The 48570-nt window shown below is 65.1% G+C and carries 47 protein-coding genes and 1 pseudogene; 16 read left to right on the top strand and 32 right to left on the bottom strand.

Annotated elements, in window-relative coordinates:
• Positions 1 to 193 (top strand): annotated as a pseudogene (locus POM99_RS19335) (S-(hydroxymethyl)glutathione dehydrogenase); the annotation flags it as partial.
• A 26-nt stretch (positions 194 to 219) separates the two neighbouring features.
• Positions 220 to 597 (top strand): VOC family protein, encoded by a 378-nt coding sequence (locus tag POM99_RS19330; RefSeq protein WP_277280324.1) that lies wholly within the window; start codon positions 220 to 222, stop codon positions 595 to 597.
• A 31-nt stretch (positions 598 to 628) separates the two neighbouring features.
• Here POM99_RS19330 and POM99_RS19325 read toward each other — a convergent pair whose 3' ends face one another.
• The 7 genes from POM99_RS19325 to POM99_RS19295 form a co-directional block, all read right to left on the bottom strand.
• Complete coding sequence (locus tag POM99_RS19325; RefSeq protein WP_438823029.1) at positions 629 to 2452, bottom strand: DUF885 domain-containing protein; 1824 nt, start codon at positions 2450 to 2452, stop codon at positions 629 to 631.
• Positions 2449 to 3231, bottom strand: a complete 783-nt coding sequence (locus tag POM99_RS19320; RefSeq protein WP_277280323.1) for an SDR family oxidoreductase — start codon at positions 3229 to 3231, stop codon at positions 2449 to 2451. The genes POM99_RS19325 and POM99_RS19320 overlap by 4 nt, the downstream gene beginning before the upstream one ends.
• Positions 3232 to 3245: 14 nt before the next feature.
• Positions 3246 to 3794 (bottom strand): NUDIX hydrolase, encoded by a 549-nt coding sequence (locus tag POM99_RS19315; protein WP_277280322.1) that lies wholly within the window; start codon positions 3792 to 3794, stop codon positions 3246 to 3248.
• Positions 3791 to 4459: a TPM domain-containing protein gene (locus POM99_RS19310; RefSeq protein WP_277280321.1), complete on the bottom strand. Its 669-nt coding sequence runs from the start codon at positions 4457 to 4459 to the stop codon at positions 3791 to 3793. The genes POM99_RS19315 and POM99_RS19310 overlap by 4 nt, the downstream gene beginning before the upstream one ends.
• A 1-nt stretch (position 4460) precedes the next feature.
• A complete protein-coding gene (locus tag POM99_RS19305; RefSeq protein WP_277280320.1) occupies positions 4461 to 5267 on the bottom strand; it encodes a TPM domain-containing protein in 807 nt (268 codons plus the stop codon).
• Positions 5264 to 5671, bottom strand: a complete 408-nt coding sequence (locus POM99_RS19300; RefSeq protein WP_277280319.1) for a TPM domain-containing protein — start codon at positions 5669 to 5671, stop codon at positions 5264 to 5266. Before POM99_RS19300 ends, POM99_RS19305 begins: the two co-directional genes overlap by 4 nt.
• A gap of 141 nt (positions 5672 to 5812) precedes the next feature.
• Positions 5813 to 6490 carry a LemA family protein gene (locus POM99_RS19295; protein WP_277280327.1) on the bottom strand — a complete coding sequence of 226 codons (678 nt, stop codon included), beginning with the start codon at positions 6488 to 6490 and terminating at the stop codon, positions 5813 to 5815.
• A gap of 231 nt (positions 6491 to 6721) precedes the next feature.
• Between POM99_RS19295 and mscL the strand changes: the two genes are divergently transcribed.
• Positions 6722 to 7159, top strand: coding sequence for a large conductance mechanosensitive channel protein MscL (gene mscL / locus POM99_RS19290; protein ID WP_277280326.1), 438 nt, complete (start codon positions 6722 to 6724; stop codon positions 7157 to 7159).
• A gap of 127 nt (positions 7160 to 7286) precedes the next feature.
• Here the strand turns inward: mscL and POM99_RS19285 are convergent, their stop codons facing one another.
• Positions 7287 to 7997: a ThuA domain-containing protein gene (locus tag POM99_RS19285; RefSeq protein WP_438823030.1), complete on the bottom strand. Its 711-nt coding sequence runs from the start codon at positions 7995 to 7997 to the stop codon at positions 7287 to 7289.
• Positions 7998 to 8068: 71 nt separating this feature from the next.
• The gene (locus POM99_RS19280; RefSeq protein ID WP_277280317.1) at positions 8069 to 9484 is read right to left on the bottom strand and encodes an aromatic ring-hydroxylating oxygenase subunit alpha; all 1416 of its coding nucleotides are present in this window, start codon (positions 9482 to 9484) and stop codon (positions 8069 to 8071) included.
• 160 nt (positions 9485 to 9644) lie between these two features.
• Between POM99_RS19280 and POM99_RS19275 the strand changes: the two genes are divergently transcribed.
• Genes POM99_RS19275 through POM99_RS19265 form a run of 3 tightly spaced genes read left to right on the top strand, consistent with a single transcriptional unit; the run spans position 9645 to position 12021 of the window.
• Positions 9645 to 10424 carry an SDR family NAD(P)-dependent oxidoreductase gene (locus POM99_RS19275; protein WP_277280316.1) on the top strand — a complete coding sequence of 260 codons (780 nt, stop codon included), beginning with the start codon at positions 9645 to 9647 and terminating at the stop codon, positions 10422 to 10424.
• Positions 10424 to 11245 (top strand): SDR family NAD(P)-dependent oxidoreductase, encoded by an 822-nt coding sequence (locus POM99_RS19270; protein WP_277280315.1) that lies wholly within the window; start codon positions 10424 to 10426, stop codon positions 11243 to 11245. The genes POM99_RS19275 and POM99_RS19270 overlap by 1 nt, the downstream gene beginning before the upstream one ends.
• Entirely contained in the window at positions 11242 to 12021 is a 780-nt protein-coding gene (locus tag POM99_RS19265) for an SDR family oxidoreductase (protein ID WP_277280314.1), read from the top strand. The genes POM99_RS19270 and POM99_RS19265 overlap by 4 nt, the downstream gene beginning before the upstream one ends.
• 138 nt (positions 12022 to 12159) lie before the next feature.
• Here the strand turns inward: POM99_RS19265 and POM99_RS19260 are convergent, their stop codons facing one another.
• From POM99_RS19260 to POM99_RS19205, 12 genes are all read right to left on the bottom strand, one after another.
• Positions 12160 to 12558 (bottom strand): hypothetical protein, encoded by a 399-nt coding sequence (locus POM99_RS19260; protein WP_277280313.1) that lies wholly within the window; start codon positions 12556 to 12558, stop codon positions 12160 to 12162.
• On the bottom strand, positions 12555 to 14288 hold the full coding sequence (locus POM99_RS19255) for an FAD-dependent oxidoreductase (protein ID WP_277280312.1): 1734 nt from the start codon (positions 14286 to 14288) through the stop codon (positions 12555 to 12557). The genes POM99_RS19260 and POM99_RS19255 overlap by 4 nt, the downstream gene beginning before the upstream one ends.
• A 106-nt stretch (positions 14289 to 14394) precedes the next feature.
• Entirely contained in the window at positions 14395 to 15738 is a 1344-nt protein-coding gene (locus tag POM99_RS19250; RefSeq protein WP_277280311.1) for an aromatic ring-hydroxylating oxygenase subunit alpha, read from the bottom strand.
• 168 nt (positions 15739 to 15906) lie between these two features.
• Positions 15907 to 16356: a nuclear transport factor 2 family protein gene (locus tag POM99_RS19245; protein ID WP_277280310.1), complete on the bottom strand. Its 450-nt coding sequence runs from the start codon at positions 16354 to 16356 to the stop codon at positions 15907 to 15909.
• Positions 16357 to 16381: 25 nt separating this feature from the next.
• Positions 16382 to 16888: a VOC family protein gene (locus tag POM99_RS19240; RefSeq protein WP_277280309.1), complete on the bottom strand. Its 507-nt coding sequence runs from the start codon at positions 16886 to 16888 to the stop codon at positions 16382 to 16384.
• A 68-nt stretch (positions 16889 to 16956) separates the two neighbouring features.
• Complete coding sequence (locus POM99_RS19235; RefSeq protein ID WP_277280308.1) at positions 16957 to 18276, bottom strand: aromatic ring-hydroxylating oxygenase subunit alpha; 1320 nt, start codon at positions 18274 to 18276, stop codon at positions 16957 to 16959.
• A 25-nt stretch (positions 18277 to 18301) separates the two neighbouring features.
• Positions 18302 to 18820: a nuclear transport factor 2 family protein gene (locus tag POM99_RS19230; RefSeq protein ID WP_277280307.1), complete on the bottom strand. Its 519-nt coding sequence runs from the start codon at positions 18818 to 18820 to the stop codon at positions 18302 to 18304.
• A gap of 5 nt (positions 18821 to 18825) precedes the next feature.
• Complete coding sequence (locus tag POM99_RS19225) at positions 18826 to 20262, bottom strand: aromatic ring-hydroxylating oxygenase subunit alpha (RefSeq protein ID WP_277280306.1); 1437 nt, start codon at positions 20260 to 20262, stop codon at positions 18826 to 18828.
• Between the two features lie 176 nt (positions 20263 to 20438).
• On the bottom strand, positions 20439 to 21185 hold the full coding sequence (locus tag POM99_RS19220) for an SDR family oxidoreductase (protein WP_277280305.1): 747 nt from the start codon (positions 21183 to 21185) through the stop codon (positions 20439 to 20441).
• A 23-nt stretch (positions 21186 to 21208) separates the two neighbouring features.
• Positions 21209 to 22408, bottom strand: coding sequence for a cytochrome P450 (locus POM99_RS19215; RefSeq protein ID WP_277280304.1), 1200 nt, complete (start codon positions 22406 to 22408; stop codon positions 21209 to 21211).
• 1 nt (position 22409) lies between these two features.
• Complete coding sequence (locus tag POM99_RS19210; protein WP_277280303.1) at positions 22410 to 23474, bottom strand: nuclear transport factor 2 family protein; 1065 nt, start codon at positions 23472 to 23474, stop codon at positions 22410 to 22412.
• A 61-nt stretch (positions 23475 to 23535) separates the two neighbouring features.
• Positions 23536 to 25830: a TonB-dependent receptor gene (locus POM99_RS19205; protein WP_277280302.1), complete on the bottom strand. Its 2295-nt coding sequence runs from the start codon at positions 25828 to 25830 to the stop codon at positions 23536 to 23538.
• Positions 25831 to 26026: 196 nt separating this feature from the next.
• On the opposite strand from POM99_RS19205, the gene POM99_RS19200 reads away from it, so the two are divergent.
• The 4 genes from POM99_RS19200 (at position 26027) to POM99_RS19185 (ending at position 29310) form a co-directional block, all read left to right on the top strand.
• Entirely contained in the window at positions 26027 to 26710 is a 684-nt protein-coding gene (locus POM99_RS19200) for a TetR/AcrR family transcriptional regulator (protein WP_277280301.1), read from the top strand.
• A 119-nt stretch (positions 26711 to 26829) separates the two neighbouring features.
• On the top strand, positions 26830 to 28170 hold the full coding sequence (locus tag POM99_RS19195) for an aromatic ring-hydroxylating oxygenase subunit alpha (protein ID WP_277280300.1): 1341 nt from the start codon (positions 26830 to 26832) through the stop codon (positions 28168 to 28170).
• 2 nt (positions 28171 to 28172) lie between these two features.
• Complete coding sequence (locus tag POM99_RS19190) at positions 28173 to 28859, top strand: SDR family NAD(P)-dependent oxidoreductase (RefSeq protein ID WP_277280299.1); 687 nt, start codon at positions 28173 to 28175, stop codon at positions 28857 to 28859.
• A gap of 10 nt (positions 28860 to 28869) precedes the next feature.
• A complete protein-coding gene (locus tag POM99_RS19185; RefSeq protein WP_277280298.1) occupies positions 28870 to 29310 on the top strand; it encodes a nuclear transport factor 2 family protein in 441 nt (146 codons plus the stop codon).
• A 5-nt stretch (positions 29311 to 29315) separates the two neighbouring features.
• On the opposite strand, the gene POM99_RS19180 is transcribed toward POM99_RS19185, so the two are convergent.
• The 5 genes from POM99_RS19180 to POM99_RS19160 are packed head-to-tail and all read right to left on the bottom strand — an operon-like array spanning position 29316 to position 34032.
• Positions 29316 to 29777 carry a GreA/GreB family elongation factor gene (locus POM99_RS19180; RefSeq protein ID WP_277280297.1) on the bottom strand — a complete coding sequence of 154 codons (462 nt, stop codon included), beginning with the start codon at positions 29775 to 29777 and terminating at the stop codon, positions 29316 to 29318.
• Complete coding sequence (locus tag POM99_RS19175; RefSeq protein ID WP_277280296.1) at positions 29774 to 31645, bottom strand: ABC-F family ATP-binding cassette domain-containing protein; 1872 nt, start codon at positions 31643 to 31645, stop codon at positions 29774 to 29776. The genes POM99_RS19180 and POM99_RS19175 overlap by 4 nt, the downstream gene beginning before the upstream one ends.
• Before the next feature lie 50 nt (positions 31646 to 31695).
• Positions 31696 to 32037 carry an EthD domain-containing protein gene (locus tag POM99_RS19170; RefSeq protein WP_277280325.1) on the bottom strand — a complete coding sequence of 114 codons (342 nt, stop codon included), beginning with the start codon at positions 32035 to 32037 and terminating at the stop codon, positions 31696 to 31698.
• 8 nt (positions 32038 to 32045) lie between these two features.
• Positions 32046 to 32846 (bottom strand): sugar phosphate isomerase/epimerase family protein, encoded by an 801-nt coding sequence (locus tag POM99_RS19165; protein WP_277280295.1) that lies wholly within the window; start codon positions 32844 to 32846, stop codon positions 32046 to 32048.
• Positions 32847 to 32853: 7 nt separating this feature from the next.
• On the bottom strand, positions 32854 to 34032 hold the full coding sequence (locus tag POM99_RS19160) for an aromatic ring-hydroxylating oxygenase subunit alpha (protein ID WP_277280294.1): 1179 nt from the start codon (positions 34030 to 34032) through the stop codon (positions 32854 to 32856).
• A gap of 143 nt (positions 34033 to 34175) precedes the next feature.
• Here POM99_RS19160 and POM99_RS19155 point away from each other — a divergent pair, with 143 nt between their 5' ends.
• Complete coding sequence (locus POM99_RS19155; protein WP_277280293.1) at positions 34176 to 35810, top strand: AMP-binding protein; 1635 nt, start codon at positions 34176 to 34178, stop codon at positions 35808 to 35810.
• On the opposite strand, the gene POM99_RS19150 is transcribed toward POM99_RS19155, so the two are convergent.
• From POM99_RS19150 to POM99_RS19140, 3 genes are all read right to left on the bottom strand, one after another.
• Positions 35785 to 36681 (bottom strand): homocysteine S-methyltransferase family protein, encoded by an 897-nt coding sequence (locus tag POM99_RS19150; protein ID WP_277280292.1) that lies wholly within the window; start codon positions 36679 to 36681, stop codon positions 35785 to 35787. The genes POM99_RS19155 and POM99_RS19150 overlap by 26 nt on opposite strands.
• Before the next feature lie 3 nt (positions 36682 to 36684).
• A complete protein-coding gene (gene ggt, locus POM99_RS19145) occupies positions 36685 to 38457 on the bottom strand; it encodes a gamma-glutamyltransferase (protein WP_277280291.1) in 1773 nt (590 codons plus the stop codon).
• 61 nt (positions 38458 to 38518) lie between these two features.
• On the bottom strand, positions 38519 to 39328 hold the full coding sequence (locus tag POM99_RS19140; RefSeq protein WP_277280290.1) for an SDR family oxidoreductase: 810 nt from the start codon (positions 39326 to 39328) through the stop codon (positions 38519 to 38521).
• Positions 39329 to 39472: 144 nt separating this feature from the next.
• Here POM99_RS19140 and POM99_RS19135 point away from each other — a divergent pair, with 144 nt between their 5' ends.
• The 4 genes from POM99_RS19135 to POM99_RS19120 all read left to right on the top strand — a co-directional run bounded on the left by POM99_RS19135 (position 39473) and on the right by POM99_RS19120 (position 43550).
• Positions 39473 to 40231, top strand: a complete 759-nt coding sequence (locus tag POM99_RS19135; protein WP_277280289.1) for an SDR family NAD(P)-dependent oxidoreductase — start codon at positions 39473 to 39475, stop codon at positions 40229 to 40231.
• Between the two features lie 13 nt (positions 40232 to 40244).
• Positions 40245 to 40772, top strand: coding sequence for a VOC family protein (locus tag POM99_RS19130; RefSeq protein WP_277280288.1), 528 nt, complete (start codon positions 40245 to 40247; stop codon positions 40770 to 40772).
• A 173-nt stretch (positions 40773 to 40945) separates the two neighbouring features.
• On the top strand, positions 40946 to 42355 hold the full coding sequence (locus POM99_RS19125; protein WP_277280287.1) for an aromatic ring-hydroxylating oxygenase subunit alpha: 1410 nt from the start codon (positions 40946 to 40948) through the stop codon (positions 42353 to 42355).
• A gap of 10 nt (positions 42356 to 42365) precedes the next feature.
• Positions 42366 to 43550, top strand: coding sequence for an aromatic ring-hydroxylating oxygenase subunit alpha (locus tag POM99_RS19120; RefSeq protein ID WP_277280286.1), 1185 nt, complete (start codon positions 42366 to 42368; stop codon positions 43548 to 43550).
• A gap of 4 nt (positions 43551 to 43554) precedes the next feature.
• On the opposite strand, the gene POM99_RS22440 is transcribed toward POM99_RS19120, so the two are convergent.
• The 3 genes from POM99_RS22440 to POM99_RS19105 are packed head-to-tail and all read right to left on the bottom strand — an operon-like array spanning position 43555 to position 45897.
• The gene (locus tag POM99_RS22440; protein ID WP_277280285.1) at positions 43555 to 44166 is read right to left on the bottom strand and encodes an EthD domain-containing protein; all 612 of its coding nucleotides are present in this window, start codon (positions 44164 to 44166) and stop codon (positions 43555 to 43557) included.
• A 2-nt stretch (positions 44167 to 44168) separates the two neighbouring features.
• Positions 44169 to 44885, bottom strand: a complete 717-nt coding sequence (locus POM99_RS19110; protein WP_277280284.1) for an SDR family NAD(P)-dependent oxidoreductase — start codon at positions 44883 to 44885, stop codon at positions 44169 to 44171.
• Entirely contained in the window at positions 44875 to 45897 is a 1023-nt protein-coding gene (locus POM99_RS19105; protein WP_277280283.1) for an NADP-dependent oxidoreductase, read from the bottom strand. The genes POM99_RS19110 and POM99_RS19105 overlap by 11 nt, the downstream gene beginning before the upstream one ends.
• A gap of 154 nt (positions 45898 to 46051) precedes the next feature.
• On the opposite strand from POM99_RS19105, the gene POM99_RS19100 reads away from it, so the two are divergent.
• Positions 46052 to 48397, top strand: coding sequence for a TonB-dependent receptor (locus POM99_RS19100; protein WP_277280282.1), 2346 nt, complete (start codon positions 46052 to 46054; stop codon positions 48395 to 48397).
• The last annotated feature ends 173 nt before the right edge of the window (positions 48398 to 48570 follow it).

Here is a 48570-nt window from a genome sequence, read left to right as displayed (position 1 = left end):
CCGCAACTGGCGCGGCACCGCCTTCGGCGGCGCCAAGGGCCGCACCGACGTGCCCAAGATCGTCGACATGTACATGACCGGCAAGATCGAGATCGATCCCATGATCACCCACGTCATGGGCCTTGAAGAGATCAACACCGCCTTCGACCTGATGCACGCCGGAAAGTCCATCCGCAGCGTCATCGTGTTCTGAACAACAGCCAGACCGGAGAGAGAACCATGTTCAGCCACAGCTTCCTCGGCACCAACGATATCGAAAAGTCGCGCGCGTTCTACACGCCGGTTATGGGCACGCTCGGCCATTCGGCAGTGCCATTGCCGCATGGCACGCTGTTTCCCAGCGAAGCCGGGTCGCTGATCGTGGCAAAGCCCGCCAATGGTGACGCGCATACGGTCTCCAACGGCCACACGCTGGGCTTCAGGGCCAAGAGTGCGGCTGACGTGGATGCCTTCCATGCGGCAGGCCTCGCCAATGGTGGTACCTGCGAAGGCAAGCCGGGCGTGCGCGAGAATTCGCCGGGCAAGCAGTATGGCGCCTACCTGCGCGATCCCGATGGCAACAAGATCTGCGCGTTTGCGCCCAATCCGAATGCCTGATCTGCGATAGGCCCTCCCAGCCGGGGAGGGCCTATCCCTTCGCGCTGTCGATATAGCGCGAGACGTTCTGCGCCAGCACATCAAGCGGAACGTTGCCGCCATCCACCACCGCCTGGTCAAAATCGCGCAGGTCATACTTCGGGCCGAGCGCGGCCCGGGCGCGATCACGCTGCACGTTGATCTCGATCTGCCCCAGCTTGTAGCCACAGGCCTGGCCCGGCCATGAGCAGTAGCGGTCCACTTCGCTCGCCGCGTTCGGGCGGGTCAGGCCGGTTGCGTCCATGAACGATGTCAGCGCCTGTTCGCGGCTCCAGCCCAGCGCATGCAGGCCGGTGTCCACCACCAGCCGTGCCGCCCGCCAGGCAAGGCCCATCAGATAGCCCAGCTTTCCTGCGGGATCGCCCTCGTACATGCCCAGTTCGTCGGCCAGCTGCTCGGCATAGAGCGCCCAGCCTTCGGTATAGGCGTTGAACGTCAGGATCGATCGCACCAGCGGCAGCGCCTGTGCGTACTCGCCCTGCCACACGTGGCCGGGAATGCCTTCGTGATAGACGAGATCGGGGATCGACACGCGGTTGTGCACCGTGGGGTCGCCCAGATTGACCCAGATCTTGCCGGGGATCCTGCCGTCGATCGAGCCCGGCCCGCCATAGGCGGCGGGTGCGCCGGCCTCTTCGGCCAGCGGCATGCGGCGTATCTCCAGGTTGCCGCGGGTCAGGCGGCGGAACGCCTGCGGCAGCCTGCCGCGCACCGCGTCGATCTTTGCCTGCATGTAGGCCACGATCTTTTCGCGCGCGGCGTCGTCGTTGCCAAAGGTCTGGTCAGGCCGCTCCTGCAACGCGGTAAGGCGCTCCGCCACCGTGCCACCGGTCAGTCCCATCGATCGCAGGATCGTGTCCATCTGCGCCATCAACGCGCGCAGCTGTTCCACGCCCAGCGCGTGGATCTCCTGCGGGGGGCGCGTGGTGGTGGTGCCCGCGCGCAGGCCATAGGCATACCATTCCGGCCCGTGCGGGCGGGTGAGCATCCCCGCATCGCTTTTGGCCATGGCGCGCTGGGCGATCAGTTCGGCCCGCTGCCGCTCCATCGCGGGCAGGATCTGCGCGGTGACAATGCGGGCGGCGCGCGCGGTAAAGTCGCCGGGTATGGCGCCGGGAATGGCTGCGGTCTTGCGGGCGAGGGGGCCGATGTAGGGTCCATCGGGCGCAGCGGCGGCTGCCATGCTGCGGCCCATCGCGGCGATGGCGGTGTCCAGCAGAAAATCGGGTGGCACCAGACCCATGGCGCGCGCGGCGGCGGCGCGCTGCGTCTCGCCATCCAGCTGCGCGGGCGCGGCCGCCAGGCGCATCAGGTAGAATTCGGCGTCCTGCGCATCGCGCACCGGCTGGTCGCCATCCAGCGACTGCGGCACATCCAGCCACGCGCCAACGTTCTGGATCACCACATAGGGCGTGTTGCGCCAGTTGCCGATGGTGGCCACGCCATAGGGCAGGGCCATGCCGTCGAGCGCGGTGCGGAAGGCGCTTTCCACCACGGCAAGGCTGGTGGCGGTTGAGGCGTCCAGCCCGGTGCGGGGCAGGGCTGCGAGTTCCTTCAGCGAGGCCTGGAGAAACCGGCGCTTGGCCTCCACTCCCGCCTGCGAGCGGTCTTCCAGCCGGCCCCGCAGGGCGGCGTGGGCGCCGGTATCAACGCCGAGCGATGTGGCCGTGGTCGGATCGAGATCGAGCAGGCCCCAAGCCAGCCTGTCGAGCAGGGCATCCGCGGCAGTAGGCGCGGCGGCGCGGGCGGGGAGGGACAGCGCCGCCAGCGAAGCGGCGCTGCCGGCGATCAGCGAGCGGCGGGAAAGATCGATCACAGCGCCGAAATCCCTCCATCCAGCTTCAGTTCCGCCCCGGTCATGAACCGGCTTTCGTCACTGGCGAGATAGAGCACGCCGTGGGCGATCTCGTCGGGCTCGCCCACGCGGCCGAGCGGGATTTGCCGGGCCAGCTTGCCCATCACCACGCTCTTCTCAAGGCTCGCGTTGGCGGCAATGCCGTCAAGGATCGGGGTGTCGACGAAGGTGGGGTGCACCGAATTGCAGCGGATGTCCCACCCGCGCTTGGCGCAATGCAGCGCCACCGATTTGGTCAGCATCCACACTGCCGCCTTGCTGGCGTTGTAGCCGGGCATGGAGTCCGACGCGATCAGGCCGGCGATGGAACTGATGTTGACGATCGAGGCGGGCTGGCTCTCGCGCAGCAGTGGCAGCGCCTTCTGGCAGCCCAGGAACACGCTGTCGACATTGATGGCAAAGCCCTTGTGCCACTCATCCAGCGTGCAGGTTTCGATATTGCCGCGCACGCCCACACCGGCGTTGTTGACCAGCACGGAAAGCCCGCCCAGCACTTCGGCCGCCATCGCCACGGCGGCGTCCCAGTCGGCTTCGCTGGTCACGTCATGCCGCATGGCAAACGCGGTGCCGGCGCCATGCTCGGCATTGATCGCCTCGGCCTGCGCCGCTGCGCCTTCACCATTGATGTCGGTCAGCAGTACCCGCGCGCCCTCGCGCGCCAGCAGGCAGGCATGCGCCGCGCCAAGTCCCTGCGCCGCGCCGGTGACAAGCGCCTTCTTCCCCGCAACCCTGCCAGCCATCCCCGGTCTCTCCGTTATCGTTGCAGCATGTCCGCACCCAGCAGCATCAGCATGCGCACGTCGATGCCATAGCCCTGCGCGCGCTTGTCAGCGAGAAAGGCCTGCACGCCTGAAAGCGGCACGCGGTGCACGGTGATGCCTTCGCCTTCCACGCCGCCGCCTTCGCCCACCTTCACCAGCCCGGTTGCGCGGAACATCGTGAAGGCTTCGGTCACCATGCCGGGGCTGGAATAGAATTCGCCCAGCGATTCCATGCGTGCGGCGCGGTATCCGGTCTCTTCCTCCAGCTCGCGCGCGGCGGCGGTGGCGGCATCCTCGCCCTCCGCACCGTCCTCGTCGCCAATCAGCCCGGCAGGCATCTCGATCGAAGGCTTGCCCAGCGGCACGCGGAACTGCTCCACCAGAATCACGTGGTCGTGCTCATCCACCGCAAGGATCACCGCGGCGCGGATGTTGCGCGTGCGGCTCACATATTCCCAGCGCCCCCGCGTCTTGGCGACGATATAGCGGCCTTCCCAGCGGACCTCTTCCGGCTGGCCTTCGAATTCTTCCTGCAAGCTCATACTTCGATCAACCTGTCCGGCAGTTCGTTGATGTCGTTGGCCTGGCGCGGGGCGTGCTCGGCCAGCACCTTGCCCACCTGCTCCACCGCCGCGGCCATGCCGTCGCCCAGCCGGCCCTGCTTCACATGGCCGATCAGCGCATGCATGGCATCGCCCCACACTTCGGGCGAAACCTTGGCGGCAATCGCCTCATCGGCGATGATCTCGGCGCGGTGCTCGGCCAGCGAGACGTAGATCAGCACGCCGGTGCGCCCGGTGGTGCGCGCCTCTGCCCCCACGCGGAAGCAGGTGAGCGCGCGCGCATGGACCCGCGCCACCTTGATCGGCCGCGGCGTCAGCGCCAGCCGCAGCGGCTGCCACAGCAGGATCAGATACATGCCCGCAAACTTCACCGTCGCAGCGCCGAGCGCGAGGCCCAGCACCGCGCGCGGGCTCCATTCGTGCGCCCACAGCCCCAGCACGCGGTCCACCAGCGACAGGTAGAAGTGCGGGAACAGCTCCAGCACGGCCAGCGCCAGCAAAGCGACCACCGCGCTCCATGCCAGCGCCACGTCACGATAGGGATCGGAAACCGGCGTGGCGATGGTCACGATCTCGCCCGCGCTCAGCGCCTCGGCCGCCCCCACCGCTTCGGCCACGCGGGCGCGTTCGGTCTCGCTCAGCATCTCACCAGCTCCCGCTTGAGCCGCCGCCGCCAAAGCTGCCGCCGCCGCCGGAAAAGCCGCCGCCACCGCCCCAGTCTGACCCGCCGCCGGACGACCAGCCACTGCCGCCACCACCGCCCCAGCCGCCGCCGGGGAAGATCATCACGCCGGGGCTGCGATAGCGCCGCCCGCCGCCGCCCAGCGCGCGCAGGAACGGCAGCACGAAGAAAAAGAAGAAGATGACGAGGAAGATGACGGTGCCGAAATCGAACTGCGGCTCGCTCGCCTTGTCCTCCTTGGCCTTGGCCGCCTGCGCCACCTTGCGCGCCTCGTCCTCGGGCAGCTGCAGCTGCGCGATCAGCTTGTCGGTCGCTGCCGCAATGCCCCCGCCATAGTCGTTGGCCTTGAAGCGGGGGACCATCTCGTTGCGGATGATCTCGCCGGAAAAGGCGTCGGTGACAATGCCTTCAAGGCCATAGCCGACCTCGATCCGCATCTTGTGTTCCTTGGGCGCAACCAGCAGCAGCAGCCCGTCGTTGCGCTGCTTGTCACCGATCCCCCATGCGCGGCCGAGGCGATAGCCATAGTCGGCCACGTCGTAGCCCTGCAGGTCGGGGATCGTGGCGATCACCATCTGCCGCTGCGATTGCTGCTCCAGCGCGGCCAGCTTTGCCTCCAGCGCGCCGATCTGCTCGGGCGTCAGAAGATGGGCCTCGTCCACCACCCGCCCGGTCAGCTGCGGGAACGTCTGCGCCCATGCCGGCCCCGCGCAGAATGCGAGGAGGGCCAGCAGGGCGGCCAGCGCCAAGCGCAAAGGCCTGTATTTCATGATTTGACCTGACCTTGCGATGGGTGGTCGAGTGCGGAGAGGATGCGGGATGCGCCCGCTTCTATCCCGGCCTGCATCTTCCCCTTTCTGAACGGCGGCAGGATGTCCTGTTCGATGATCTGGGCGCAATCCTGATTGGTCAGTACCCGTTCAAGCCCGCGACCCACCTCAATGCGGACTTTGTGCTCAATCGGGGCGATGATCAGCAGGACACCATCATTGCGCCTAGCATCGCCAATGCCCCAGCCGTTGCCCAGAGCCAAACCGAAATCCTCGATAGAACGGCCCTGCAGGCTGGTAACGGTGACAATCACCACCTGTGGACCGCGCCGCTGCTCCAGACGGTCGAGCTTATCAACCAGTGCCTGCTCGGCCGCTGGCGTCAGCAAGTCTGCGTTGTCCACGATCCGGCCCGTCAGCGGGATCGGTGAAGCGGGTCGTGCCTTTTCCTGCTGGGCCGCCGCCGCGCCGGGCTGGCACGCCGCAGTTATCGGCGCGATCGCCAGCGCAATGGCAATGAATGGCCGACGCATGGCGTGCGGGCCTTACTGGCCCGCCGCCTTGCTGGCGCCTGCGCCGGTGTTGTCGTTGGCTGCGGGGGCGGCAGCCGGAGCGGCTGCGGGTGCCGCCGGGGTGTCGAAGCTGACCGGCGGGGCGGTGTCCGCGCCGGGGGTGGTGGCGGCAAAGGGCACCATCGGTTTGGCACCATAGATGATCTTCGCGCCGATCACCGCGGGGAAGGTGCGGATCGTGGTGTTATAGTCCTGCACCGCCTGATTGTAATCACGCCTTGCCACCGCAATGCGGTTCTCGGTGCCTTCCAGCTGGTCCTGCAGCATCTTGAAGTTGTCGTTGGCCTTCAGCTGGGGATAGGCCTCAACCGAGGCGAGCAGGCGGCCAAGCCCGGCGGAGAGCTGGCCCTGTGCCTGCTGGTACTGCGCCATCTTGGCCGGGTCGGTCAGGTCTGCGGCGGAAATCTGCACGCTCGTCGCCTTGGCGCGGGCTTCGGTCACCTGCACCAGCGTGCTCTGTTCGAAATTGGCCGCGCCCTTCACCGTGGCGACGAGGTTGGGGATCAGGTCGGATCGGCGCTGATACTGGTTCTGCACGTCCGCCCACTTGGCCTTGGCGGCTTCCTCTGCCGTGGGGATGGAATTCACCCCGCAGCCGGCAAGGCCCGCCGCCGCCAGCGCGGCAAAGGCAAAACGGGTGGCGCGGCGCATGATCGAAGCGGACATGGAGATGCAAATCCTCTTGCAGTGTCGGGCCGGAATGTAGCGCGCCCGCGCCCGCGTTCAAGGACGCCGGTCGGTCCGCGTCGGCAATTCATCCGATCGGGGCCACTTCATAGGGGGCAGTCCATATCGGAGGGCATAACCGCTTGTCCCACTGGCGTCATGGTGGCAATCAATTGCCTTGAGGATCGCACCACAAGAGGGGATTTGCCCATGGGCATGATGCAGGAATTCAAGGCTTTCGTTTCGCGAGGCAATGTGCTCGATCTCGCCGTCGGCGTGATCATCGGCGCGGCTTTCGGCAAGATCGTCACCTCGCTGACCGAGGACGTGATCATGCCGGTGGTCGGCCTGCTTTCGGGCGGGGTGGATTTCACCAACAAGTTCGTGATCCTGGGCGCCATCCCCGATACCTACAAGGGATCGCTCACCGATTATGCCGCGCTCAAGGCGGCCGGCATCGCCATGCTCGGCTACGGCGCGTTCGTGACCGCGGTGATCAACTTCCTGCTGATGGCCTTCGTCATCTTCCTGCTCGTGCGTCAGGCCAACAGGCTGCTGGCCAAGCCTGCGGAAGAAGCTCCCGCTGCCCCCGCCGGGCCGAGCGAGGTGGAACTGCTCGCGGAAATCCGCGATGCCCTGAAGGCGAAGGGCTGAGCTCTGCATTGCGCTTTCGGGATTGCGGGCCCCGCAGGGGGTACGGTGATCCCGGATGGCGTTCGGAACCAACAGAAAAGGCCGGGGCTTCCACCCCGGCCTTTTCCTTTCCTGTCCGGTAACGCCTTCAGCCCCTGGGCGCGCGCTCCTTGCACCAGGCGATTCCCCGGCGCAGCAGGTCATAGAACACCGGAAGGTCCCATGCGCAGCGGTCCACGGTCGGCCACCAGTCCAGCATCGGCTGCAGGTCGTAATGCCCGCGGCAGTGGCCCAGCGTGTTATAGAGCACCGCGCCCGCGCCGTGCCCTTTCAGATACATCACCGCATGCTTGCCAATGGCGTCCGCCGCCTCGACAAAGCCGGTCCCTTCCACCGTGCAGTCGGTTTCCAGCAGCACGTGCAGGTCCCCGTGATATTCCATGTGGTACAGTTCGTCGGTGGTCTCGAACGGCTCCACCCCTTGGGTCAGCGGATGGTCGGGATCGGCCACGGTGACGGTATAGGGTGCGATCGGCGGGTGGCTGATGAACTGGCTGCCCAGCATGTCCATCATCAGCGGGGCCCAGCGCGGCGCATCCCACAGGCCCTTGTTCGGCCCGTCGGTCAGCAGGCGCAGCACTGAATTGGTGCCATGCAGCGCATACCAGCGCCCGCCCGCCTGCAGCCAGTCGCGCAGCACTTCCTGCGCCTTCAATGAAGGGGTGACGTCGCAGGTATAGGTGATCAGGATGTCCGCCTCGGCGATGGCCGCCGTGTTCTCGTAATCCTCGAACACGCGCGTGCGCACCGCCGGGTCTTCGGCCAGCAGCTTCAGCAGCTCCAGCCGGGCGAAGTCCATGTCATGCCACACGCCGCCGCACACCAGCACGCAGTTTATGCGCGGGGGGCGTGCCTCTGCCGTCGCGTCGCTCACTTTTTCGCCCCCAGCTCGCCGTTCAGGTACTTGTCCAGCGTCTGGTGGAACTGGCGGATGCGGATTTCCTGGTAATCGCCCAGGTTCACCTCGCCCGTCTTCGACGCATGCAGGCCATCCTGCACATAGGGCAGGTTGTCCATGTCCTGTTCGAACACGTGGCCCAGCACGCCCAGCTCGGGCGCGTCGGTCCACTTCTGCTCCGGCGTCAGCAGCTTCATCGGCACGCCGTGCGGCATCGGATCGCCCTTTTTCACGCGGGCCAGGATGCGCACTTCCATCAGGCAGGTGTCCGGCGTCTTTCCCGGGCGCCAGCGATAGACGATGTTGGGCATGAACCCGCCCCACGGGGCAAAGTTGGGGAACACGTTGTAAACCAGGCCGTCGAGCAGCTCGGCATCGGTGGCGTGGTCGTGGTCATACCCGGTCTGCTCGGTATAGCCCTTGCGCATCGCCGCGCCCAGCGCCGCGCGCGCGGTCATGCCTTCGGGCACGGTCACTGCAAAGGGATCGCCCGCCGCTTCATAGTTGTCGGCGCTGCGGCCGTTGTACTTGCAGAATTCGTCGACGATCCACTGCTGCGTCTTGCCATCCGGGTCCACGTGCGGGCTCATGATGCCAAAGGGCACGTGGTTCACGTTCACATTGTCGCCATATGTCCAATAGGCGCTGTTGGCGTCTCCGGTGAAGGGCAGCAGCTGCGGGTGGGTCACCACGGTGTGCCACGCTTCCATGAAGGCTTCGGCCGTCACCTTCCAGTTGGCCGGCACTTCCTTGGCCACCCAGATCACCGTGGTGCATTCCTCGTGCCGCCACCGCTTGAAGAACTCGGGGATCGGGGCAAGGTATTCCTCCAGGCTCGGCCCGCCCTTTTCCTCGCGCAGGAAGATGTACCCGCCCCAGCGGCCCACCTCGGCTTCGGGCAGGGCCATCTTGTCGGCCTGCAGATGCTTGAAGTCCCACGAACAGGGCATGCCGTCAAAGCTGCCGTCCTTGTTCCAGGCAAAGCCGTGGAACGGGCAGGTGAACTTGTCGGCGGTGCCGTCTTCGGTGCGCAGCTTGCGCCCGCGGTGAAGGCACACGTTGTGCATCGCCTTCACGCTGCCGTCTTCCTGGCGGCTGATCAGCCATGAACGGCCCGCGTTCTCGAACACGGTGTAATCGCCGGCTTCGGGAATGTCCTCCTCCCGCGCGGCGAACTGCCACACATGGGGCCACATCTTCTCGCGCTCGGCCTTGGCGAACGCCTCGCTGGTATAGCGTTCGGCGGCAATCGGCGCGCTGCCCCGGTATTGATAGCTTTCTTCGGTCAGGATCGCGGGGGCCGGGCGCGAATCCTGCGCCAGCAGATCCTGCCAGCTGATGCCTTCGGACCGCGCGGTTCCGCCGATATTGGGATCACGCTCTGCCATCGTTTTGATTCCTCACCCAGGATTACCTTCGGTTATGCCGGTTTTGGCCTTCGCGGGCGCGCGAGTCACCTTGCGCAAAAGCATAGGTTGCGCGCGTCTCCGCCAGCCTGCACCACTCAGCCAAGCATTTTGCGGGCCAGGCATCAATCGGGAGAGAACAGTGAGCAGGAGACTCGAAGGCAAGGTGGCCCTTGTCACGGGCGGCACCACCGGCATCGGTGCTGCCGCCGTGCAGCGCCTCTCGGAAGAAGGCGCGAAGGTGTGGTTCACCGGATCGAAGGAAGAGCCTGCCGCCGCGCTCTGTGCGGAAACCGGCGCGGTGTTCCGCAAGCACCGCGTGCAGGATGAGGCGGCATGGGGCACGCTGATCGACGATATCCTCGCCACCGAAGGCCACCTCGACATCGCCTTCGCCAATGCCGGGACCGAAGCGGGCGATGGCAGCATCGAGGATGTAAGCCTTGATGGCTGGAACAGCATCATCGCCGTCAACCAGACCGGCGTGATGCTCACCGTGCAGAACGCGATCCGCGCCATGGTGAAGAACCCCGGCGCCACGGGCTCGATCATCATCAATTCGTCGATGAACGCCACCCGCCCGCTGGGCAACTATGTCGCCTATTCCGTCACCAAATCGGCCGTGTGCGCGCTGGCAAAGTCGGCCGCGGTCTATTGCGGGATGAAGAAGTACAAGATCCGCGTCAACGCGATCCTGCCCGGCGTGGTGGAAACCCCGCTGATCACCCAGATCATGAACGCGCAGCCTGATCCCGCCGCCGCGCGCGCGATGTACGACGGGATGGCGCCAATGGGGCGCATGGCCCAGATCCACGAGATCTCGGGCCTTGTCGCCTATCTTGCCTCGGATGAAGCCGCTTTCATTTCCGGCGCCGAGATCGCGATCGATGGCGCCACCACCGCCGGCATGATGGGGGTCTGATGACCATGGAACTGGGTTCTCAACGGCTGAAGGGCCGCGTCGCCTTCGTCTCGGGCGGCCTGCGCGGCATCGGCCTCGCCTGCGTCGAACGCTTCCTGGCCGAAGGCGCGGAAGTGGTGCTGTCGGATCTCGATGCGGCAGACAGCGAAGCCGCCACCTCGGTGCTGGCGCGGCTGGGGCAGGCGGCCAGCTATGTCTCGGCCAACGTGGCCAGGGAAGAGGATTGGGAGCGCGCCGTCGCCATGGTGAAGGAACGCCACGGCAAGTGCCATGTGCTGGTGAACAACGCCGGCATCGATCTGACCGGGCCGGTGGAAAGCCTATCCATGGAAGGCTGGCGGCGGATCATGTCGATCAACGTCGACGGCGTGTTCCTGGGCACCAAGCATTTCGTGCCGATGATGGCGGAAAGCGGCAAGGATTTCCGTGGTGGCTCCTCGATCATCAACGTCAGCTCGATCATGGGGCTGGTGGGGATGAACGAAGTTTCGGCCTACAACGCCAGCAAGGGGGCGGTGCGCCTGTTCACCAAGGGCATCGCCATCGAATTCTGCCAGAAGAAGACGCCGATCCGCGCCAATTCGCTGCATCCCGGCTTCGTGGAAACGCCGCTGCTCAAGGCTGGATTCCAGCGCTGGGTGGATCAGGGTTTTGCCGAAAAGCCCGATGATCTGGTGGCCGGCGTTGTTGCCAGCACGCCCATCGGCCGCCTGGCGCAGCCGGCCGAACTGGCCAGCGCCGCCTTTTTCCTCGCCAGCGAGGATTCCAGCTACATGACCGGCGCAGAGCTGGTCATCGACGGGGGATGGACTGCACAATGACGATTGCTCTCGATGATGTGGTCGCCGTCGTCACCGGCGCGGCCGGCGGCATCGGCCGCGAACTGGTCAAGGCGCTGAAGGCGGCGAACGCCACGGTCGTCGCCACCGATCTGGTTGCCGAAGCAGAGATCGAAGGCGCGGACCATTACCTGAAGCACGACGTGACGAGCGAGGCCGACTGGCGCGCCGTGGCGGCGCTGGTGCAGGAAAAGTATGGCCGGCTCGATGCGCTGGTGAACAACGCCGGCTATTCGATCGTGACGAAGTTCGAAGACACGCCGCTTTCAGAATTCCACCGGGTGAATGCGATCAACGTCGATTCGGTCATCATCGGTACGCAGATCCTGCTGCCGCTGCTGCGCGAAGGTGGAAAGGCGCGCAAATCGGGCGCTTCGGTGGTCAATTTCTCCAGCGTGGGCGGCCTGCGCGGCGCGCCGTTCAACGCGGCCTACTGCACTAGCAAGGCGGCGGTGAAGATGCTCAGCAAGTGCCTGGGCGCGGAATTCGCGGCGCTGGGATACAACATCCGCGTCAATTCTGTGCATCCCGGCGGGATCGACACGGCCATGCTCAATTCGATCATGGACCGCTATGTCGAACTCGGCGCCGTCCCCTCGCGCGAGGTGGCGCTGCAGGGGATCGTGGCCAACCATCCGATCGGGCGCATGGGCCGGCCGGATGAAATGGGCGGTGGCGTGGTCTATCTCTGCTCGGATGCGGCAAGCTTCGTGACCTGTGCCGAGTTCGTGATGGACGGCGGTTTCAGCCAGGTCTGACCGGGGCGCCTTTTGGGTGGGGTCAGGGGGGCTCAACCCCCTGTCAGTCGATCTCAACCCCTTCTCAGTCGTTTTCAATGTACGGCCCCGATTCCACCCGCAATCGGGGCCTTTTCAATGCAATTTCAGTAGTTTGGATCAGGGATTGGCCCCGGCGGCGATCCACGCGCGGATTTTCGCGATTTCGGTGGCGGGAAGGGGGCTGCCACCGAACGGCATCCGCGCCCCAGACCCGCCATGCGCAATGTGCGAGCCTTCCAGCTTCATCACCAGATAGCTCCTGTCCGGATCGCCGGGCGCAATCCGCAGCACGCCCGGCGCCTCCTGCGAGGGCTTGTTGACGAGGAAGGACAGCGCGCTGTCTGACACCAGCGACATGCCGCCCGCTTCCTCGCCGGTGAGGTGGCAGGTGGCGCAGTTCGCTTCGAGCAGGGGGGCGATGTCCGCCGTGTAGCTGACCGGCGTGGGCGCCTGGGCCTGTGCGGCGCAGGCGAGCGCGAGGAGACCTGCGCCGCCGAAAATGGCCTTTCCGATCATGCGCTTGCTGCGTGCTTGCCGGCGATGTAGCCGAAGGTGAGGGCCGGGCCGATGGTGCCGCCCGCGCCGAGATAGGCCTGCCCGGTGGGCGCGGCGATGCAGTTGCCCGCGGCGTAGAGGCCGGGGATCGGCTGGCCGTTGGCGCCCAGCACCTGCGCCTGCGCGTTGACCTGCGGCCCGCCGGCGGTGTCCAGCGTGCCCGGCGCGAGCACGATGGCGTAGTATGGCCCCTTGGCGGCGAAGGGGTGCATCGTGTTGTTGGGAAAGGGGTTTTCCGGCTGCGAAGTGCCTGCGCGGCGAGCCGAGAACAGCAGGTGCCATTCACGGTCATAGAGGTACTTGCCGCGCCCAAACTCCGCATCGACGCCCTTCCTGGCATAGCCGTTGAAGGTTGCGATGGTCTGTTTGGCGTTCGCCGCGAAGTCCGGCGCGAGGCGGACGCCGCTGGTGCGGTCCTGCCACCCGGCGAGCTGGGCGTCGATCCTGCCGAAGAGTTCCTCCCAGGTCTGCCCTTCGAGCAGGTGGGGCTGTTCCGACTTGTCGACGGGGAAGGGGAAGGCCCCGCCGAAGGCGTCGATGCTGCGCTGGTCGAACAGCATGAACATCAGGTGGTTGGGGTATTCCTCGTGCGCCGGGTCGTACCAGAAATGGGCCTGGGTGCGATCGTTGTAGTCGCGCTTTTCGTTCACGACACGGCGGCCGTACTTGTTGACGAGGATCATCGAATCCCCCGGCAGGACGAAGGCGCCAAGGCCGATGCCGCGCGTCTTCAGCGCCTCTCCCAGCACGACCTGCGAGCGCCAGCCAAGGCCGAGGTTGCCCATCATCGCGCCCGCATCCTGCGCGATCGGGATGAAATCGCCGGTGGAGCCGGGCAGGGCGCACGAGCCATAGACGGCGGGCTGGTGCATGTCGCACAGCTGGACGTTGTGCGAATAGCCGCCGGTGCCGAAGACGACCCCCTTGGTGGCCTTGATGCGGATCGCCTTGTCACCCTGCTTCGCCTCCACGCCGATGACGCGGCCGGAGCCGTCCTTGACCAGGCGGGTGACGCGGGTGCGGGTGAGGATCGGCACGCCCTTGGCCTTGAGGTGGGCGTGGAGCTGCGCGGCAAGGCTGCCGCCACCCTGCGATGAACCGGAGCCGACGGCGGGTTCAAGCGTCCGACCGGTGGGCACCTTGTTTTCGGGCAAGTGATCAGCATAGTCGGGCGCAGGGCGATCCACCTGGAACAGGCGGAACTGCTTGAACTGCATCACGCCCAGTTCGCGCAAGTGGTCGATGGCGGCAGAGCCGTGATCATAGAACGCCTCGACCACGCGGAAGCGGTTCTCGTCCAGCCCGAGGGTGGGGCTGGAGGGGTTGTACTGGCGCGGATAGCCATAGCGCACGGCATAGCGCAGGGCATCGTCCTTGCTGTCCTGGATGCCCTGTTCGCGCAGGATGAAGTGGTTGAAGATCCACGCCACGCCGCCCGATTTGGCGGTGGTGCCGCCAAGGATCGGCATTTTTTCAACCATCAGCACGCGCGCGCCCTGCGCCAGCGCGGTGACCGCCGCGGTGCCGGCGGCGGCACCGCTGCCGACGCAGAGCACGTCGGTTTCATGGTCCCAGCCGGGTTCCGCCGTCTGCGCGCCGGCTTGCGTGGCTAGGCCGCCGGTGGCCGCAGCGGCTGCAGCGATCCCCGCGCCGGCGAGCATGCGCCGCCGATCGATACGTGTGGTGGTCATGGTGTTCTCCCGTTCCTTTGTCGTTGCCGGCTGGTGCCGTGTGTATGTGCTGAACAGCCCCCCTCCCTCCTTCGACAGGCTCAGGATGAACGGGAGGGGGCCGGGATCAGCGCCGCCCTTCGAGGTAGTCGTTGATCACTTCGTGAAAGCGGCGGATGCGGGTTTCCTGTTCGCAGAGGTAGGCATCGTCATGCCCCAGCGAATGCAGGCCCTGCTGCTGGGTGACGGCAACTTCGAGGTCCTGGATCAGGAAATCGCCCTGCTTGATCTCCGCGGTATAGGCGTCGAAATCGCCGGTCTGGTGCTCGGCATCGCGCCATGGGCGCAGGCCATAGAGCGTGGGGATCTGCTGCCCTTCGATCTCCGGCGAAAGGTACCAGTAATCGAAGGTCGACCAGTTCGGGTCTTCCGCATCGGGTTCGGTACGGAACACGTGCAACCCTTCCGGCGTGCCGGTGATGGTGAAGTTGGGAAAGCATGTGTGGTGGAACTGGTCGGTCAGCTCGTCATCGCTGAGCCGGTCGAAGTGCCTGAACCCGCGCGCGGGGCCCAGCCTGCGACGGGCCTGCTGCAGCGCGATGCGGCCTTCCTGCGCGCGGCCTTCGAATTCGGCGGGATCGATGTCCCACTCTTTCAGCACTTCGGCCCACAGCGGCTTGACCTGCTGGGCATCCATGTAGCGGCTGGAAGGCTGCAGCTTCTCGATCATGCGGTTGTGCCCGCTGGGGTACATCTCGAAGATCGTGGTGGAATAGTGATCGTCGATCATCCCTTCGAACTGCGGATGGACCGAGGGGATGTGGTAGGATTCGTTGAAGTTGTCTGACGCGAATTTCCAGTTGGTGTTCACCCGCAGGGTGCGCCAGACGACCCGCTTCCAGTTGGCCAGATCGCGGTTCCTGAGCAGGGTGGGGATCGGGTGGAGATATTCCTCAAGCGGAACGGCGTTGGGATCGAAGCTGTAGAACACGAAGCCGCCCCAGGTTTCGCAGGGCACTTCCTTCATCCGCAGCTTGCCGCAAGGGCTGCCCTGACGGAAATCCTCTTCATCCTGCACCCAATCGAGCGCGCCATCGATGTTCCACTTCCACCCGTGGTAGGGGCAGGTGAAGTGATCGGCCACGCCGCCTTCCTCGGTGGTGACGAGGCGGTTGCCGCGATGGCGGCACACGTTGTGGAAGGCGCGGATGCCGCCGTCCTTCTGCCGGACCATGATGACCGACTGGCGCATGAAGTTGTGGGTGATGAAATCGCCCGCTTCCTCAAGCTGGGAGGTGCGGCCGCCGACATGCCAGATGCGCTTCCACATCCTTTCCCATTCAAGCGCGGCAAAGTCCTTCGACCAGTAGCGATCGCCGGTGATGGCGTCGCCACGGCAGCGGGGGAATTCCGCATCCGGGCTGGTGGGATAAGTGGCGTTCGGATTGGGGATGGTCAGGTAATCGGCCATGATAGCTCTCCGGTCAGGCGCGCCATCTCCCCATCCGGCGGGCCAAGGAACGATCGGTCTTGTCTTGAGGCCTCGGTTTGGGCCTCTTTTTTGCAACAGCCGTCTTTTTACGGGCGGCCGTCATCCCGGCCGGCAGGGCTGCGGGCCCTGCCGGCCGGGCAGGAACCGTTACTGCGCGTTTTCCAGCGTGCCGGTGAGCGGCATCAGGAAATCCATGGTGTAACGCGTGGCCTTCCAGCCTGCGGCGGTGCGGCGCACGTCGAAGTAGTAGCGGCCGTTGACGGTGACGCCACGGCCGTCCTTGCCCACGCCCATGCCGATCACATAGGCGCGGATCGAGGCGGTATCGCCATCGTAGGCGGTGATGGCGAAGTTCGTCAGGTAGTGCGCGTGATGCGCCATGTTGGCGAAGACGTTGGTGAAGAATTCGCGGATGCCGGCGTGCCCGTGGACCGCGGCGAGACCGATGCCGGAAAGATCGAACACCGCATCTTCGGTGAAGACATCAAGGATGCCGTCAATGTTGCCGATGGTGTCCACGGCGTGGGCATAGGCGACCAGCACGTCCTGGATGGCGAGGCGGTCTTCGATCGGGCAGGCGGTCATCGTTCTGTTCATCCTCTCGCGGCGCAAATGCCGTTGTCTATGGAAAGAGCGGGCGTATCGGATCGGTCCTGCCGTCCCAGCCGGCCGCGCCTTCGGCAATGCGGATGAAGGCGGCGGTCTGGGCTTCGTCTTCCTCGACGATCTCGATCATGCAGCCGAGCGCGGCCGCCGTATCGACATAGCAGAAGCGCATCTCGCCAAACTTGCCATCGATGGCGACGGCGAAGCCCTGATCCACATAGCGCTGGCGCGTTGCATCGTAATCGGCGGTGTAGATGCAGAAGTGGTGGAACCCGCTCTGCCCCTTGGCGATGGTATCGCGATAGGCGCTGGGGCGATCGCAGTGCTGCTGGATCAGTTCCACCTGCACGCCGCCGGACTGGGCCAGGGCGACCGAGAAATCGAGCCCTTCGGCCAGCTCCCCGCGATAGCGCGCCTCTGCCAGCTGGATATGCGGAACCATGAAGAACGGCCCGATGCCGGTCGAAGCGATCCAGGCCCGTGCGGCCGCCTCCACGTCATCGACGATGAAGGCGGCCTGCATCAGGTGGGGCCCCACCTGACCGGGCACGACAGCAAGGCTGCTGGAAGGCAGGGAGGTTGCGCCCGCCATCAGCCGTTGCCGTGCACCATGTCGTTCAGCTTTTCATGGAACCGCTGAACGCGCTTTTCCTGCCCCGGCAGGATGCAGCCCTTGAAGCCGCGCGAATTGAGACCCTGTTGCTGGGTGGTGCCGATCGACAGGTCCTGGTCCGCCACGAAGCCGACCGAAACGCCATCGCCATACGTGCTGTGGCGGTGGATGGCATCGAGCCGGAAGGGCGCGGGGCCGACCGGGGTTTCGATGGTGTCCATGCCCTTGACCGGCGGATAGAGGCACCAGTGCTGGAACACGCACTTTTCCGGATCGGTGGGATGCGGTTCAGTGCGCAGGATCTGGCACTGTTCGGGCGACATGGTGAGGGTGAGGTTGGGGAACAGCGTGCAGTGGAAATAATCGACCAGCTGCTGGTCGGTCATCGTGCTGTAGTCATAGCCCCGCTCTGCGCCCTTTTCGCGCTTGGCCTTGATCACCGCCTCGCGGATGTCAGCCGTGCGGCCGCGATATTCCTTGGGATCGATGCCCCATGCCTCTGCAGCTTCATAAAGGCCCGGGGGCACGTCGCCGCTGACGTAGTCCTTGCGGCTGGTGGCCTGGTGGCCGATCATCCACATCGAGTTGTGGCCGTTCTCGTACATCTCGAACAGCGTGGTGGGCAGGCCGTCGTTGATGAAGGTGGCAAGTTCGGGGTGGATGGTGGGGAGGTGGTAGCTTTCGTTGAAGTTGTCGCGGATGATCTTCCAGTTGAAATCGCAATCCGCCGATACGTTGAGCACGCGCACCCAGTTTTCGAGCTTGTAGCCGGCGAGGCGATCAGTGAAGGGCCAGAGCCATTCGTGCAGCGGGGCGACATCGTCGTCCATGCACCAGAACACGAAGGGCCCCCAGGTATCGCAGCGCAGTTCCGACAGGGTGACCTTGCCGCAGGGGTTGCCGCCGGCGAAATCGTCGGGGTCCTGCACGTGGACGAGGGTGCCGTCGGGATCGAACTGCCAGCCGTGATAGCCGCAGGTGATGCGCGGGGTGGAGCCGGAATCGCCGAGGATCAGGCGGTTACCGCGATGCGGGCAGGTGTTGTAGAACGCCTTTACCCCGCCATCGGCCTGTCGGACCATGATCACCGATTCCTTGCCGAAGTTGTGGCGGATGAAATCGCCCTCTTCCTCCAGCTCGGCCAGCACGCCGCCCAGGTGCCAGACCTTGGGCCACAGGTGCCTGTTTTCCAGCTCCATCCATTCGCGGGTGATGTAGCGGTCTGCGGTGATGGTGTCACCGCGCACCGGAACGTCGAATTCCGGGGAGTAGCGGGAGATTGGCTGCTCGACAGTCATAGTGCGGGATCCTCCAGGATGCTTGTCAGACCGGCCAGTCGCGCGTTTCGCTGAAGTCGGTCCCACGCCGCCCGGAGAGTACCAGAGGGTTGGCCTTCAGGAAATCGTCGGCAGCTGCGCCGGTTTTTGCCCAGTCCACTATTTCGCGGCGGCGGCTGATGCGCCACTCGCCATTCTTGCAGGTGTATTCGTCGACATAGCGCCCGGCGACGATGAGGTCGGTCGGGATGCCGTCCTGGTTGGTACGGTGCCAGGCGAAGAAATAGACCTCGCCACTGGCGGCATGGCCGTTCACGCTGATCTGCGCCTGGCCGATGATGTGCTGGCTGCCTTCGAGATCTGCGAGGAAACCTTGGGCGAAGGACACGAATTCATCGGCGCTGCCCTGCATCAGGCCGCAATCAACCCAGGCATCATCGTGGAAGGCGCTGCGGTGGAGCACGGGATCGAGCCGGTCCTGCCCGCGCATGTAGCGGCACAGGGCATCGTGGATGTCACGCCGGGCGCAGAGATCGCGGACTTCGGCTTCAAGGTCGAACGCCATGCCGGTCACTCCCCGGCCTGGTCTTGGGCGGAAAGGTATTTGTCGACGACCATCTGGAAGTGGCGGATGCGCGCTTCCTGGTAGTTGCCGAGGTGCTGGACGCCGGTGGCGCTGGCGCGGAAACCGGCCTGCTGGGCGCGCAGGTTGTCGGTATCCTGATCATAGACATGGCCCATGGCCGCATCGAAGCCGGGGGCCGAAGCATAGCTCTCATGCTCGGCGACGTGGTAGGGCTCCGGTGGCTCGGGCGCGAGACCTTCGGCCGGATTGGGGCGCAGGAACAGGATTTCGAACAGGGTGCGGTTGGGATCGCTGCCGATCGGGCGGAAGCGATAGGCCATGGGCAGCGACAGGCCGGGGAACAGCACCATGTTGGGGAAGACATGGTATTCGATGGTGTCGATCATCTCGCTGTCAGAAACGTGGGAGAGATCGGTCTTGTACTGCGCGCCCATCACCTTGCGCAGGTGGCGCGCCATCACGGTGCGGGCGGTTTCGCCGGGGCCGACGGTGAGGCCACTGCCGCGCGAATCCGTGTCACCCAGGATCATCGTGGCGAGCAGCTGCTCCTCGGTGAGGGGCTGGGCGAGGTGAGGGGAGTTGACCCCGGTGGCGGCGTAGAAACGGGTGACGTGGTCGGAATGGCAATCATACTGCACGTTGGCATCGCCCACGCCCTTGAGCAGCTGGGGGTGCGTTTCCAGCACGTGGTAGGATTCGAGGAAGGCTTCCTGCGCCGTCTTCCAGTTGCAGGGCAGTTCCTTGGCGACATGGACGGCCACATTGCGGTTGGCGATATCCCAGCCGGCGAAATGATCGGGCAGGGGGGCGAGGAATTCGTCGAGGCTGGGCCCGTGCGGCGATGGATTGATGAAGACGAAGCCACCCCAGTGGCCGACGCGGACTTCGGGCAGACGGGTCTTCGCCGGATCAACATGGGCGAAATCCCACGCGCAGGGGACGGACTTCAGGCTGCCGTCATTCTCCCACGTCCAGCCGTGATAGGGGCAGCGCAGGTCGTTGCCCGAGCCGACGCCTTCGCCGCGCTTGAACTTGGTGGAGCGGTGCAGGCAGGAATTGACGAAGCCCTTCACGCTGCCGTCGTCCTGGCGGACCACGACGTAGGAGAGGTGGGCGACTTCGTAGGTGTAGAAATCGCCGGGCTCGGGAATGTGGTCCTCGCGGCAGACCCACTGCCAGGTGCGCTTCCAGATCTTCTCGATCTCAGCCTCGAAGATCGACTGGTCGAAATAGCGATCGACCGAAACAGGCTCACTGCCGAGGTAGGCGGGCTGTTCAAAGGCGAGCACGGCGGGAGGGGGGACAAGATCGCGCGCGACGATTTCCTGCACGCTGGGCGCATCGGGGCAGCGCACTGCCGCAAGTTCGGCCGCATCGTCCACGGCGGACGGCAAGCCGTGCTCTCGGATCATCTCGAGCATTGTGGGACTCTCCCGACACGCACGCCTTAAAACAGGCAGTCTTGCCGGTTTTGTGATCCATTTTGCGAGTCGGCTCAACCTAGCTGATTCGATAGGCGGGGGCGGGGCATGGAAAAGGGCGGGAGCGCACGCTGCGCCCCCGCCCTGCGGAGCAACCGGAAACGGGCAAGGTCAGGTCATTCCATGGTTTCGCCGTTGTCGATGGTGATGGTGGTGCCGGTGATGTGGCGGCCATCGTCGCAGGCGAGGTAGAGCACCATGTTGGCGATATCGATCGGCTGGCCCATGCCGTGGTTGTGGATCTGGTCCAGCCCGGCTTCGCCCGCAGGCAGTTCGGCCAGCGCCTGTGCGGTCATCGGGGTGACGATGGCGCCGGGCACGATGGCGTTGCAGCGGATGCGGTACTTCCGTTCGCGGCAGTGGACGGCGGTGGAGCGGCTGAGCGCGATCACGCCGGCCTTGGCGGCGGAATAGGCGGGAATGGTGCCGATGCCCTTGACCGCGGCGACCGAGGCCATGTTGATGATCGAGCCCGAGCCATCATGGCTCATGTGCGGGATCGCCGCGCGGCAGCCGAGGAAGGTGCCGGTCATCATCACATCGACCTGCAGGCGCCAGTCATCGAGCGAAAGGTCCTCGACCGAGCCGAAGCGGACGAGGCCGGCGTTGTTGACGAGGGTATCGAGCCGGCCGAAGCGGCTGACGGTTTCGGCGACGACTTCGGCCCAGCGCGCCTCATTGCGCACGTCCTGCTGCAGGAACACGCAGTCGGGGATCGCGGCTGCGGTCTCTTCACCCAGCGCGGCGTTCATGTCGGTGATCACGACCTTGGCCCCTTCGCGCGCGAGCACGCGCGCATCTTCCGCGCCGAGGCCCGAAGCGCCGCCGGTGACCAGCGCGACGCGTCCATCCATCTTGCCCATGTATTGCTTCCTTGGTTGTGGCCTCAGGCAGGCCATTGCAGGGTGACGCGGCGCAGCGCGCCGACGATGCCGGGGACGGGGGAGAGGTCCGCGTCCGGGGCGAGTTCGAAATCGGGGATGCGGCGCAGCCATTCCTCCAGCGTGATCGCCACTTCCTTGCGTGCCAGTTCCTGGCCAGGGCACATGTGCGGCCCGCTGCCGAAGGCGGAATGCGGCGCGCGGCGGCGGGAGAAGTCGATCTTCAGAGGATCGTCGTTCTGCGCCGGATCGAGTCCGTGGACCTGCGTGGGCATGGCGATCATGTCTCCCGCCTTCAGGGTGACGCCGTGAAATTCCATGTCATGGCGCACCTCGCGCCCGATGGAAACGAGGCCGAAGCGGCGGAACAGTTCGTTGACGGCGGGCGTGGTGTTCCCGCCCATGGCGGCGAGATCGGCGCGCAGCGGCGGGTTCTGCGCCAGTTCCGCCAGCACGAAGCCGAGGAAATTGACCACGGTATCGACCCCGGCGATCAGCACCTGGGTGCACAGCTTCACCGCTTCGTCGGGCGTCATGATGCGGCCGCCCATGTCTGCGATGACCATCTGGCTGAGCATGTCCTCGCCGGGATTGGCGGTGCGCCTGGCAATGACCGGGGCGAGATAGGCGAAGAAGGCCTGCTTGCCCTCTTCGAAGGTCATCGGCATGCCGGGCCGGGTCATGCAGGCGGCCCAGTGGCGGATTGTGGGCGCATCCTGCATGGGCAGGCCCACCATGGTCATGAACACCCGGATGGGGAAGATCTCGGCATATTCAGCGGTGAAATCGCAGTGGCCGCGCGCGCGGAAGCTTTCGATCAGGTCAATCGCGGTCTGGCGGATGGAATCGCCGAGGCCGCGCACCGTGCCGGGATTGAGCCGGGCGTTGAGCAGCGCGCGATAAGGGCGGTGTTCGGGCGGATCGATGGTGGTGGGGATCAGGCCGTGGTGCTCGCCGATGGACTTGGGCACCACGATCACGCGCGAGGAAAAGCGATCGGGATCGGACTGCACCTGCTGCACCGCCTCACCCGAAAGAGCGATCCAGTGACCTTCGTTGCGGGGTGTCCATATCACGGGCGGATGGTCCGCCTGCAGCCTGGCCCAGGCGCGGTGGAAGCCGATCTCCTCGATCAGCGGCGGCTGGTAGACATCGACATCGGCCACGTGGCTTTGCGGAACATGCGCGGGGATGCCGGCATCCATGTCATTCTCCCAAGCTGGCCCAATGCTTGTAGACGGGGTCTGCCGGGCCGAAGCATCCCCAGGTGCCCAATGCCTCATAGAACCCGCCGCGCTGCAACGAGGATTTGTGAGAGGTATTCCAGTCGGTGACGAAAGTCCGGTTGCGGATCAGCCACTTGCCATCGCGCCGCACATAGCGATCAAGGTAGCGGCCGCCGGTGGTCACGTCCTGGCCGTCCATGACCATGTGGGCGATGGCGTAGTGTTCGCCCACCGCATTGTCGCCAACAACCTGCACCCATTCGTTGGCCACGGAATGGAAGCACAGGTCCAGCCGGGTGGAGACGAAATTGCAGATCTGGTCTGCGAACTGCGCCCCGCTGCCATTGATGACGCCGCTGATCACCACCGAATCCTCGCTGAAGATCGAGGCGAGCAGGGCCTTGTCAGCACGGTCCACGCCGCGGGCATAGGCCATGCACAGGTCATGGATCTCGGCACGGGCGAGAGCGTGGTGCAGGGCTGAGTCTGAAGGGGTGGTCATGGCCGGGGCATCCTTGGAACTGGCGGCGATTTCAGCGGCGTAGAGCGAGAGCAGGGCGCGACCAGGGTCGGCGGCCTGCTTGCCCCCTTGCGCGACATAGTGGGCGAGATCGGGGTCGCCGTCGCCGCGCTGGGCGGTGTTGGGGCGGTTGGTGTTGCCCTCGATCACGTATTGCCGGTGGGTGATGCGCCACTGGCCATCGATGCAGGCGTGGGAATCGAGGTAGCGGCCGAGCACCATGCGCTGCGTCTCGACGTCCTCGACATGGGCAATGACGTAGGATTCAGAAACGGCGCGGTCGCCATTGACCTTGATCCACATGTTGCAGGTGCGGTGGGTGGTGGGCGGGGCGGCCTTCTGCGCATCGCCAAGGATGGCGACGAGGGTTTCTGCAGGGCCCGAGAAGAAGCCGTAATCGACGGTGGCGCCGGGGTGATAGGCCGCGGCGAGCAGCGTGGCGTCGCCCCGATCCACGCCGCGGCTGTGCAGCGCCAGTGCATTGAGGATGCCGTGGCGGGCGGCGAACTGATGAGGGGTGACCATGGTTATCCCGAAGGAAAAAAGAACCCCGGCCAGTTGGCCGGGGTCAGGGAGGATCGATTGCCTAGAACTTGTAGCCGGCCGAGACACCGAACTGGCGCGGCGGCGCATAGCCGACGAGGCCCATGTAACCCGGCGAGTCATAGACGGTGGAGATGTAGCGCTTGTCGAACAGGTTCTTGCCCCACAGGCCGATCGAATAGCGATCGTCCGGTCCGTAGAAGGTCAGAAGACCGTCGACGAGATAGGTGGGCTGCACGGTGGAGCGCGGGGAGTCGATGATCGAGGTGTAGTACTTCTTGGCGGTGTACATCCAACTGACATCGGCCACGAGGCGTGCGCCGCCATTCATGCGATAGGTGTAGTTCGCCCCCAGCGTGCCGGCCCAGCGCGGCGCGTTCTGCAGGTCAAAGCCCTTGAGCTGGGTATTGGTGGCGCTGACCGGATCGAAGTACAGGAAATCCTTGTACTTGGCATCGAGATAGGCAAGCGAGCCGCGCAGGGTGAGGCCTTCGACCGGGATCGCCTGCACTTCCAGCTCGAAGCCCTTGATGCGTGATTTTGCGGCGTTGAGGATGCGGTTGCCCTGAACCTGGGTGTCAGCGTCGTAGTAGATCTGCGCGACCTGCATGTCGCGATAGTTGGTGTAGAACGCCGCGAGGTTCGTGCGCAGGTGGCGGTCGAAGAAGTCCGCCTTCAGGCCGACTTCGAAGGTATCGACCTTTTCCGGGTTGTAGGGCGTGTCACCATCCGCGGCCACGCCAATACGGCCGGTGAAGCCGCCCGACTTGAAGCCGCGCGCCCAGCTGGCATAGAGCAACTGGTTGCGGCCCATCTCGTAATCGAGGCCCACCTTCCAGCCGACGTTGTTCCAGCTCTTCTTGCCGCCGACATCAAGGCTGCCGGGGAAGGTCACGTCGAACTTGTCCCAGTCGGCCGAGGTCAAGGCCTTGCTGCCAAGGCCGGTATCCAGCGTGGAGCGTGCGTCGATGCTGTCATGCGTATAGCGCAGGCCGGCGGAGAACTTCAGCCCTTCGGCCAGCTTGGTATAGGTCTGGACAAAGGCCGAGAACGACTTCGTGCTCTGGTCCTGCACGTTGTACTGGATCAGGCCGGGAAGGGCGAAATCCAGGTGATACATCTGGTAATGGTTGTAGTCCGTCTTGAGGAAGAACACGCCGGCCACCGCGTTGAAGCTTTCGCCCACGTTGAACGCGGTGCGCAGTTCCTGGCTGAACTGCCAGCCATGGGTGCGGCGGCGGGTGGCGTTGTTGGTCTTGGCGGTACCGTCCTGGTCGGTGAATTCGAACAGGGTGAAGTTCTTGTATCCCGTGATCGAGGTGATATCGCCGATGGCGGTATTGTTGTACTGGATGGTGCCGACGAAGAACCGGGTCGTCATGTCGGACTTGTCAGGCACTTCATTGTTGCCGGAATAGTACTTGTCGGGCGCCTTGCACGGTTCGTTGGGCACGGCGCATGGGCTGACATACTGCGGCAGAACCGAGCCGTTCCAGAAGGTGCCAGCGGGGACATAGTTCGCTTCGCCCGGCAGGCCGCCGTTGACCACGATCGGCGCGCCGTTGCGTGCGGCGACATATTCGCCCTGCAGCGTGATCTTGAGATCGGCATTGGGCGTGATCATCAACTGGCCGCGCACGGCGTTGACGTTCTTGCGCCCCATGTCCTCGCCATTCCAGACGTTGGTGACCCAGCCCTTGCGCTCGGTATGAATGCCCGAGACCTTGAGCGAGACGACGTCCTTCATCAGCGGGGCCTCGATCGAGCCGGAGACGTCGAAGCGGTTCCAGTTGCCATAGGTGGCCCGGATGTTGCCGCCGAATTCGCCGGTGGGCTGGTTGGTGATGACGTTCACCACGCCGCCCGTGGTGTTCGCGCCAAACAGCGTGCCCTGTGGTCCGCGCAGGATTTCGATGCGGCCGGTGTCATAGGTATCGAGCAGGGCGCCCATCGAAAAGAACTGCGGCACGCCATCGACCACGATCGACACGGTGTTGCCGGCATAAGGATCGGGCTCGATCACGCCGATGCCGCGGATGGTGAAAACGGCATTGTTGGGCGTGTTGGCGAAGTTGTCGATCTGCACGTTGGGCACCGAACCCTGCAGCGCCTGCAGCGTGGTGACGTTGTAGGCGGCAAGCGTTTCCCCGCCGACCGCGGCGATCGAGATCGGCACGGTCTGAATGTTCTCCGCCTTCTTCTGCGCGGTGACGACGATTTCCTGGATGCCGCCGGCATCTGCTGCCTGCGGCGCGGCTTCCTGTGCCAGCGCCGGGGTGGCCCCCATCGCCAGCAGCGAAAGGCCTGCCAGCCAGCGCACGTTCGTGTGCTTCTTCATTGCTCTCACTCCCCTCCACGACCGGCGGGAAAGCCGGCTGTTCTTGGATCTTTTTCGCCTGTTCTCGCGGCGGCCGGTACGGCATAACCACGATACCGGCGTATCTGCCGGTTTTATGCGCCCAGTCGTGCCGGATCAGAAACTGAAACTTTGGACAGGGGCAGACAGGCGGCCGCGGAGCCACTATTGCAGGGGAATGACACAGGGTGGGGCGGTGACCGGATCGACGATGCAGAAGCGCATGCTGAAGGCGATGATGCCTTCCGGCATGGGCGAGCGCCCGGCGCGCTGGCAGCAGCAGAAGAGCGCCCGCACACGGCTGCGGCTGATCGAGGCGGCGATCGACTGCCTGGTTGAGGGCGGCTATGCCGGCCTGACCACGCAGGCGGTGGCCGAGCGGACCGGCGTATCCCGCGGAGCGATGCACCACCATTTCCCGACGCGCATGGAACTGGTGGCAGCGGTGGTGGAACATGTGTTCTATGAACGCATGCGCCTGTTCCTGGAGGATTATCTGGGCGAGATGGCGCGCGGCGCGCAGGGCGAGCTTGTGGAAGTGGCCGCCGCAGCGCACTGGCGCAGCGTGCAGACCCGCGAATATGCCGCTTATCTGGAAATGGCGGTCGCCGCCCGCAGCGATGCCGAGCTCAACGGCTTTTTCGAACCGGTGGCGCGGCGGTATGACGAGGTGTGGACCGCCGAGATGATCGAATCGTTCCCGCAGTGGCGCGACCAGTGGGAGACGATGAAGCTGGCCAGCGACTTCGTGACCGTAGCCCACATGGGGCTGCTGCTGCAGCGGCCGGTGATGGGGGAGGCCCGAATCGCGGCGATCCATGCGCTGATCGCGCGGGTGCTGGGCGGGCTCTACGACACCTGAAACCGATAAAACCGGCGCATTGGCCGGAAATCTCGCCATAATGTCAGGTGGCGCGGCCGTGGGGTCGGGCCACTATGGGCCAAGGCATCCACGATCGGGTGCGCGTGGGAGAGATTTCGATGAACGACCTGGGCAAGGGCATCCCGACGCTCAATGGCCGCGATCCGGCCAACCTGCGCGGCGATGCGATCACTGGCGACCGGTACTATTCCAAGGAATTCGCGCAGAAGGAATGGGACCGGCTGTGGACGCGCATCTGGCACGTGGCCGGGCGCACCGCCGAGATTCCCGAGCCGGGCGACTTTCTGGTCCACAATTTCATGAAGGAATCAGTGATCTGCATCCGCCAGGATGATGGATCGATCCGCGCCTTCTACAATTCGTGCCGCCACCGTGGCATGCGCATGGTGGACCAGACATCGTCGGTGGAGGCGATCACCTGCCCCTATCACGGGTGGGTCTGGGGCAAGGACGGTGTGCTGCAGCATGCGCAGGACCGCCACGATTTTCCGCAGGGCGACCCGTGCGGCAAGCTGAGCCTGAAGGAGCTGCGCTGCGACACCTGGGGCGGTTTCGTGTGGTACACGATGGACCCCGCGGCCGAGGATCTGCTGACGTACCTCGACCCGATGCCCGAAGTGGCCAGGAACTATCCGATGGACACCGCGGTGCGCGTGGCGTGGTACCGCATCGCGCTGAATGCCAACTGGAAGTTCGTGACCGACAACTTCTCGGAAAGCTACCACACCCGCACCGCGCATCCGCAGGTGCCGCCATGGATCGACCAGGACGTGGACACCGCCCGGCACGAGATGTGGACGCGCGGGCATGGCCGCACCGTGCAGCCGATGCGGCCTTCGCTGTCGGATCGGCTGCCGGAAGGCGTGGCGCATCCGTTCGAACATATCCTGCGCCAGTGGGACATCGATCCCGCCGGCTATGCCAGTTATGACGAGATGGCGATGCAGGGCTGGCTGGACCTGAAGGCGGCGAAGCGGCGGCTGTGGAAGGAGCGCGGCTATGTGCACTACGAGCACATGGACGACGAGGAGATCACCGACAGCCCGCACACGGTGATCTTCCCCAACGTGACCATCAGCTTCCTGCCCGACAACCTGATCTTCTTCCGCAGCGAGCCGCACCCGACCGACCCGGAGAAGTGCTTCTTCGACCTGTGGTGCATGGCCTTTCCGGTGGAGGGGCAGGAGACCTGCCAGTCGATCATGGCCGGCGAAAAGCCGCTGCGCGAAGTGGAAGTGTGCGAGCACCGCGATTTCGACGGCGGACGCGGCATTCCCGAACTGGCCGGGCAGATCGTCTATCAGGACATGGAACTGGCCGAGAACATGCAGGCCGGGATGCATTCGCGCGGGTATGAGGATGCATACCTGCCCGCACAGGAAACACGCGTGCGCTTCTTCCACGAAGTGCTGAACGACTGGATCGAAGGGAGACGCTGACAATGGCAACCGTGGCAATCACCGGCGCGGCGCGCGGGATCGGGCTGGAACTGGCAAGGCAGCACACCGCCGCGGGCGACACCGTGCTGGCGCTGGTGCGCAAGCCGAGCGCGGCGCTGGACGACCTGGTGGCCGGATCAGGCGGGAAGGTGAGCGTCCACACGATGGACGTGACCAGCGACACTTCGGTGCGCGATGGCGCCGCGAGCAGCGGCTCCGGGCCGGTCGACATCCTTTACAACGTGGCGGGCATTGCCGAACTGGCGGCGCCCGAACTGGAACCGGGCAGCTCTGACTGGGCGGCCTGGGATCGCGAGATCGACGTGATGGTCAAGGGGCCCTTGCGAGTGCTGCAGGCCTTCCTGCCGCGCCTGCGCGAAGGTGCGAAGGTGATCAGCCTGACCAGCCAGCTCGCCGCTTCGACCTGGCCCTACGGCGGGTATTATTCCTACGTCGTGGCCAAGGCGGGGCTGAACCGCATGATGCGCTCCGTCGCCATTGATCTGAAGGATCGCGGCATCGTGGTCGGCGTGGTCCATCCGGGCTGGGTCCAGACGGAGCTGGGCGGCCCCGGTGCCGAAATCACCCCACAGGAAAGCGCCGCCGGCATCAAGGCGGTGGCCGAGGCCTGGACGCTGGAGCGCACCGGCGACTTCCTGAAGTGGAATGGCGAAACTCACCCCTGGTAAGGAACGAAACATGGCGTTCACCGGCCCGATCGAGGATCGCGTGGCGATCCGCGAACTGATGGATACCCACGCCCATGGCGTGATGAACAAGGATGCGGACATCTGGGGCTCGATCTGGGCCGAGGATGCGCAGTGGGAACTGCCCGAGTATCCTGACCTTGGCGTGTTCACCGGCAAGGACGTGATCGTGTCGGGCTGGGTGGAATCGATGAAGCACTATGGCCTGGACAACTGCACCAAGCCGATGATCTATTTCATGCAGCCCGGATCGATCGAGGTGGACGGCGACGAGGCGAGCGCAGTCGCCTACACCATCGAGATCTTCGACGATCCCGCCACCGGCAAGCGCACCCGCACCACCGGCCGTTATGACGACAAGCTGCGACGCATCGATGGCGCGTGGAAGTTCACCTATCGCGCGTACCGGTCGATCTTCAACGACCGGGGATAAGCCGGTCAGGCCGGAGTGACGCAGATGACTTCGATGGCTTCTTCACGGCCATTGAAGTCCACGAACTCGCCCGGCTCCGCACCCATCATCGCGCGGGCGAGCGGGGCGGTGAAGGCGAGGCGATCCTGCGCGGGATCGGCCTCGTCATGCCCGACAATGGCGATTTCGCGCTCCTTGCCGTTGAGGCGGAAGCACACGCGGCAGCCGAAGGCGACCTGCCCTCCATCCGCAACGGGCTGAAGCTCTGCGGTGGCGAGGCGGGTGTGCCAGTACTTGAGGTCCCGCTTCGCCGCGGCGACTCCGGTGTCCTCGGTCAGCTTGGGCACGCTGGCTTCCAATTCCGCAACCTTCGCCTCGATCAAGGCGAGGCCCTTTGCGGTGACGAGGTTGGGGCCGGGCGGGATCGGCACTTCGAACTTGGGTTCGAGATGCTCGTCGTCGCTTTCGCGGCGGAAGGCGACGCTCATGCCTTGGCGCTTTCGACCGCTTCGACCGCTTCCATCCATGCCGCTTCGGCGGCTTCCATGTCCGCCTCCACCTGCGCGCGGCGCTTGCCGAGTTCGCCGAAGGCGAGGCCCTTCAGCTCCTTTGGCGCCTGCGCCGGATCGGCCAGGGCGATGTCGATGGCGTCAAGCTGCGCCTGCAGCCGGGTCATGCGGGTTTCGCTCTCGGTCACTTTCCGGTTCAGCGCCTTCCATTCCTCGCGCTGGGCCTTGCCGTCCTTGCGCGGGGCGGTGGCGGCCTTCGCCTTGGCATCGGCGTCTGCCGGCTGGTTCCGGCCGAGCACGAAATCGATGTAGTCAGGCATCGAACCGTCATAGGGCTGGGCGGTTCCGCCATCCACCAGCACAAGCCGGTCGGCGGTCAGTTCAACCATGTGGCGATCGTGGCTGACGAGGATCACCGCGCCTTCGAACACGGTGAGCGCCTGGACCAGCGCCTCACGCGCATCGACATCGAGGTGGTTGGTCGGTTCGTCGAGGATCAACAGGTGCGGTGCATCGCGGGTGACCATGGCCAGGGCCAGCCGCGCGCGCTCCCCGCCTGAAAGCGTGCCGACGTTGGCGGTGGCGATGCTGCCGGAAAAGCCGAAGCGGCCCAACTGCCCGCGCACGGCGAGCGGCGTGGCGCCTTCCATCGCACGGGTCATCAGCTCCAGCGGGGTGGAGCCGCCATCCAGCTCTTCAACCTGGTACTGCGTGAAATAGCCGATGCGGATCTTTGAGGCGGTGGTCATGCCGCCTTCCATGGCCGGCAGCTGCCCGGCGAGCAGGCGGGCCAGCGTGGTCTTGCCGTTGCCATTGCGGCCGAGCAGCGCGATGCGGTCATCCGGATCGATGCGCAGGTTCAGCCGCTTGAGGATCGGCTGCCCCGGAGCATAGCCCACCGCCGCGAGATCGAGCGTGATCAGCGGCGGGCGCACTTCGCCCGGGCTGGGGAAGTCGAAGTGCATCGATGGATCTTCGATCATCGCCATGACCGGCTGCATCTTGGCCAGCATCTTGGCGCGCGACTGCGCCTGCTTGGCAGTGGAAGCGCGGGCCGAATTGCGCGCGACGTAATCGCGCAGCTTTTCCATCTGCGCTTCCTGCGCGGCCTTTGCGGCGGCGGCCTGCGCCGCACGTTCGGCGCGCTGGCGCTCGAAGCCATCGTAGTTGCCGGGATACAGCGTCAGCTTGCCGCCCTGCAGGTGGAGGATGCCGTCGACAACGGTGTTGAGCAGGTCGCGTTCGTGGCTGATGACGAGGATCGTGCCAGGATAGCTTTTCAGGAAGCTTTCCAGCCAGAGCGTGGCTTCAAGATCAAGGTGGTTGCTCGGTTCGTCGAGCAGCAGCACGTCGGGCGCGGAAAAGAGCAGCGCGGCCAAGGCCACGCGCATCTTCCACCCGCCCGAAAAGCTGTCGAGCGGTTGGGCCTGCATCCCCTCGTCAAAACCCAGCCCCAGCAGGATGCGCGCGGCGCGGGCCGGAGCGGTCCAGGCATCGATGGCGATCAGCCGTTCGTGAATGTCGGCCAGCCTGTCGGCATCGGTGCAGGTTTCGGATTCCTCCATCAAGGCGGCGCGCTCGACATCGGCGGCGAGCACCGTGTCAAACGGTGTGGCGGTGCCGGTGGGCGCTTCCTGCGCGATATAGCCAAGGCGGGCGCGGCGCGGCAGGTCGATGTCGCCATCGTCGGGGTCGATCTGCCCCATCAGCGCCTTCATCAGCGTGGATTTGCCCGCGCCGTTGCGGCCCACCAGCCCGACTTTCCAGCCCGGCGGAATGGTGGCGGAGGCGCGATCGATGATGGTGCGGCCGCCAAGCCGGATGGTGATGCCCTTGATCGTCAACATGGCCCCGCGCCTAGCAGGGGCGGCGCAAAAGGGAAGAGTTCACCTTGGCATCAGGCAGGAAGGACGGATTCGTGGTCTTCCACGGTATAGCTGCGCATGCGGCCGCGATCGAACAGGCGCTCTTCGTCCTCCACGATTTCACGCATCGTCGCCTCGTCCGCCATCGCGGCGAAGCAGGCGTCGCAGGCGGCCTGGTCTGCAAACTCGATTTCCAGCACCACATCGAAATCGTGGGGCGCGTCCTGCCCGTCAGCGGGATGGAGATGGCGGCGGCGATAGCGGGTGGCGTAACCCGCCAGCACCTTCTCCCCGATCAGGCGGTGCCTGCTCTCGTAATAGGCGATGAAGTCTGCCTTGCTCATGCCCTCGCGCCGCTTGAGCAGGGTGATCATGGTCACGCTCACGTGTAGGCCTGCATCCATGCACGGGTGGCATGCGCCACGGCGGCGGCACGCAGCGCCGGATGGGGAAACGCCTCACGCAGGGCAAGGCTGCGCAGTTCGATGGACAGGGGGATGCCGGCTGGCAGCGTTTCGAACATCGCGGCCAGCGGCAATGCGCCCATGCCGCACTGTTCGCGCAGGTCAATCGCATCGCGGATCACCGCGTCGAAATCGGCCGGGTCGGGCCGTTCGGCTGGCGCATCACAGAACTGGGCATAGGGCAGCAGCGCAGGATCGACCTGCGCCAGTTGCGCCACGGTGGCGCCGCTGCGGTCGACATGGATGGGATCGATCAGCAAGGCCTTGCCGGGGTGGTCGATCCGGTCGAGCACCAAGAGCGCGGTGGCGAGGGACTTCACTTCGGTGAAAATGCCGAATTCCAGCGCGACCCGGATGTTGGCGGGGGCGGCATGTTCGCACAGCACCTGAAGCCGCGCGGCAGTGCGGGCATGGTCAGGATCCGATGACACGCACAGCACATTGCGCGCACCAAGTTCCGCGCCGACATCGATCACCTTGCGGTGATCGTCCATGCTGCTGTCGGCTTTCAGCCAGACGACTTCGACATCGAGCAGGGGCAGGCCGGTGGAGGCCAGGGCGGTGCGGGCATCGCGGGTGTGCCGGGCGGTCCATTCGGCAGGTTCCACCCACAGGCCGACCATGTCGAAGCCGCCGGCAGCGGCGGCTTCGATGGTTTCCACCGGGCCGAATTCGGGCACTACGCCCGATGCCAGAGAGATCGGGTTGGGCGCCGTCATCGGCCGATCACATTTCCGGTTCGGGAAGGGTGGGATCGTCCTGCAGATACCAGTTCAGCCATTCATGGAAGTACTGGTTGCCGCGTTCGTTGCGGCCGAAGGTCAGTTCGTCATGCGCGCCGGATTCGAGGCCCTTCTGGATCTCCAGCCCGATGACGTAGTCCTCCTGATAGGTCACATCGCGGAAGAAGTTCATCGCCGCTTCCACATTGGCGCGGTCTTCCTCGTCGCGGATCGGCTCGCGGCGCAGATAGTTGAGCACGGTGCGGTTCTCGCCCGGCGTCGGCCCGGGGAAGAGCTGCGCCACCTGCGTGATCTCGGGCGCGATGAAGGCGGACACGTTGGGGAACATGATCCGCACGAAATCGAAGCCGTTGTTCTCCTGGGTGCCCCATTCCTCGCGCGGGATGTCCTTCAGCGCCTCGGCAATGCGATGCTGGGGGAACCCGATGCGCTGGTGCGGGCCGAACCCTTCATAGTGCATGCAATTCGACGGCGTGCGCGGGAAGATCGTCTGCGGGTGGAGCGAGGCGAAGTGATAGCCCTCGAGATAGCCGTCATAGGCGACCTTCCAGTTGGCGCCCTCGATCACGCGACTGCCCATGTAGGACCAGTTGGCGAAGTCCAGCGCCTCGAAATCCTCGAGGAACCCGCGGAAGAACCTGTCCACGTCAATGGGCGCGTTGGGCGTAAGCACGACGAAGATCATGCCGGCCTTTTCCTGGGCCGGCAGTTCGCGCAGGCCCATGCCGGGCTTGTCCACCTCACCAAACTTGCTGGCTTCGGACACGCCGATCAGCTTGCCGTCCTGGCCGAAGGTCCAGCCGTGATACTTGCAGGTGAAGCGCGGGCAATTGCCGTGGCCTTCTTCCGCCACCGGCGCGCCGCGGTGCGAGCAGACGTTGAGGAAGGCGCGAACCTGCCCGGTCTTGTCCCGGTTGATCAGCACCGGCATGCCCACCGCGTCCATCGCCTTGTAATCGCCGGGATTGGGCAGTTCGGCGGTGAAGGCGAGCATCAGCGGCACGCGCTTGAAGATCAGCTCCATCTCCGCCTTCCACTGGTCGGCATCGGTGTAGCTTTGCGTGGGGACACGCATGGTCTTGTCGGTCAGGAAGGTCTTCTTGTTCTCGACATAGTCGCGCATGATTTCCGCGACTTCGCCGATGCGCTGGATGCGATCCATGGTTCTCGTGCCTCTCCAGACCCGCTGGGCCGGGTCATCATGCCGCGACCATGCCCGCGACAGGGCTGGTGCGTAACCTGTGATACTTGGCAGGTTCGGTATTCGTCCTCACCCTTTTGCCAATTGGATTAACCGGACGCAGCATGAACAAGCGCAACATGAGCGAGACGATAACGCCACCCTGGGATTGGCTCGAAGCCCCGGCACCGCACCAGCGCGATTTCACGGCCCGGTGGGACCGCCGCACGATTGCCGACCTTGCGATCGAACGCGCCGCCGCCGCGCCCGATTTTGTCGCCTTCGTCGATGGCGAAGGGCAATACACGTTCGCCGATGTGCTGGCCGAGGCGGAGGCGCTGGCGGCGGCGCTGCAGGCGCGGGGGCTGAAAGCGGGCGACGTGATCGCCTTCCAGGTGCCCAACTGGCGCGAGGCGGCGGCGATCAACCTGGCCGCGGCGCTGTCTGGCTTCGTGATCAATCCGATCGTGCCGATCTATCGCGATCACGAAGTCACCATGATGCTGGGCGATTGCCGCGCCCGGGCGATCTTCGTGCCGCAGGTGTTCCGCAAGGTGGACTATGCCGCGATGGCCGGCCGCTGCATGGAACAGCTGCCCGACCTGCAGCACGTGTTCACCGTGCGCGGAGAGGGGGCGGACGATTTCGCCGCTCTGGTGGCCGAAGGGCGCGCCTTGCGGTTCGATCGGCCAGCGGTCGATCCGCTGGGGGTGAAGATGGTGCTCTATACCTCGGGCACCACCGGGCGTCCCAAGGGCGTGCTGCACAGCCATGTGACGCTGCAGCACATCGTCGCGAAAAGCGGCATTCACTGGGGGCTGACAGCGGGAGAGGCGACGCTGATGCCGTCCCCCGTCACGCACGTTTCGGGCTATGCCAACGGGCTGGAGGCGCCATTCATCTGCGGCATCCGCACCGTGTTGATGGAAGCGTGGAATGCGCAGGAGGCGCTGGCGCTGATCGAGCAGCACAGTCTGGTGGGAACCGTGGCGGCCACTCCGTTCCTGGTGGAACTGGCGGCGGCGGCGCGGGCGGCCGGTACGGGAATCCCGAGCTTCCGCTTCTTCGCCTGCGGCGGCGCGGCGGTGCCGGCGGACTTGATCCCCGCGGCCAACGCGGCGTTCGACAATTGCAGGGCCTTCCGCGTGTTCGGTGCCTCCGAAGTGCCGCTGGTCACCTTCGGCTGGCCGCGTGACGAGCATCTGGCCGCGACCACCGATGGCGAGGTCGTCGATTATCAGGTGCGAATCGTCGATCACGATGACCGCGACCTGCCTGCCGGGCAGGAGGGCGAGATCCTGGCGCGCGGGCCGGGCATGATGATGGGCTATGCCGATGCGCAGCAGACGGCCGAGGCGATCACCCCCGACGGATACTTCCGCACCGGAGACCTCGGCGTGCTTTCGGCAGAGGGCGCGATCACCATCACCGGGCGCAAGAAGGACCTGATCATCCGTGGCGGGGAGAACATTTCCGCCAAGGAGATCGAGGACGTGCTGCACACGCACCCGGCGGTGAAGGAAGCGAGCGTCGTCGCCATGCCGCACGAACGGCTGGGCGAGGGGGTCTGCGCCTATGTGATCCTTGCCGGCGAAGTGGATGCCGCAGCGCTCGCCGCGCATGTGGCGGCAAGCGGGCTGGCCAAGCAGAAGATCCCGGAGCGCTTCGAGTTCGTGGACGATTTCCCCCGCACCGCCAGCGGCAAGGTGCGCAAGGATCAGCTGCGCGCGGCGATCAAGGCGCTGTTGCAATCCGCCTGAGCGCCTCGATGTGCTCCGGCCCGATACCGCAGCATCCGCCGATGATCGTTGCACCTTCGCTTGCCCATGCACGGGCGAAGGCGGCGTAGCCTTCGGGCGTCAGATCGGCGCGGATTTCATCGAGGCCGGAGTTGGCCTCGGCCTCCGCGCTCATCGGCGGGAAGGCGTTTGCATAGACGCCGATCCGCACCGCGCTGCCTTCGCCCAGTGTTTCACGCGCGGCTGCCACGGCTGCGGCCATGACCTCGGGCTGGCTGCAGTTGAACAGCAGCGCCTTGGCGCCCACACGCAACGCCAGCGCCGCCGCATCGGCCACGGTCTCGCCCGAACGCAGCGTTGGCACGCTGCCGGGGTTTTCGTCCTCCAGCGTGAACGACAGCCACAGCGGCTTGCCCGTCGGGCCGGTCAGTTCGGCCACCAGCTCAGCCTCGGCCAGCGATGACAGCGTTTCGGCCTGCCAGTGGTCGATAAAGGGCGCGAGCGCGGTGACCAGCACCTGCAGAACCGGGCGGGCGGCCGCAATGTCCACCAGATCGGGGCGATAGGAGCCGCAGACCGGGGGCAGCGATCCGGCGACCATGACCTTGCGCATCGCGGTGTTCGCGGCACCGCGAGCCAGCCGTCCGGCCAGCGCGGCGAGTTCCGCGCCGCGTGCCGCAAAGCGTTCCTCTCCGATGTGGAAGGGGACGACGGCATAGGAGTTGGTGGTGATCACGTCGGCCCCGGCGGCAATATAGCCTTCGTGCACGCGGGTGACGTAGCCCTGCCCTTCGATCAGCGCGAGCGCGGACCATTCGGGCTGGCGGAAAGGCGCGCCGATGCGCGCGAGTTCGCGCCCGGTGCCGCCATCAAGGATCGTGAGTGTGGACATGGTTCAGTATCCTGCCGCATCGCCCATCGGCAGGCGCGGGTCAATCGCGCCGAACAGCGCGGCGGGGGGGATGGGCACGCCTTCGTCATCCTCCACTTCCGCAGGCAGGCCCATGATCTTCGGGCCGCCGACAAGGATCGCGGCGATGTGGTTGCCGTGGCGGCGCTCCACCAGCTTGTGGCCCTTGGCTTCCAGCGCGGCGATGGTGTCTGCCGAAAGGCCGAAGCGTTCGTGATACGTCTGGTCCGGCAGCCACTGCTGGTGGATGCGCGGCGCGTCGATTGCTTCCTGCAGCGTCATGCGGTGGTCGATCAGGTTGCTCAGCACCTGCAGCACCCCGGTGGGAATACGGCTGCCGCCCGGCGTGCCGAGCACGGCCGCCAGCTTGCCCTGATAGGTGACGATGGTTGGCGTCATGGAGGAGAGCGGGCGCGCGCCGGGCTTGATCGCGTTGTTCGGCCCTTCGACCAGGCCATACATGTTGACCGCACCGGGCTTGGCCGAGAAATCGTCCATCTCGTCATTCATCAGGATGCCGGTGCCAGGTGCCGTCACCCGCGCGCCGAACCAGTCGTTCAGCGTATAGGTGAGCGACACGGCATTGCCCGCGCCGTCGACGACTGACAGGTGGGTGGTGTTCTGCCCCTCGTGCCCGCCGCCGACGCCGCCCAGCGACAGCGATGGCGTGGCCTTGTCGGGCAGGATGCCGGTGCGCAGCTTATCGGCATAGGCGGGCGAGATCAGCGTCGCGATATCGGCCTTCACGAAATCGGGATCGCCCAGCGCGGTGTTGCGGTCATGATAGGCGCGGCGCAGCGCCTCGATCAGGTAATGCGTGCCCTGGGCCGAATGGAAGCCGAGGTCGCGGATCGGATAGCCCGACAGGATGTTGAAGGTTTCGCACATCACCACCCCGCCCGAGCTGGGCGGCGGCGCGGAAACGATGTGGTACCCGCGATAGTCGCATTCGACCGGCGCCATCTCGCGCACCTTGTAGGCGGCAAAGTCCTTGGCGGAGAGGATGCCGCCGCCCTTGCGGCTGGCCGCCACGATCTGCCCCGCGATCGGCCCCTTGTAGAACGCATCGGCACCGCCCTGGGCAATCGCCTCCAGGCTCTTGGCAAGGTCCACCTGCACCAGCCGCTCGCCCGGCTTCCACGGCTCGCCATTGTTGAGGAAGATCGCGGCGCTGGCGGGATCCTTGCGGAAATCGTCGGCGGCGCCGGCCAGCATCTGCGCATCGCCGCGATCGAGCACGAAGCCTTCGGCCAGCGCGATGGCCGGGGCAACCAGTTCGGTCCGCGCCTTGGTGCCGAATTTGGCCCGCGCATATTCAAGGCCGGCGACCGTGCCCGGCACACCCGCCGCCAGCCACCCGCGGGTTGAGAGCGCGGAAACCGGATTGCCTGCCTTGTCGAGATACATGTCCGCCGTCGCCTTGCCCGGCGCGGTTTCGCGGAAATCGATGAACGTGGTGCGGCCATCGGCAAGGCGGATGGTCATGAACCCGCCGCCGCCAAGGTTGCCCGCCTCGGGGAAGGTGACCGCCAGCGCATAGGCCACCGCGACCGCCGCATCGATGGCGTTGCCGCCGTTCTTCAGCACTTCCACCCCCGCATCGGTGGCAAGGTGATGGGCCGAAACGACCATGCCGTGTTCCGCCGCCACCGGCGGTGGCGATGCGGCAAGGGCCGAAGGTGCAACGGTTCCAAAGGCAAGCGCCAATGTGGCGCAGGCGTTCAGGGCAAGGCGGCGAAGCGATTGGCGTGCGTACATGGCGCGAGGCCTAGCACGACAGCACCTTCACGCGCGAGTGGCCGACAAAAAAGGCTTCGGTTCAGGCCTTGCCGGTCGCCCTGGCGACCGAGGCGGCGATTTCCTCACGCGTGGGATTGCGGCGCAGCGTCAGCCCGCCGTTCACCTGCAGGTTCTCGCCAGTCATGAAGCATTCGTCGCTGCACAGGAACACGGCCGCCGCCGCCACGTCTTCCGAAGTGCCCCAGCGCCCCAGCGGATAGGATTTGCGGAAGCTTTCGAACAGGCCCGGCACCTGCTTGGCCGCCTCGTTCATCGGCGTGTCGGTCAGGCCGGGCGAGATTGAATTGGCGCGGATGCCTTCGTCGCCGAATTCGTTGGCGATGCAGCGGATCACGTGGTCGGTGCCCGCCTTGGTGCCCATGTAGGCGGCATGGTCGTTCAGCATGATCGTGGCCGTGGCCGAACTGATGGTGATGAGCGACCCGCCTCGACCGCCGCGTGACTTTGCCATCTTTCGGATCATCGCCTGGAAGAACTGATGCGGGCCGATGAACTGCAGCGCGGTCATCGCCTCGAGTTCTTCGCGGGTTATATCGAGGAACGGCTTTAGCAGGCCCCAGCCGGTGGCGTTGATGGCGATGTCGATCCCGCCCAGTTGCTCTGACGCCGTTTCGGCCAGGGCGTTGACGCTGGCTTCGTCGGTCAGGTCGCAGGGTGACCAAAGGCAACCAGCTTGGGCGGCGAACTTTTCCAGCACATCGGCCTTGCGGCCCGAGACCATCACTTTGGCGCCTTCTTCGATGAAACGGCTGGCCATCACCTGGCCCATGTTGCCTTCGCTGCTCGCGCCAAGGATCAGCGCGGTCTTGCCGGCGAGACGTCCTGTCATGTGTCCTGCTCCCGATTTTCGGTTCGGCCAGACCGCTACCACGGCTGGGGTCGGTCAATTCCTGTTCAAAAGGGTAGTGCCGTCTGGCGCACGGTGCGGGCAGAACATATCACAACGTCATTGTTGGGATCGAGGAGCGCGAACATGGATCTGGGCCTCAAGGGCAAGAAAGTCATTCTCACCGGCGGCAGCCGCGGCATTGGCCGTGCAGCGCTTGAAATCTTCGCGGAAGAAGGCTGCGACGTCGCCTTTTTCTCGCGCAATCCGGAGCAGGTGGCCGCCACGGTCGAATCGCTTTCACGCCACGGCGGGAAGGTTGTCGGCGACGCTCTCGACATGATGGACCACGATGCCTATCGCGCGTGGCTCGTCTCGGCGGCAGATCAGCTTGGCGGTTGCGACATCTTCGTTCCCGGCGCCAGTGCATCGGGGCAAGGTGCGACCAACGACTGGGATGCCTGCTTCAACGCCGACATCAAGGGCACGGTGATCGGCATCGAAGTTCTGGAGCCATACCTGGAAAAGAGCGGCGCAGGATCGATCATCGTGATGTCGAGCACCGCCGGGCTCGAGACCTTCGTGGTTCCGCAGGCTTTCAACACGATCAAGGGCGCGCTGCTGACCTATGCCAAGCAGGTTGGCCAGGCGCTTGGTCCGAAGGGAATCCGTGTCAATTCGGTCTCGCCAGGGCCGATCGGGTTCCCCGGCGGTAACTGGGAAGCGATCAAGGCGGCTGCGCCTGCGCTTTACGAGGCGACCGAGGCCCAGTTTGCGCTGGGGCGCTGGGGTGGGCCTGAGGAAGTGGCCAAGACCATTGTTTTCCTTGCCAGCCCGGCCTCGTCTTACACTACCGGCACCAACGTGGTGATCGACGGCGGATACACCAAGCGCGTCCAGTTCTGACAGGAGATCAGCCATGACGGTCGGGGCGGTAGGGATCCAGCATGTCGGGGTCTCCGTCCCCGACATCGACAAGGCGCGCCACTTCTACATCGACCTGCTGGGCGCGGTGGAAGTGGGCAATCCGCTGGAATGGCGTGACAATGAATTCATCGATGCGGTGCTGGGGCTGAAGGGCAGCTCCGCCCGTCAGTTCATGTGCCGTCTGGGCAACAGCCACATCGAAGTCTTCGAATACCACACCCCGGTGCCGGAACGTCAGGATCCGGACCGGGGGGTGAATCATCATGGCTACACCCATTTCGCCGTGCAGGTGGAAGACATCCAGGCCTGCTACCGGCGGTTGGTGGAGGCCGGCATCCGCGTTCACACGCCGCCGGCGATGGACGGCATCACTGTCGATGCCGACGGGCGCAAGCACGGTTACGCCGCCACCTATTGCCGCGATTTCTTCGGCAACGTGTTCGAGATCATGGAAGTCCATGACGATGAACAGATCCGCCCCGTCTGGCGTGCGGGCGAGGGCGTCATCATCCCATCGTGAGCCGGGGCGCCAATAACCGGCAATATTGCCGGTTATTGGCCTCAACCTCGCGCAAAATGTCGTTTTCCTAGCAAAAAGCAGAGGGCTTCGGCGGGGCCGTTGTTGACCTTGGTCAAACGCAACGCCCCGATGGCGTGAGAATGTCTCTCCGTTCCAATGATGGAGAGGAAGAGATGGCAGACCGCGATCCCGGCGCCTTCGAACGTGCCCGCTGCCCCGGTCCCAACTGGGAAGACATCCTGGCCGGCGACGATATCCAGCCGCCCGCGTTCGTCGGCGAAGACCGCTATCGCTATCTCGGCTCCGAGCCGATCGATGCTTCGCGCTACTATTCGCCCGAATTCTTCAGGGCCGAATGCGAAAGGATGTGGCCCAACGTGTGGCAGTTCGCCGCGCGCGAGGAAGACCTGCCCGAGCCCGGCGACTATGTGACCTATGACAACGCGGGCCGGTCCTATCTGCTGGTGCGCCAGGACGATGGCAGCGTGAAGGCGTTCCACAACGTCTGCCTCCACCGCGGGCGCAAGCTCAAGACCGACAGCGGCAGCGCCGAACAGTTCCTCTGCCCGTTTCACGGCTTTTCGTGGAACCCTGACGGGTCCTTGCGCAACATTCCCTGCCGCTGGGACTTCGCGCATCTGACCGACCAGAAGATGCAGCTGCCCGAAGCGAAGCTGGCGCAGTGGGGTGGCTACATCTTCGTGCGTGACAATCCGGAAGGCCCGAGCATCGAGGAATACCTCGATCCGCTGCCCGAATTCTTCAAGCGCTGGAAGCACGAGGAATGCGTGACGGTGGCCTGGGTGGCCAAGGTGATCCCCGCCAACTGGAAGATCACCATGGAAGCCTTCATGGAAAGCTACCACGCCTATGTCACCCATCCACAGCTGATGCCGTTCACCGGTGATGCCAACGCCGCCTATCACGTGCTCGGCCGTCACGTGAACGTGAACTACACGCCCTTCGGCGTGATCAGCCCGCATATCGAGGCGCAGGCGGAGGCCGAGCATTGGCCGCAGCAGCGCATCATCGACGAGTTCCGCAAGTACAACGGCCGCAGTGCCGACAACTATGACGCCGACAAGGACAACTACGCCATCGCCGTGCCCGAGGGCAAAACCGCCCGTGCCGCGCTTGGCGCCAAGATGCGCGAAGTTTCGGAAAAGCAGTTTGGCGGCGATTATTCGCAGGTGTCGGAAAGCGAACTGCTCGACGCGCTGGTCTACAACGTGTTTCCCAACTTCGCGCCGTGGGGCGGGTTCATGCCCAACATCGTCTACCGCTGGCGCCCCTGGCCCGATCAGGACAAGTGCCTGATGGAAGTGCGCGTGATCGCCCGCGTGCCCGAAGGGCAGGCGCGCCCTGCCGGCGTGCCGATGCACATGCTCCGCGATGATCAGATCTGGGCCGATGCACCCGAACTCGGCGTGCTCGGCGCGGTGCTGGATCAGGACAGCGAGAACATGGAGCTTTGCCACGAAGGGCTGAAGGCATCGAAGAACCAGGCGGTGGAACTGGCCGATTACCAGGAAGTCCGCATCCGCCACATCCACCAGACGCTCGATTACTACCTGAACAAGTGAGGCCGGAGCGATGACCGAACTCTTTGACAAATACGCGACCGCTGCCGAGCGCATGCTCCGCTTCGTGGAGACCCGGACAACCGACCAAGCGAACGACGTCATGCGCGTCCCCGTGGCCGATTACCTTGACGAAGGACGCTTCGCCCGCGAGATCGAGCGCATCTTCAAGCGGCTTCCGCTGATGCTGGCGCTGACCATCGAGCTGCCATCCGCCAACGATTACAAGGCGATGGATGTGATGGGCCTGCCGGTGCTGATCACCCGGGGCAAGGACGGCCGGGCGCGCGCCTTCCTCAATGTGTGCAAGCACCGCGCGATGCACCTGGCCAGGGAAGGGAAGGGCAACTGCAAGGCCTTCGCCTGCCAGTATCACGGCTGGACCTATTCCAACGAAGGCCAGCTGATCGGCATTGCCGAGGCGAGCACTTTTGGCGAGGTCGACCGGTCGACCCTGCACATGACCGAGCTGCCGTGTGACGAGGCGGCGGGCCTGATCTTCGTGATCCTTACCCCCGACCTGCCGCTCAACGCGGTGGAATGGATGGGCGGCATGTACGAAGACTTCGCCGCGCTCAGGCTGGAGACGTGGTACTATCACAAGAGCAAGGCGATGAAGGGCGCCAACTGGAAGGTGGCCTACGACGGTTATCTCGAAGGCTATCACTTCCAGGCCGCACACACCAACACCGTGGCCACGCGAAGCCCGTCCAACCGGGCGAACTACGAAGGCTTCGGTCCGCACATCCGGCTGGGCTTCCCGCAGAATTCGATCACCCGCCTGCATGATCTGCCGCGCGAGGAATGGGGCCGGCAGGAGAACAACGGCTACGATTTCATCCGAATGCTGTTTCCCAACATGAGCTTCTTCCTCGCCCCCGAGATGGGCCAGCTGGCGCAGCTGTTTCCGGGGCCGAAGGCCAACCAGAACACCACGGTGATGAACTACATCTTCCCGACGAAGCCCGAGACGCCCGAGGGGTTCGAGGCGCTCGACCGGATGTGCGACTTCTTCTTCGACGTGGTTGAGGAGGAGGACTACTTCCTCGGCCTGAAGGTGCAGAACGGCCTCGAATCCGGCGCGATGACGCACCAGACCTTCGGCCGCAACGAGCCGGGCAACCAGTTCTTCCACAAATGGGTGGCGTACTACCTCGACGAAACCGGCCAGACGCCGATGCCGGTGATGAAGGAATAGCGCTTCAGGCCACTTCGGTGAAAGCCCAGAAGCGGGAGCGTGCGTGGTCGATGAAGTTGCGTTCGTCGGCCAGCGCCTCTTCCGCCACCTCGCTGCGGGAAAGCTGCTTCACCAGCGCCTCGGCGTCGGGGAAATGCACCTCGACGATCCCGTCGAAGGTTGACCGGCGCAGGCCTTCCAGATCCGGCCCGTCGCAGGCATGGATCTGGTGATAGGTATAGGGCGGGATCAGCCGCCGGCCGATCTGCGCATGCCGGTTCAGCCAGTAATCGTGGAACTCGGCCCGGCTCAGCCGTTCAAGCCGGTGCAGCCCGAAGAACAGGCGGATCGCATCGCCGCCCGGCAGCACCGCGTGGCGCACGCCCGTGAACGCTTCGCTGCGATCCGCATCGCTCAACGCCACCAGCGCCGCCGCATCGGCACCGTCGGGCAGGCGCACCAGCGCATCGGGGACTTCCGCATCGCGCTGCGCTGCGTGCGCCAGCGCGGGCAGCGCTTCGGCGGCCAGGGCGAGCGCCAGCGTTGCTCCCTGCGGCAGGGCCTGCCGCAAGGCCGCTGCCCATGCCGCCGGGGCCGCGCATTCCGGCGCGAACAGCAGCAGGTGGGTTTCGGACACGGTCAATGCCGCACCATCGCGCCGCCATCCACCCACACCCCGTGGCCGGACATGAAGCGCGCATCGTCGCTGCACAGAAAGGCGATCACGTCGGCAATGTCCTGCGGCTGGCCCAGCCGGCGCAGCGGGGCCTTGTTCTCCCAGAAGGTGCGGAATTCGGGCATGTCGGTAAAGGCCGGCGCGGTCATCGGCGTGGCGATGGCGCCGGGCTGCACGCAGTTCACCGTCACGCCGAGCGGGCCCAGCTCCGCCGCGGCAGACTTGGTGAAGCCCAGCACCGCGTGCTTCGATGCGGAATAGGCGCACAGCCCTTCGTCACCATGGCTGGATGTGGTCGATCCGATGGTGACGATGCGTCCGTTGCCCGCCGCTTTCAGGTGCGGCACCGCATCGCGGACGAGGCGGAACACCGCGATCAGGTTCACCTCGATCACCCGCCGGAAATAGGCGTCGTCGTGCCCTTCCAGCGGGTGGAACGCACTGATCCCGGCGCAGGGTACCAGCGTATCCAGCCCGCCCATCGCCGCCACGGCCCGCGCCACCAGGTCCGCGTTCGCGCCATCGCCGGTCAGGTCCGCCGCAAAGTCCACCGCGCCCGCAACATCTGCGGTGAACACCTGTGCGCCGTCGGCCTTCAGCCGCTGCACCACCGCGGCGCCGATGCCCGATCCCGCGCCCGTCACAATGGCCTTGCGGCCCGCCAGCCGGTCAGAGGCCATCGGCGATCTTCAGCACCAGCTTGCCCGTGTTCGCGCCCGTGAACAGGCGCATGAACGCGTCATAGGCGTTCTCCAGCCCCACCTGCACGTCCTCGTCGATGCGCAGCCGCCCTTCGGCCATCCACTGCGCCATCTGCGCCCCGCCTTCGGCAAAGCGGTCGACATAGTCCATGATCAGATAGCCGTGGATGGTCGAGCGCGTCGTCAGCACCCGCCACAGGTTGCGCACGCCGATCTTCTCGGGCGAATTGTATTCGCTGATCAGCCCGCACAGCACGATCCGCGCCCGCATGGCCAGGTTGAGCAGTTCGGCGTCCATCACGTCGCCGCCCACGTTCTCGAACACCACGTTGACACCGTCCGGCGCCGCGGCGCCGATCTCGGCGGAGAGCGCCTCCACCGACTTGCCCTTGTAATCGATCGCCACGTCAAAGCCGTAGTCATCGATCAGCCTACGGCACTTTTCCGCGCCGCCTGCAATGCCGATCACCCTGCAGCCCAGGATCTTGCCGATCTGCCCCACGGCTGATCCCACCGCGCCCGCCGCGCCTGAAACCAGCAGCGTCTCGCCCGGCTGCGGCTTGGCCACGTCGATCAGGCCGAAGTACGCGGTCAGCCCCACTGCGCCCATCGCGGAAAGATATCGGGAAGGGGAATCCACGATGCTGGTGTCCACCTTCATGGTGAATCCGCCCGCTGCGTTGACCGAATAGTCCTCCAGCCCGTTCATCCCCAGCACCCAGTCTCCCACCGAAAAATCGGGTGAGCGCGATTCCGCAACCACGCCGATGGTGGTTGCGCGCACCGGATCGCCCAGCGGGATCGGCGGCATATAGCTGGGCGCATCGTCCATCCATCCACGCTGTGCGGGATCGAGCGAGGCATAGCAGTTGCGCACCACGAACCCGCCTTCCGGAGCAGAGGGAACTGGTTGTTCGACCAAGGAAAAATCTTCCCGCACCGGCGTGCCGTGCGGGCGGCGGGACAGCAGGAAGCGGCGGTTGGCTGGCATCGCGAATTCTCCCGTAAATCGATGTTTTTCATCGCCCGATGGCGTAATCGCCACACCTGTAACAAGTCGCAGTTCGCGGCGAACCGAAAAGTCGGCACGTATATCGCCTCCGGACGGGTCAACGCACCTGGCCGGGCACAGGGAGGATGTTTTGATGCGTACCGCGCTTTCGCGTGGCGCGGCGGTTGCCGCGCTTGCCACCACCTCGATTCTGGCGTTCTCGGCGCCTGCCTTCGCGCAGGAAGCCTCGCAGGCCGCAGACCAGAGCGCCGCTGCCGACACCGGCGATACCGGCGCGATTATCGTGACGGCCCGCCGTCGTTCGGAATCGCTGCAGTCCACCCCGGTCGCCATCACCGCGGTCAACACCGCCATGCTGGAAAACAAGGCGGCGGTGAATATCGGCGATCTGCAGGGCGCCGCGCCGGGCCTGCTCATCACGCAGCAGAACTCGGGCGCGCAGGCGGCCAACATCTCGATCCGCGGCCTGACCTATGCCGATATCGAGAAGTCGCAGACCCCCACCGTGGGCGTGGTGGTTGATGGCGTGACCATCGGCACCAACACCGGCCAGCTGCAGGATGCCTTCGACATCGCGCAGATCGAAGTGCTGCGCGGACCGCAGGGCACGCTGTTCGGCGCGAACACCATCGGTGGCGTGATCAACATCACCCGCTCCAAGCCGACCATGGAGCCGGGCATGAAGGCCGAAGTCAGCTATGGGCGGTGGAACACTTTGTCTGCCAAGATCGTCGCCAACTATGGTGATGGCAGCACCTGGGGCCTGAAGGGGTTCTATTTCCATAACGAAACAGACGGCTTCTATCGCAATGTTGCCCGCAACACCTCGGATGGCTGGAGCAAGGGCGACACCTATGGCGCCTCGCTCCTGTTCAAGCCTGCCGGCTCGAATTTTGACGCGCAGTTGACCGTCGAGAACGTCGTGCAGAGCTTCAACCCGGTGGTGAGCAACCTTGTCAACAACACCGAGCTGTTCTGCGGCCTCGAGCCTGATTTCCAAGGTTACAAGCAGTGTGGCCGCAACAATACCACCGACCTTTACACCACTTTTGGTGATGCGGCCGAAAGCAGCTATCACGCGCCAGACGCCACGCTGGAAATGAACCTGGATGTCGGTGGGGTAAAGCTGACGTCGATCACCGGCTGGCGCCATAGCCGCGAAGAGCAGACCCAGGACTTCGACGGCTCGACCTCTGACCTCTACTACGTCGATCGCCGCCAGCACTACACGCAGTGGAGCCAGGAGCTGCGTGCTGCGGGCAACCTCTTCAAGGGCTTCGACTATGTGGTCGGCGGGTACTTCTTTGCTTCGAAGTATGACCTGACGCAGTACACGCGCTTCTTCGGCAATGCGCTTGCGGGTTCCACCATCGATCTCGACACCGGAACCTATGACGCCAACGGCCAGTTCGTTCGCGGCAAGACCCGCAGCTATGCCGTGTTTGGCGACTTCAACTGGGCCTTCGCCGACAAGTTCCGCCTGTCGTTCGGCGGCCGCTGGAGCCACGACAACAAGAAGCTGGCAAATGACTTCTTCGTTGCTGGTCCGGTCGGTTCGGGTGACCGCAGCTTCAGCAAGTTCACTCCGAAGATCGGCCTCGACTATCGTCCGAACAGCGATACGATGCTCTACGCCTCATGGTCGCGCGGTTATCGCTCTGGCGGCTTCAGCCCCCGCGCTGCCACCGCAGATACGGCCAGCACGCCGTTCTTCCCCGAAACGGTTGACGCTTACGAAGTCGGCGCGAAGCTGGCGCTATTTGACCGCAAGCTGGAGATCAACCTCGCTGGCTACGTGTCCGATTACAAGAACATGCAGCAGAACCTGACCGTCCCCGGCGGCCCCACCGGCAACCAGACGATCACTGGCAACGTGGCCGGCGGTGCCAAGATCAAGGGCGTGGAAGGCGATTTCAACCTGCGCGTCACCGATAACCTGCGCGTCACCGGCTCGGTGGCCTATATGGAATCGAACTTCCGCAACTTCGTGACCTGCGGTGCCTATGCGGGTGGTCCGGTCGCTACCAACGCCTGCGGCACCGGCCTCGTGCCGTTCGATTATTCGCGCAACAACCTGATCTACGCGCCGAAGTTCACCAACTCGTTGAACGTGGAGCACACCTTGCCGACCAGCTTCGGCAAGATCGTGTCGACCGTCGGCTGGCGCCACATCAGCCCGTATGACCAGCAGCTCTCTGCCGCTTCTCTCACGGCGACCACCAACGGCGCGGGTGAGGCCACGCTGGTCACCGTCAACGGCAACGATCCCCGCGTGCGCACCACCACGCAGGATCTGGTTGATGCCAGCATGACCTTCAACTTCACGCTGGGCACCACCGACGCCTACTTCCGCGTCTTCGGCCGCAACCTGCTGAACGAAAAGACCACCACCCACGCGTTCACCGTGGCCGGTCTGTGGTCGTTCGGCATGGCGCTCGAACCGCGCACCTATGGCGGCACGATCGGCGTGAAGTTCTGATCGGTCAGGTTACCAGCCACGTTGTCAAAAGGGGCCGGGTCCGCACCTGGCCCCTCACATGGGAGTTCTCAGGTCAAGAGGCTGTGCGGTAGAGCGTGCAGCCTCTTTCCTTCCGCACAATCATATCTGTTCTACCTTGCCGGTTCGGCTGCCAGCCGCAGCAATGAACCAAA

The organism is Novosphingobium cyanobacteriorum (assembly GCF_029436685.1).
GTDB lineage: Bacteria > Pseudomonadota > Alphaproteobacteria > Sphingomonadales > Sphingomonadaceae > Novosphingobium > Novosphingobium cyanobacteriorum.
This window is presented reverse-complemented; position numbering and strand designations above follow the sequence as displayed.

What these genes read in the sequence shown, in the direction of transcription:
- POM99_RS19330 (WP_277280324.1), top strand. Translation starts at nt 220, where the DNA reads ATGTTCAGCCACAGCTTCCTCGGCACCAACGATATCGAAAAGTCGCGC.
- POM99_RS19320 (WP_277280323.1), bottom strand. Translation starts at nt 3,231, where the DNA reads ATGGCTGGCAGGGTTGCGGGGAAGAAGGCGCTTGTCACCGGCGCGGCG.
- POM99_RS19315 (WP_277280322.1), bottom strand. Translation starts at nt 3,794, where the DNA reads ATGAGCTTGCAGGAAGAATTCGAAGGCCAGCCGGAAGAGGTCCGCTGG.
- POM99_RS19310 (WP_277280321.1), bottom strand. Translation starts at nt 4,459, where the DNA reads ATGCTGAGCGAGACCGAACGCGCCCGCGTGGCCGAAGCGGTGGGGGCG.
- POM99_RS19305 (WP_277280320.1), bottom strand. Translation starts at nt 5,267, where the DNA reads ATGAAATACAGGCCTTTGCGCTTGGCGCTGGCCGCCCTGCTGGCCCTC.
- POM99_RS19295 (WP_277280327.1), bottom strand. Translation starts at nt 6,490, where the DNA reads ATGCGCCGCGCCACCCGTTTTGCCTTTGCCGCGCTGGCGGCGGCGGGC.
- mscL (WP_277280326.1), top strand. Translation starts at nt 6,722, where the DNA reads ATGATGCAGGAATTCAAGGCTTTCGTTTCGCGAGGCAATGTGCTCGAT.
- POM99_RS19285 (WP_438823030.1), bottom strand. Translation starts at nt 7,997, where the DNA reads ATGGACTTCGCCCGGCTGGAGCTGCTGAAGCTGCTGGCCGAAGACCCG.
- POM99_RS19280 (WP_277280317.1), bottom strand. Translation starts at nt 9,484, where the DNA reads ATGGCAGAGCGTGATCCCAATATCGGCGGAACCGCGCGGTCCGAAGGC.
- POM99_RS19270 (WP_277280315.1), top strand. Translation starts at nt 10,424, where the DNA reads ATGACCATGGAACTGGGTTCTCAACGGCTGAAGGGCCGCGTCGCCTTC.
- POM99_RS19265 (WP_277280314.1), top strand. Translation starts at nt 11,242, where the DNA reads ATGACGATTGCTCTCGATGATGTGGTCGCCGTCGTCACCGGCGCGGCC.
- POM99_RS19260 (WP_277280313.1), bottom strand. Translation starts at nt 12,558, where the DNA reads ATGATCGGAAAGGCCATTTTCGGCGGCGCAGGTCTCCTCGCGCTCGCC.
- POM99_RS19255 (WP_277280312.1), bottom strand. Translation starts at nt 14,288, where the DNA reads ATGACCACCACACGTATCGATCGGCGGCGCATGCTCGCCGGCGCGGGG.
- POM99_RS19250 (WP_277280311.1), bottom strand. Translation starts at nt 15,738, where the DNA reads ATGGCCGATTACCTGACCATCCCCAATCCGAACGCCACTTATCCCACC.
- POM99_RS19245 (WP_277280310.1), bottom strand. Translation starts at nt 16,356, where the DNA reads ATGAACAGAACGATGACCGCCTGCCCGATCGAAGACCGCCTCGCCATC.
- POM99_RS19240 (WP_277280309.1), bottom strand. Translation starts at nt 16,888, where the DNA reads ATGCAGGCCGCCTTCATCGTCGATGACGTGGAGGCGGCCGCACGGGCC.
- POM99_RS19235 (WP_277280308.1), bottom strand. Translation starts at nt 18,276, where the DNA reads ATGACTGTCGAGCAGCCAATCTCCCGCTACTCCCCGGAATTCGACGTT.
- POM99_RS19230 (WP_277280307.1), bottom strand. Translation starts at nt 18,820, where the DNA reads ATGGCGTTCGACCTTGAAGCCGAAGTCCGCGATCTCTGCGCCCGGCGT.
- POM99_RS19225 (WP_277280306.1), bottom strand. Translation starts at nt 20,262, where the DNA reads ATGCTCGAGATGATCCGAGAGCACGGCTTGCCGTCCGCCGTGGACGAT.
- POM99_RS19220 (WP_277280305.1), bottom strand. Translation starts at nt 21,185, where the DNA reads ATGGGCAAGATGGATGGACGCGTCGCGCTGGTCACCGGCGGCGCTTCG.
- POM99_RS19215 (WP_277280304.1), bottom strand. Translation starts at nt 22,408, where the DNA reads ATGGATGCCGGCATCCCCGCGCATGTTCCGCAAAGCCACGTGGCCGAT.
- POM99_RS19210 (WP_277280303.1), bottom strand. Translation starts at nt 23,474, where the DNA reads ATGGTCACCCCTCATCAGTTCGCCGCCCGCCACGGCATCCTCAATGCA.
- POM99_RS19205 (WP_277280302.1), bottom strand. Translation starts at nt 25,830, where the DNA reads ATGAAGAAGCACACGAACGTGCGCTGGCTGGCAGGCCTTTCGCTGCTG.
- POM99_RS19200 (WP_277280301.1), top strand. Translation starts at nt 26,027, where the DNA reads ATGACACAGGGTGGGGCGGTGACCGGATCGACGATGCAGAAGCGCATG.
- POM99_RS19195 (WP_277280300.1), top strand. Translation starts at nt 26,830, where the DNA reads ATGAACGACCTGGGCAAGGGCATCCCGACGCTCAATGGCCGCGATCCG.
- POM99_RS19190 (WP_277280299.1), top strand. Translation starts at nt 28,173, where the DNA reads ATGGCAACCGTGGCAATCACCGGCGCGGCGCGCGGGATCGGGCTGGAA.
- POM99_RS19185 (WP_277280298.1), top strand. Translation starts at nt 28,870, where the DNA reads ATGGCGTTCACCGGCCCGATCGAGGATCGCGTGGCGATCCGCGAACTG.
- POM99_RS19180 (WP_277280297.1), bottom strand. Translation starts at nt 29,777, where the DNA reads ATGAGCGTCGCCTTCCGCCGCGAAAGCGACGACGAGCATCTCGAACCC.
- POM99_RS19175 (WP_277280296.1), bottom strand. Translation starts at nt 31,645, where the DNA reads ATGTTGACGATCAAGGGCATCACCATCCGGCTTGGCGGCCGCACCATC.
- POM99_RS19170 (WP_277280325.1), bottom strand. Translation starts at nt 32,037, where the DNA reads ATGATCACCCTGCTCAAGCGGCGCGAGGGCATGAGCAAGGCAGACTTC.
- POM99_RS19165 (WP_277280295.1), bottom strand. Translation starts at nt 32,846, where the DNA reads ATGACGGCGCCCAACCCGATCTCTCTGGCATCGGGCGTAGTGCCCGAA.
- POM99_RS19160 (WP_277280294.1), bottom strand. Translation starts at nt 34,032, where the DNA reads ATGGATCGCATCCAGCGCATCGGCGAAGTCGCGGAAATCATGCGCGAC.
- POM99_RS19155 (WP_277280293.1), top strand. Translation starts at nt 34,176, where the DNA reads ATGAACAAGCGCAACATGAGCGAGACGATAACGCCACCCTGGGATTGG.
- POM99_RS19150 (WP_277280292.1), bottom strand. Translation starts at nt 36,681, where the DNA reads ATGTCCACACTCACGATCCTTGATGGCGGCACCGGGCGCGAACTCGCG.
- ggt (WP_277280291.1), bottom strand. Translation starts at nt 38,457, where the DNA reads ATGTACGCACGCCAATCGCTTCGCCGCCTTGCCCTGAACGCCTGCGCC.
- POM99_RS19140 (WP_277280290.1), bottom strand. Translation starts at nt 39,328, where the DNA reads ATGACAGGACGTCTCGCCGGCAAGACCGCGCTGATCCTTGGCGCGAGC.
- POM99_RS19135 (WP_277280289.1), top strand. Translation starts at nt 39,473, where the DNA reads ATGGATCTGGGCCTCAAGGGCAAGAAAGTCATTCTCACCGGCGGCAGC.
- POM99_RS19130 (WP_277280288.1), top strand. Translation starts at nt 40,245, where the DNA reads ATGACGGTCGGGGCGGTAGGGATCCAGCATGTCGGGGTCTCCGTCCCC.
- POM99_RS19125 (WP_277280287.1), top strand. Translation starts at nt 40,946, where the DNA reads ATGGCAGACCGCGATCCCGGCGCCTTCGAACGTGCCCGCTGCCCCGGT.
- POM99_RS19120 (WP_277280286.1), top strand. Translation starts at nt 42,366, where the DNA reads ATGACCGAACTCTTTGACAAATACGCGACCGCTGCCGAGCGCATGCTC.
- POM99_RS19110 (WP_277280284.1), bottom strand. Translation starts at nt 44,885, where the DNA reads ATGGCCTCTGACCGGCTGGCGGGCCGCAAGGCCATTGTGACGGGCGCG.
- POM99_RS19105 (WP_277280283.1), bottom strand. Translation starts at nt 45,897, where the DNA reads ATGCCAGCCAACCGCCGCTTCCTGCTGTCCCGCCGCCCGCACGGCACG.
- POM99_RS19100 (WP_277280282.1), top strand. Translation starts at nt 46,052, where the DNA reads ATGCGTACCGCGCTTTCGCGTGGCGCGGCGGTTGCCGCGCTTGCCACC.